Origin of the sequence: Pseudomonas sp. B3G-3 (assembly GCF_028640915.1) — a bacterium.
Taxonomy (GTDB): domain Bacteria; phylum Pseudomonadota; class Gammaproteobacteria; order Pseudomonadales; family Pseudomonadaceae; genus Aquipseudomonas; species Aquipseudomonas chlororaphis_I.
Genome location: NZ_JAQZAB010000104.1, coordinates 1 through 44,590, shown reverse-complemented (window position 1 = coordinate 44,590; position 44,590 = coordinate 1). Strand labels below are relative to the sequence as shown.

General features: G+C 62.4%; 44 protein-coding genes and 1 pseudogene. 26 read left to right on the top strand and 19 right to left on the bottom strand.

Translation table 11 applies throughout. From position 1 onward, the window contains the following. Positions 1 to 44 precede the first annotated feature (44 nt). A complete protein-coding gene (locus tag PVZ80_RS14370; protein ID WP_016704638.1) occupies positions 45 to 632 on the bottom strand; it encodes a LysE family translocator in 588 nt (195 codons plus the stop codon). 105 nt (positions 633 to 737) lie between these two features. Here PVZ80_RS14370 and PVZ80_RS14365 point away from each other — a divergent pair, with 105 nt between their 5' ends. From PVZ80_RS14365 to PVZ80_RS14290, 16 genes are all read left to right on the top strand, one after another. Continuing rightward, the gene (locus PVZ80_RS14365) at positions 738 to 1,328 is read left to right on the top strand and encodes a GNAT family N-acetyltransferase (protein ID WP_273864100.1); all 591 of its coding nucleotides are present in this window, start codon (positions 738 to 740) and stop codon (positions 1,326 to 1,328) included. Further along, entirely contained in the window at positions 1,325 to 1,831 is a 507-nt protein-coding gene (locus tag PVZ80_RS14360; RefSeq protein ID WP_009048688.1) for a GNAT family N-acetyltransferase, read from the top strand. The genes PVZ80_RS14365 and PVZ80_RS14360 overlap by 4 nt, the downstream gene beginning before the upstream one ends. Positions 1,832 to 2,125: 294 nt before the next feature. Continuing rightward, a complete protein-coding gene (locus PVZ80_RS14355; RefSeq protein WP_435307288.1) occupies positions 2,126 to 2,875 on the top strand; it encodes a YjfI family protein in 750 nt (249 codons plus the stop codon). 26 nt (positions 2,876 to 2,901) lie between these two features. Next, positions 2,902 to 3,603 carry a PspA/IM30 family protein gene (locus PVZ80_RS14350; RefSeq protein ID WP_009048686.1) on the top strand — a complete coding sequence of 234 codons (702 nt, stop codon included), beginning with the start codon at positions 2,902 to 2,904 and terminating at the stop codon, positions 3,601 to 3,603. A 206-nt stretch (positions 3,604 to 3,809) separates the two neighbouring features. Beyond that, complete coding sequence (locus PVZ80_RS14345) at positions 3,810 to 4,376, top strand: rhomboid family intramembrane serine protease (RefSeq protein WP_009048685.1); 567 nt, start codon at positions 3,810 to 3,812, stop codon at positions 4,374 to 4,376. 69 nt (positions 4,377 to 4,445) lie between these two features. Continuing rightward, positions 4,446 to 5,480 (top strand): potassium channel protein, encoded by a 1,035-nt coding sequence (locus PVZ80_RS14340; protein WP_053268894.1) that lies wholly within the window; start codon positions 4,446 to 4,448, stop codon positions 5,478 to 5,480. Continuing rightward, positions 5,467 to 6,117 (top strand): DUF2491 family protein, encoded by a 651-nt coding sequence (locus PVZ80_RS14335; protein ID WP_009048683.1) that lies wholly within the window; start codon positions 5,467 to 5,469, stop codon positions 6,115 to 6,117. The genes PVZ80_RS14340 and PVZ80_RS14335 overlap by 14 nt, the downstream gene beginning before the upstream one ends. A 15-nt stretch (positions 6,118 to 6,132) precedes the next feature. Beyond that, positions 6,133 to 6,561, top strand: a complete 429-nt coding sequence (locus tag PVZ80_RS14330) for a DUF350 domain-containing protein (RefSeq protein ID WP_028682288.1) — start codon at positions 6,133 to 6,135, stop codon at positions 6,559 to 6,561. Between the two features lie 20 nt (positions 6,562 to 6,581). Further along, positions 6,582 to 7,298, top strand: coding sequence for a DUF1190 domain-containing protein (locus PVZ80_RS14325; protein ID WP_009048682.1), 717 nt, complete (start codon positions 6,582 to 6,584; stop codon positions 7,296 to 7,298). Between the two features lie 11 nt (positions 7,299 to 7,309). Beyond that, entirely contained in the window at positions 7,310 to 8,467 is a 1,158-nt protein-coding gene (locus tag PVZ80_RS14320; RefSeq protein ID WP_009048681.1) for a glutathionylspermidine synthase family protein, read from the top strand. Positions 8,468 to 8,900: 433 nt separating this feature from the next. After that, complete coding sequence (locus PVZ80_RS14315) at positions 8,901 to 9,185, top strand: hypothetical protein (protein WP_053268892.1); 285 nt, start codon at positions 8,901 to 8,903, stop codon at positions 9,183 to 9,185. Positions 9,186 to 9,474: 289 nt separating this feature from the next. After that, positions 9,475 to 12,192 carry a magnesium-translocating P-type ATPase gene (gene mgtA, locus PVZ80_RS14310; RefSeq protein WP_273864099.1) on the top strand — a complete coding sequence of 906 codons (2,718 nt, stop codon included), beginning with the start codon at positions 9,475 to 9,477 and terminating at the stop codon, positions 12,190 to 12,192. 167 nt (positions 12,193 to 12,359) lie between these two features. Continuing rightward, a complete protein-coding gene (locus PVZ80_RS14305; RefSeq protein ID WP_009048678.1) occupies positions 12,360 to 12,575 on the top strand; it encodes a hypothetical protein in 216 nt (71 codons plus the stop codon). A 21-nt stretch (positions 12,576 to 12,596) separates the two neighbouring features. Further along, a complete protein-coding gene (locus PVZ80_RS14300; RefSeq protein WP_124314999.1) occupies positions 12,597 to 14,306 on the top strand; it encodes a Na/Pi cotransporter family protein in 1,710 nt (569 codons plus the stop codon). Continuing rightward, positions 14,294 to 14,647 carry a DUF2493 domain-containing protein gene (locus tag PVZ80_RS14295; protein ID WP_016704625.1) on the top strand — a complete coding sequence of 118 codons (354 nt, stop codon included), beginning with the start codon at positions 14,294 to 14,296 and terminating at the stop codon, positions 14,645 to 14,647. Before PVZ80_RS14300 ends, PVZ80_RS14295 begins: the two co-directional genes overlap by 13 nt. A 71-nt stretch (positions 14,648 to 14,718) precedes the next feature. Then, on the top strand, positions 14,719 to 15,504 hold the full coding sequence (locus tag PVZ80_RS14290; protein WP_273864098.1) for a hypothetical protein: 786 nt from the start codon (positions 14,719 to 14,721) through the stop codon (positions 15,502 to 15,504). A 257-nt stretch (positions 15,505 to 15,761) separates the two neighbouring features. On the opposite strand, the gene PVZ80_RS14285 is transcribed toward PVZ80_RS14290, so the two are convergent. From PVZ80_RS14285 to PVZ80_RS14275, 3 genes are all read right to left on the bottom strand, one after another. Then, on the bottom strand, positions 15,762 to 16,391 hold the full coding sequence (locus PVZ80_RS14285) for a LysE family translocator (protein WP_009048674.1): 630 nt from the start codon (positions 16,389 to 16,391) through the stop codon (positions 15,762 to 15,764). Positions 16,392 to 16,454: 63 nt separating this feature from the next. After that, positions 16,455 to 17,369 (bottom strand): pyridoxal-phosphate dependent enzyme, encoded by a 915-nt coding sequence (locus PVZ80_RS14280; protein WP_009048673.1) that lies wholly within the window; start codon positions 17,367 to 17,369, stop codon positions 16,455 to 16,457. 85 nt (positions 17,370 to 17,454) lie between these two features. After that, positions 17,455 to 18,111, bottom strand: a complete 657-nt coding sequence (locus PVZ80_RS14275) for a ribonuclease T2 family protein (protein WP_023968017.1) — start codon at positions 18,109 to 18,111, stop codon at positions 17,455 to 17,457. Between the two features lie 438 nt (positions 18,112 to 18,549). Between PVZ80_RS14275 and PVZ80_RS14270 the strand changes: the two genes are divergently transcribed. Beyond that, positions 18,550 to 19,248 (top strand): AzlC family ABC transporter permease, encoded by a 699-nt coding sequence (locus PVZ80_RS14270; RefSeq protein WP_016704621.1) that lies wholly within the window; start codon positions 18,550 to 18,552, stop codon positions 19,246 to 19,248. Continuing rightward, on the top strand, positions 19,248 to 19,565 hold the full coding sequence (locus PVZ80_RS14265; protein ID WP_162096396.1) for an AzlD domain-containing protein: 318 nt from the start codon (positions 19,248 to 19,250) through the stop codon (positions 19,563 to 19,565). The genes PVZ80_RS14270 and PVZ80_RS14265 overlap by 1 nt, the downstream gene beginning before the upstream one ends. A 150-nt stretch (positions 19,566 to 19,715) precedes the next feature. On the opposite strand, the gene PVZ80_RS14260 is transcribed toward PVZ80_RS14265, so the two are convergent. From PVZ80_RS14260 to PVZ80_RS14250, 3 genes are all read right to left on the bottom strand, one after another. Continuing rightward, complete coding sequence (locus tag PVZ80_RS14260; protein WP_029527175.1) at positions 19,716 to 20,936, bottom strand: cytochrome c biogenesis protein DipZ; 1,221 nt, start codon at positions 20,934 to 20,936, stop codon at positions 19,716 to 19,718. 71 nt (positions 20,937 to 21,007) lie between these two features. After that, positions 21,008 to 21,259 (bottom strand): hypothetical protein, encoded by a 252-nt coding sequence (locus PVZ80_RS14255; RefSeq protein WP_016704618.1) that lies wholly within the window; start codon positions 21,257 to 21,259, stop codon positions 21,008 to 21,010. A gap of 44 nt (positions 21,260 to 21,303) precedes the next feature. Beyond that, positions 21,304 to 21,567 carry a DUF2790 domain-containing protein gene (locus tag PVZ80_RS14250; RefSeq protein ID WP_053268889.1) on the bottom strand — a complete coding sequence of 88 codons (264 nt, stop codon included), beginning with the start codon at positions 21,565 to 21,567 and terminating at the stop codon, positions 21,304 to 21,306. 293 nt (positions 21,568 to 21,860) lie between these two features. Between PVZ80_RS14250 and PVZ80_RS14245 the strand changes: the two genes are divergently transcribed. The 4 genes from PVZ80_RS14245 (at position 21,861) to PVZ80_RS14230 (ending at position 25,276) form a co-directional block, all read left to right on the top strand. Then, on the top strand, positions 21,861 to 22,601 hold the full coding sequence (locus PVZ80_RS14245; protein ID WP_273864097.1) for a response regulator: 741 nt from the start codon (positions 21,861 to 21,863) through the stop codon (positions 22,599 to 22,601). Next, on the top strand, positions 22,598 to 23,917 hold the full coding sequence (locus tag PVZ80_RS14240) for an ATP-binding protein (protein ID WP_041988951.1): 1,320 nt from the start codon (positions 22,598 to 22,600) through the stop codon (positions 23,915 to 23,917). Before PVZ80_RS14245 ends, PVZ80_RS14240 begins: the two co-directional genes overlap by 4 nt. A 116-nt stretch (positions 23,918 to 24,033) precedes the next feature. Continuing rightward, entirely contained in the window at positions 24,034 to 24,669 is a 636-nt protein-coding gene (locus PVZ80_RS14235) for a hypothetical protein (RefSeq protein WP_028682296.1), read from the top strand. A gap of 100 nt (positions 24,670 to 24,769) precedes the next feature. After that, positions 24,770 to 25,276 carry an HvfX family Cu-binding RiPP maturation protein gene (locus tag PVZ80_RS14230; protein WP_273864096.1) on the top strand — a complete coding sequence of 169 codons (507 nt, stop codon included), beginning with the start codon at positions 24,770 to 24,772 and terminating at the stop codon, positions 25,274 to 25,276. Positions 25,277 to 25,920: 644 nt separating this feature from the next. On the opposite strand, the gene PVZ80_RS14225 is transcribed toward PVZ80_RS14230, so the two are convergent. The 5 genes from PVZ80_RS14225 to PVZ80_RS14205 form a co-directional block, all read right to left on the bottom strand. Then, entirely contained in the window at positions 25,921 to 26,682 is a 762-nt protein-coding gene (locus PVZ80_RS14225) for an HvfC family RiPP maturation protein (protein WP_273864095.1), read from the bottom strand. Further along, the gene (locus PVZ80_RS14220; RefSeq protein WP_273864094.1) at positions 26,675 to 27,571 is read right to left on the bottom strand and encodes an HvfB family MNIO-type RiPP peptide maturase; all 897 of its coding nucleotides are present in this window, start codon (positions 27,569 to 27,571) and stop codon (positions 26,675 to 26,677) included. Before PVZ80_RS14220 ends, PVZ80_RS14225 begins: the two co-directional genes overlap by 8 nt. Positions 27,572 to 27,636: 65 nt before the next feature. Continuing rightward, positions 27,637 to 28,023 carry an EF-hand domain-containing protein gene (locus PVZ80_RS14215; RefSeq protein WP_009048660.1) on the bottom strand — a complete coding sequence of 129 codons (387 nt, stop codon included), beginning with the start codon at positions 28,021 to 28,023 and terminating at the stop codon, positions 27,637 to 27,639. A gap of 194 nt (positions 28,024 to 28,217) precedes the next feature. Then, positions 28,218 to 29,150, bottom strand: a complete 933-nt coding sequence (nudK, locus tag PVZ80_RS14210; protein ID WP_273864093.1) for a GDP-mannose pyrophosphatase NudK — start codon at positions 29,148 to 29,150, stop codon at positions 28,218 to 28,220. Positions 29,151 to 29,187: 37 nt separating this feature from the next. Continuing rightward, a complete protein-coding gene (locus tag PVZ80_RS14205; protein ID WP_273864092.1) occupies positions 29,188 to 29,808 on the bottom strand; it encodes a TetR/AcrR family transcriptional regulator in 621 nt (206 codons plus the stop codon). A gap of 150 nt (positions 29,809 to 29,958) precedes the next feature. Here PVZ80_RS14205 and PVZ80_RS14200 point away from each other — a divergent pair, with 150 nt between their 5' ends. Continuing rightward, a complete protein-coding gene (locus tag PVZ80_RS14200; RefSeq protein ID WP_273864091.1) occupies positions 29,959 to 30,399 on the top strand; it encodes a hotdog fold domain-containing protein in 441 nt (146 codons plus the stop codon). Between the two features lie 58 nt (positions 30,400 to 30,457). Here PVZ80_RS14200 and fabV read toward each other — a convergent pair whose 3' ends face one another. From fabV to PVZ80_RS14180, 4 genes are all read right to left on the bottom strand, one after another. Further along, positions 30,458 to 31,654: an enoyl-ACP reductase FabV gene (fabV, locus tag PVZ80_RS14195; protein WP_096373998.1), complete on the bottom strand. Its 1,197-nt coding sequence runs from the start codon at positions 31,652 to 31,654 to the stop codon at positions 30,458 to 30,460. 209 nt (positions 31,655 to 31,863) lie between these two features. Further along, complete coding sequence (locus tag PVZ80_RS14190) at positions 31,864 to 33,153, bottom strand: NAD(P)/FAD-dependent oxidoreductase (RefSeq protein WP_273864090.1); 1,290 nt, start codon at positions 33,151 to 33,153, stop codon at positions 31,864 to 31,866. After that, positions 33,153 to 34,706, bottom strand: coding sequence for an amino acid permease (locus tag PVZ80_RS14185; RefSeq protein ID WP_273864131.1), 1,554 nt, complete (start codon positions 34,704 to 34,706; stop codon positions 33,153 to 33,155). The genes PVZ80_RS14190 and PVZ80_RS14185 overlap by 1 nt, the downstream gene beginning before the upstream one ends. Before the next feature lie 416 nt (positions 34,707 to 35,122). Continuing rightward, positions 35,123 to 37,714: an EAL domain-containing protein gene (locus PVZ80_RS14180; RefSeq protein WP_273864089.1), complete on the bottom strand. Its 2,592-nt coding sequence runs from the start codon at positions 37,712 to 37,714 to the stop codon at positions 35,123 to 35,125. A 196-nt stretch (positions 37,715 to 37,910) separates the two neighbouring features. Here PVZ80_RS14180 and PVZ80_RS14175 point away from each other — a divergent pair, with 196 nt between their 5' ends. Further along, complete coding sequence (locus PVZ80_RS14175) at positions 37,911 to 38,729, top strand: amidohydrolase family protein (protein ID WP_273864088.1); 819 nt, start codon at positions 37,911 to 37,913, stop codon at positions 38,727 to 38,729. A gap of 796 nt (positions 38,730 to 39,525) precedes the next feature. Here PVZ80_RS14175 and PVZ80_RS14170 read toward each other — a convergent pair. Both PVZ80_RS14170 and PVZ80_RS14165 read right to left on the bottom strand, forming a co-directional pair. Beyond that, a complete protein-coding gene (locus PVZ80_RS14170; RefSeq protein ID WP_159298948.1) occupies positions 39,526 to 40,254 on the bottom strand; it encodes a GTP pyrophosphokinase in 729 nt (242 codons plus the stop codon). Between the two features lie 899 nt (positions 40,255 to 41,153). Next, positions 41,154 to 41,596, bottom strand: a pseudogene (locus PVZ80_RS14165) (dihydrofolate reductase family protein); the annotation flags it as partial. Positions 41,597 to 41,756: 160 nt separating this feature from the next. Here PVZ80_RS14165 and PVZ80_RS14160 point away from each other — a divergent pair. Then, entirely contained in the window at positions 41,757 to 42,488 is a 732-nt protein-coding gene (locus PVZ80_RS14160; RefSeq protein WP_124344981.1) for a hypothetical protein, read from the top strand. 116 nt (positions 42,489 to 42,604) lie between these two features. Then, positions 42,605 to 43,597, top strand: coding sequence for an HNH endonuclease (locus tag PVZ80_RS14155; RefSeq protein ID WP_124344980.1), 993 nt, complete (start codon positions 42,605 to 42,607; stop codon positions 43,595 to 43,597). Positions 43,598 to 44,031: 434 nt separating this feature from the next. Here PVZ80_RS14155 and PVZ80_RS14150 read toward each other — a convergent pair whose 3' ends face one another. Further along, positions 44,032 to 44,316, bottom strand: a complete 285-nt coding sequence (locus PVZ80_RS14150; RefSeq protein WP_023968040.1) for a DUF3077 domain-containing protein — start codon at positions 44,314 to 44,316, stop codon at positions 44,032 to 44,034. Positions 44,317 to 44,590: the final 274 nt, after the last annotated feature.

The window sequence follows — 44,590 nt, the reverse complement described above, 5'->3', positions numbered from 1 at the left end:
GGAGCGAGCTTGCTCGCGATAAGGCTAGACCGGCCAACGCCCTCTCAAGGCAACAACAGATACACCGCACTCGCCACCAGCAGCGCCGCCATGCTGCGGTTGAACAGACGCATGCCCTTCGGGTTGCTCAGGTACTGGCGCAAAAACGTCCCGGCGTAGGCCCAACAGGCAATCGACAAGTAGCAGATCACGAAGTACACCAGCGCGAATTGCCACACCAGCAGCGCCTCGCCATTGGCGGCAAACGCGCCCATGCCGGCGACGCAGGCCAGCCAGGCCTTGGGGTTGAGCCATTGCATGATCGCGCCGTACCAGGCCGACGGCGCCTTGGCCTGGTCGTCGCTGCCCAGCCGGCCGTCGTCCATCGCCAGCTTCCAGGCCATGAACAACAGGAAGGCCACCCCGAACAGCTGGATGCCGCGGGTCAGGAACGGCCACAGCCGCAGCAGCTCATGCAGGCCCAGGCCGATCAGCACCAGCAACAGGACAAAACCCAGGGTCGCGCCACCGACATGCCGCAGGCTGGCGCGAAAGCCGAACTGCGCGCCGGAACTCAGGGCCACGATATTGACCGGGCCGGGGGTAATCGAAGAGGCTAGCGCGAAGGCCGCCATGGAAAACACTACGCTCATCACACACCTTCAAAGGATCAATCGGAGAGTCCGGTGACCAAGGTAAGTGCGCAGGCCGCCCAGTGTATTGAAGAAAAATACCCCCCTCGCGTACGGACGAACCCTATGCCCGATGCTCCCCCTTCCGCGACCACCCTCACCGCCCGCCTGCTGTTGCGCGCGCCAACGGCCGCCGACCTGGACGTCACCCACCTGATCCACGGCGACCCACAAACCCAGCGCTACAACCCGGCCGGTCCCGACAGCCGCGAGAGCTGCCAGCACCGGCTGCAGGGCTGGATACAACACTGGCAGGACCAGGGTTTCGGCTATTGGGTGGTCTGCGACCGCGCCCAGCCCGAACGGGTGCTGGGGTTCGGCGGCGTCATGCACAGCCGCTTCGGCGAGCGCAGCGGGCTGAACCTGTACTTTCGCTTCGCCGTCGAGGCCTGGGGCCAGGGTTACGCCAGCGAAATGGCCGGCGCCGCGCTGCACCTGGCGTTCCGCGTGCTGGGCAAGGAACAGGTGATCGGCCTGGTACGCCCCGACAACCTGCCGTCGCGCCGCGCCCTGGAGCGCCTGGGCCTGACCCGCGACGGCGAACTGGACGACTTCCCCGGCCTGGCCCCCAGCCTGCTGTACAGCCTCAGCGCCGAATGCTACTTCGCGGCCAAGGCCGCCTCGCCCACCGACACCGTGCGAAGCCGGGAACCATGAGCCAGATCGAACTGCACCCGGCCCAGCGCGACGAGCTGCAATGCATCGAAAACCTGATGCAGTTCTACCTGTACGAACTCAGCGAGTGGCTGCCGCTCAAGCTCGGCCGCCACGGTCTGTTCGAGATCCGTCCGTTGCTCGAATACTGGCGCGAGGCGGCCACGCGCCCCTACCTGATCCGGGTCGATGGCGAACTGGCAGGTTTCGCCACGGTGGACGACAAGGTGAAACTGGCCGAGGTGCAGTACAACCTCGCCTACTTCTTCGTGGCCCGGCGCTTTCGCGGTCGCGGCATCGGCCGGCAGGTGGTGAGGCAACTGCTGGAACAGCTGCCCGGGCACTGGCAGGTCGTCCACATCGACGACAACCGGCCGGCCCGGGATTTCTGGGCCCGGGTCATTCCCGCGCTCGTCGGCGACGCCTACAGTTGTCATCCGATCACGGCAGACGGCTATCCCTGCACCCTGTATAAATTCCACGTCCCGACATCGCCCGGGCGATGATCAACAGCCTCGCCCACTGCACAAGGACCGCCCCGGCATGGATTCAATGAGCCTTCTGGACACCGAGCACTGGCGCATCAGCTATCGCCGCGATGCCCAGGTCGAGCGCCTGCACCAGCGGCTGGCGAGCTTGAATTGAACCCCGGAAACCTCGCTTTACCGATGGAAACCGCCGTTCCAGAGCCCTCCAGTTATTTTTTCGATGCATCGAAAATATCACGCGTGAGTCATTGAGTCGTAACAAAATCCCCTGTAATGTTCTCACGCGTGATACGTGCACAACGGAGTCACCCCATGAAAAAGACCCTCCCGGCCAGTCAGCCTGCTGACCTACCGGCTTCCTCAGAGAGTCGACAAGGAGAGCGCTCGAAACCTTCCAGCAACAAGGCCTCCAGCAACAGGGCCTCCAGCAACAGGGCCCCCAGCAGCAAGGCTTCCGCCAAGAAGCCGTCGAGCTTCTACATGAAGCAGATGCGCGCGGGCCTGAGTGCCGCTGGTTATGTGAAACACGAAACCTGGGTACTTCCGGAAAACCGGAGCGTGCTCAAGCACATTGAGAAGAAGCTGCGCCAACCCCTGATCGGCGGCGCACCGGTATTGGAGAATGACATGATCGCAGGTGAGAACTGGACCATCGACCGCCTCTTCAGCGCCTTGCAGGCCCTGGACGAAGTGACCTCGAACGAAATCGGCCTGAGCCTGATTCAAGGCGCCGAGCCAAGCATCAAGCTGGAAATGCACGACTTCGGCGGCCTGCCGATCTACATCGCGGTGGTCGGCGAGCAGATCATCGTCGACACCGTGCTGGTAGACCTGGAGTCGATCAACGACGTCGCCCGCTTCAATGACGCGGTGCTGCGCAGCCGGGAGATGTTCCCCCTGTCCTCGATCGGTATCGAGTCCATGCCCAACGGCCAGACCGTCTACAACATGTTCGGCGCCCTGAGCGCCAGCTCGAACCTGACCAACGTGGTGACCGAGGTCAAGACCCTGGTGGACAACGTCCAACGCGCCACCGAAGCCTTCGAAAGCTTCTTCAACTGATTGCCGAGAATCCGGAGTACGCCTACATGACTCAGTCCATCTGGAACAAACTGTTCACCGCCCTGCGCGGCGGCGCCAACGAAGTCGGCGAAAGCATCGCCGACCAGCAGGCCCTGCGCATCCTCGACCAGGAAATCCGCGACGCCGACAACGCCCTGTCCAACGCCAAGCGCGAGCTGGTCACCATCATGGCCAAGCACAAGCTGTCCACCGAGCGGGTCAGCGAATTCACCGCGAAGATCGCCGACCTGGAATCCAAGGCCCTCGCCTCGCTGCAGGCCAACCGCGAAGACCTGGCCCTGGAAGTCGCCGAAGCCATCTCGACCCTGACCACCGGCCTGGAAGCGGAGCAGAAGCAAGCCAGCGAATTCGGCGCCTACGCCGAGAATATGCGCAAGGACATCGGCAAGGCCGAGGCGCGCATCCGCAGCCTGCGCCAGCAAGTGGACATGGCCAAGGCCCGGGAAAGCGTGCAGAAGGCCCAGGTCAGCGCCTCGATCGCCAGCGGCGGCGCCAACGGCAAGCTGGAAACCGCAGTCAACACCCTGAACCGCCTGCAGGCCCGCCAGGATCAGCGCGCGGCGGAAATGGAAGCCCAGGAGCAACTGGCCGATGCGAGCAACGGCAACGACCTGGAACGCCGCCTGCGCGAAGCCAACATCGTGCCGGACCAGGGCAGCGCCAACGCGATCCTCGAGCGACTGAAGAAACAGAAGTCGGCCGAGTAAGGCTCCTGGAGAAGTAAAAAAGGCACGCGGTGCAATGCCACGGAAACTGTAGGAGCGAGCTTGCTCGCGATGGACTGGAGAGCGCCGCGCTCATCCAGTCAGTACGCGGTATCGTTAACGATCATCGCGAGCAAGCTGCGCTCCTACAATGGATCACCTGCGCTTAAGCACCCTGCGCCCTTTTTCTGGCCTATGGGAGGGCCTCGATGGCGGTTGCAAACGGTTTCAAGACCCTGGCGGGCCTGGCCCTGGTGATGATCGCCGTACAGGTGCTCAACAGCCTGAGCGGCTACAGCCTGAATATCTTCGGCCTGATCCCGCGTACCCTGCAGGGTTTGCCGGGGATACTCACCTCGCCCTTTCTCCACGGCTCCTTTACCCACCTGACCGCCAACCTGGTGCCCTTGCTGATCCTCGGCGCCATGGTGATCGCCGAAGGCCAGCGGCGCTTCGTGGTGGCCAGCCTGATCATCATCCTGCTCGGCGGCGCCCTGGTCTGGCTGTTCGGCTTCCGGGGCATCCATGTCGGCGCCAGCGCCTGGGTCTTCGGCCTGTGGGCCTACATCCTCACCCGTGCCTGGTTATTGCGCAGCTGGAGCAGCCTGTTGGCCGCCGCGGTGACGATGTTTCTGTATTCCGGCCTGGTCCTGGGGTTCCTGCCACGGGCCGGGGTTTCCTTCGAAGGCCACATCTTTGGCGCCTTCGCGGGGTTCATCGCAGCAAAAATGCTTTTATCCGGCGCCAAGCCGATGTCTAATGCCGCGCGGCAATGAGCCATGCCTTGCCCGGGCACGGCGCGCTGCATCACGGATAGATCAGCTCAACAGGAAATCAGGGATTCGATGTCGATTTTCATCTTGCTTCGGGTATACGCGGCCACCTTCTTCCAGCGCTTCGGCTGGATGGGCCTGGCCATCGCGCTCGGCGTGCATGCCGCGACCTCCTACCTCGGCCTGGTGGCCCTGGGCGAGCAACACCTCACCGCGCCCGCGACCTTCATCTATTTCTATTTCACCACCACCCTGACCGTGGGTTATGGCGACCTGTCGCCGCAATCCGCCGCAGGCCGGGTCTTCGTGGCGGTGTGGGTGATGCTCGGCGGCATCGCCCTGCTGACCGCGGCCATCGGCAAGACCACCAGCAGCGTTATGGACCTATGGAGAAAAGGCATGAAAGGCAAAGGCGACTTCACCGGCCAGACCGGGCATACCGTGCTGGTCGGCTGGGAAGGCGCGTCCAGTGAGCGGGTGATCGAATTGCTGCTGCAGGACGAAACCTCCAACGACAACCTGATCGTCATCTGCGACGCGACCCTCGACGAGAACCCGATGCAGGGCAAGGCCGCCTTCGTCAGGGGCGAAAGCCTGTCGTCCGCGGCCCTGCTGCTGCGCGCCGGGGTGCCCGGCGCCGAACGGGTGCTGGTGCGCACCAGTTCCGACGACCTGACCCTGGCCAGCGTGCTGGCGATCAACCAGCTGCGCCCTGCCGGCCATGTGGTCGCCCACTTCAACGACAGCGAAATCGCCACCCTGGCCGCCTCCTACGCACCGAAGCTGGAGTGCACCTCGAGCATGGCCATCGAGATGCTGGTGCGCTCCTCCCAGGACCCCGGCTCCTCGGTGGTGATCAACGAACTGCTGTGCGTCGGCCAGGGCGCCACCCAATACGTCATGCGCCTGCCCGAGACTTACGAGGGCCGTTTCGCCGAACTCTACGTACGCCTCAAAGAAAGCTACAACGCCACCCTGATCGGCTACCGCGCCCGCGGCGCGCAACACCCGCAGATCAACCCGCACAGCGATACGCGGATCCAGGGCGGCGAACTCTTCTACATCGCTTCCAGCCGCCTCAAGGACATCGACAATGGGATGGTTTAAACGCTTTCTGGGGCTGCAGGCCCCGGCCACCACAAGCTCGAGTTTCGCCACCGGCCCACTGGGCCTGAGCATGGGCGCTGGCATCCGCTTCGATGCCAGCCTCAAGCTGCTGCTCGCCGACAACAGCCGCGTGGCGATTCCCGGCGACCAGGCGGTCTACAGCGAAGGCCTGGTGGACCTGGGCCAGTCCGAATGGCTGTCGCGCTACTACCTGGACGACGAGGACTACTGGCTGCAGGTGCACACCAGCGGCGGCATCGACGGCCAGGTCAAATCGATCATCCTGTTCAACTACCTGAGCAACCAGGCCGTCAACAGTGAAGCCGAACTGCGCCGCCTGGCCGGCCCGGACAGCCTGATCGGCCAGCCCACCTACAGCCTCGACGGCGTCGAGTACCAGCGCGAATGGGGTACCGAAGCCGGGCAGACCGAGCTGGTGCCGCTGCGCGAGCAGGTGTCCAAGCCGGACGAGACCTTCGCCTTCGAAAGCCACTCGATGCTCTATGCCCGCGACACCGGCCTGACCAATCGCCGCGAATTCCTGCTGTTTTCCGTGGAGCAATACGCCGACGGCAGCGTCAGCCTGGTGACCTCACTGGGCATTTCCCTGTACATGACCGACCTGCAAACCCTCTGACAAGGACCAGAACCCATGCTTGAAGCCCTTTCCATTTCCCTGAACAAATTCGCCGTGGTCGGTTTCCTGACCTACATCCTCGGCGCGGCCGTGCTGTTCGCCCTGTTCCAGTTCGTCTACACCCGCCTGACGCCACACAAGGAGTTCCAGCTGATCCGCGAGGGCAACATCTCCGCCGCCATCGCCCTGGGCGGCGCCATCATCGGCTTCGCCATTCCGGCGAGCAATGTCATCGCCTACTCCATCAGCCTGCTGGACTTCGCCGTCTGGGCGCTGATCGCCGCCGTGGTGCAACTGCTGGCGTTCCTGATGACCAGCCTGGTGCTCAAGGGCACTTCGCAGCGCATCCGCAACGGTGAAATCGCCGCCGGCATCTACGTCGCCGCCGTGGCCATCAGCGTCGGCCTGCTCAACGCCGCCTGCATGACCCCTTCGCAGAACTGATCGACCGCACGGAGCCCTCGATGAAACGAAGCCAATACGTTCAGCTCTCCCTGGCCGCCTCGGTGGCGCTGGCGATCTCGGGCTGCAACTCGGAGCCGGAGACCCTCGCGGTCCAGCAGAAATTCAACTTCCAGTCGGTGCAGGAATGCGTGGACGGCAAGATCGCCGTGGACGTCTGCTCCGATGCCTATATCAAGGCCATGGCGGAGCACCGCGCCCAGGCGCCGGTCTACGACAACCAGGCCGATTGCGATGCCGACTTCGTGGAAAACTGGTGCCAGATAGACTCCAACGGCAAGTTCGTGCCGAAGCTGGGCGGCTTTGAAATCAACGCCCAGGGCGCCTTCACCCGCGAGCAGCTGGCGGCGGCCGGGGTCAGCCCCGGAGCCGGACAGGGTTCGTCGCTCAGCAGTATCGACAGCGGCCTGCTCACCGGCCTGCTGATCGGCAACCTGCTCAGCGGCGGTAGCCGCAACTATTACTCCGAGCCGGTCTACCGCTATCGCGACGACCGCGGCAGCTACGCCAACTCGACGCTCAACCAGCGCATCGCCAGCGGCTCGACCTTCTCCAAGTCGCGCCAGGCGCAGTCGGGCAGCGGCTTTAGGACCACCACCCGGCCGATGTCGGTGTCCTCCTCCACCTCCCGTGGCGGCTTCGGCAGCCAGGCCAGCGCCCGCAGCGGCTGGGGCGGCTCCAGCTCCTCGAGCTGGAGTTCGGGACGCTCGAGCAGCTAAGGAAGCGCGCCATGAAGAAGATCCCCTGCAACGAACGCCCGGACTGGCGACAGACCGCGGAAAAACTCGGCTTCCTGTTCCACACCATCGACGGCGAAGCCTACTGGGACGAAAGCGCCTACTACCAGTTCAGCCTCAAGCAGATCGAGGACGACCTGGAAGACCCGACCACCGAGATCCATGAGATGTGCATGGACCTGGTGGACCGGGTGGTGCGCAGCGAGGCCCTGCTGGATCGCCTGAGCATTCCGCCGGCCTTCTACGACATGATCCGCACTTCATGGCTCGAGGGTCACCCGCACCTCTATGGCCGCCTGGATTTTTCCTATAACGGCCAGGGCCCGGCCAAGCTGCTGGAGCTCAACTACGACACCCCCACCAGCCTCTATGAAACCGCAGCGTTCCAATGGGGCTGGCTGGAGCAGAACATCGAACGCGGCGTGCTGCCGCGGCATGCCGACCAGTTCAACAGCATCGACACCCGGCTGCACCAGGCCTTCGCCCAACTGGGGATAGAGCGCCCGTTCTACTTCGCCTCGATGAAGGATTCGGTAGAAGACCGCGCCACCACCGACTACCTGCGCCTGATCGCGGAAAAGGCCGGCATCGAGTCGCGGCATATCGACGTGGAAGACATCGGCCTCACCGCCGAAGGCCGCTTCGTCGACCTGCAGGACCGCTGGATTCCGCACCTGTTCAAGCTGCACGCCTGGGAGTTCATCTTCCACGAACCCTTCGGCGCGGCGATCGCCGCCAGCGACACGCAGTTCTTCGAACCGGCGTGGAAATCCATCCTCTCCAACAAGGGCATCCTGCCGCTGCTCTGGGAGGCCCACCCGGGCCACCCGAACCTGCTGGAGACGCACCTGGACCTGCACCCGCAGCGCGACGTGCCCAAGGGCTGGGTGCGCAAGCCGTTCTTTTCCCGCGAAGGCGCCAACATCGAGTTGCGCACCCCGCAGGACGAGGTGGTCAAGGAAGACGGCCCCTACACCGACGCGCCCTACATCCTGCAGTCCTTCGCCCCGCTGCCGCGCTTTGGCGACAGCTACACCCTGATCGGCTCCTGGGTCATCGGCGACCAGGCCGCCGGCATCGGCGTGCGCGAAGACGACAGCCTGATCACCAAGGACTCCAGCCGCTTCCTGCCGCACCTGATCCTCGACTGATATATCCGCCGGGGCGCGCAATGCGCCTCGGTCTGTTATTCAATGGCTGCAGCACAATAACAATAGTGTGCATTGTTTCAATGCCAGTTACTCAAGGCTGCCCTATATAACTTGCCCCTTCATTTATCTGACTCCCGATACAGACCTTACTTAAAGCTGAACGAACATATGATTCGTGGCAATTTAATCTTGACTTGACAGGTTGGCCTGAGTAAATTGCGCGGGCCGGCCAAACCGGCCTTTTTTCAACTCACTAAAGAAGCCAATGGACACAGTATCTAGACGCTGTCTGGTCGATGCGCTTGCGCAAGGCTGGGCACTTAACCCAGAAAATGACGGGGCTCGACTTTTCGGTCGGGTGAGCTGCGCTAGAGCTTGACGCTCCTTCGTAACTTGCCTTCACCGGAGCCAGTCCGGTCGCGAGGCAACTGTTATGAACTTCAAATCCACTGTAATGCCCGGCGTACGCGCCTTTGCATCGACCATGCGGGTCAAGCCCTGCGCTGAGCGCGCGGGCGTTTCCCGGGTCGCCACCCTGTATTCCACCCCCTCCTCGCAAACCCGGCCGCGGGCCAACTGGCGCGTCTGCCCGGTCACCTGCCGGCTCCAGCAACGCTGGAGTTTCGACGACAGCCAGGACCCTCAGAGTCGGAGCCTGGCCGGCCTCCTGATGCGGGCCGGCCTGCTGCTGAGCCTGTCCCGGGACTCGCACTTCTAGTTCAATCGAAGGCACTTCCAAGTCCTTCCGGAACGTTTTCCTTAATAAGGAATTCGGCAACTTCCTATTGCCTGCTTAAAACTAAAAGTTGGTGGTCATTGTTATGGACGAAGCCAGTAGTAGGTTCGTCGTCTATTCATGCTCAGTGAATAGGCGGCGAACGTTAAAACCAATAAAACGCAACTACCTGAATCGATCGCTTACTTGCGGCTCGACATACGTTCGCTCGTCTTTGAATAGGTGAGTGGTCTGTGTGTCGTGCCGCAAGCCTGCGGCAGGAGCACACGTAATGACTACGGTAAAAACCCGCACCTCCTCCTCGCAAAACCCCACCCGCGACGACACCCGGCTGTCGATGCGCGCCGCCCGCGAAGCGCAGAACAGCCTTGGCGTGACCCTGGACAACGTCAAGTCGAACGCCAACGGCCTGACCGAACTCGACGCCGAAGGCCGCCTGCAGCGCGACGGCTTCAACGAGGTGGCCCACGACCGGCCGCCCCACGCCCTGGTGCAATTGCTGCAAGCCTTCAACAACCCGTTCATCTATGTGCTGATGACCCTGACCGGCATCAGCTTCTTCACCGACTTCTGGCTGCCCCTGCAGTCCGGCGAGGAAACCGACCTGACCGGGGTGATCATCGTCCTGGTCATGGTCCTGGTCAGCGGCCTGATGCGCTTCTGGCAGGAATACCGTTCGGCCAAGGCCGCCGAGGCGCTCAAGGCCATGGTGCGGACCACCGCCACCGTGCTGCGGCGCGAGCAGATGGGCATGAAAGCCGCGCTGCGCGAAGTGCCGATGCGCGACCTGGTGGTCGGCGACATCGTGCAGCTGTCGGCCGGCGACATGATCCCCGCCGATATCCGCCTGATCGAATCCCGCGACCTGTTCATCAGCCAGGCGGTGCTGACCGGCGAGGCGCTGCCGGTGGAGAAGTACGACACCCTGGGCGCGGTGCAGGAGAAATCCGCCCACCGCACAGCTGCTGCCGACCAGCAGGACCTGCTCGACCTGCCGAACATCTGCTTCATGGGCACCAACGTGGTCAGCGGCACCGCCACCGCGGTGGTGGTGGCCACCGGGTCGCGCACCTACTTCGGTTCCCTGGCGCGCTCCATCGTCGGCTCGCGGACCCAGACCGCCTTCGACCGCGGGGTGAACAGCGTCAGTTGGCTGCTGATCCGCTTCATGCTGGTGATGGTGCCGGTGGTGCTGCTGATCAACGGCTTCACCAAGGGTGACTGGGCCGAAGCCTTCATGTTCGCCCTGGCGGTGGCCGTCGGCCTGACCCCGGAAATGCTGCCGATGATCGTCAGCGCCAACCTGGCCAAGGGCGCCGCGGCCATGGCCAAGCGCAAGGTGGTGGTCAAGCGCCTCAACGCGATCCAGAACTTCGGCGCCATGGACGTGCTGTGCACCGACAAGACCGGCACCCTGACCCAGGACCGGATCATCCTCGAGCACCACGTCGATATCAGCGGCAGCCGCTGCGACCAGGTGCTGCAACTGGCCTGGCTCAACAGCTACCACCAGAGCGGCATGAAGAACCTGATGGACCGCGCGGTGGTGAGCTACGCCGAAAACAACCCGAAGTTCAGCGCGCCCGACACCTGGAGCAAGGTCGATGAACTGCCGTTCGATTTCGTCCGCCGGCGCCTCTCGGTGATCCTCGCCGACGCCAGCGGCCATCACCTGCTGGTGTGCAAGGGCGCGGTCGAGGAAATGCTCGACACCGCCACCCGGGTACGCCAGGACGGCGTCACGGTGGCCCTCGACGCCGGGCGCCGGGCGGCGCTGCTGGAGCTGGCCGAGGAGTACAACCGCGACGGTTTCCGCGTGCTGCTGGTCGGCACCCGCGACCTGGCGCCGGGGCAGACCCGCCAGCAGTACAGCGCCAGCGACGAGCGCGAGCTGATCATCGAAGGCTTCCTGACCTTCCTCGATCCGCCCAAGGAAACCGCCGGCCCGGCCATCGCCGCGCTGCGCGAGAACGGCGTGACGGTGAAGGTGCTGACCGGCGACAACCCGATCGTCACCGCGAAGATCTGCCGCGAGGTCGGCCTGGAAGTCGGCCAGCCGCTGCTCGGGCGCGATATCGAGCACATGGACGATGCGGTGCTCGCGCGCCTGGTGGAAGAACGCACGGTGTTCGCCAAACTCACCCCGCTGCAGAAATCCCGGGTGCTCAAGGCCCTGCAAGCCAACGGGCATACCGTGGGTTTCCTCGGCGACGGCATCAACGATGCGCCGGCGCTGCGCGACGCCGACGTCGGTATCTCGGTGGACAGCGGCACCGACATCGCCAAGGAATCGGCGGACATCATCCTCCTGGAAAAGAGCCTGATGGTCCTGGAAGAAGGCGTGATCAAGGGCCGCGAGACCTTCGGCAACATCATGAAGTACCTGAACATGACCGCCAGCTCCAACTTCGGCAACGTGTTCTCGGTGCTGGTGGCCAGTGCGTTCATCCCGTTCCTGCCGATGCTGGCGATCCACCTGCTGCTGCAGAACCTGATGTACGACATCTCCCAGCTGTCGCTGCCGTGGGACAAGATGGACAAGGAGTTCCTGCGCAAGCCGCGCAAGTGGGACGCCAAGAACATCGGGCGCTTCATGCTGTGGATCGGGCCGACCTCGTCGATCTTCGACATCACCACCTACGCCCTGATGTGGTTCGTGTTCGCCGCCAACAGCGTGGAAATGGCCGCCCTGTTCCAGTCCGGCTGGTTCATCGAAGGCCTGCTCTCGCAGACCCTGGTGGTGCACATGCTGCGCACCCAGAAGATCCCGTTCATCCAGAGCACCGCGGCGCTGCCGGTGATGCTGATGACCGGCCTGGTGATGGCCCTGGGTATCTACGTGCCGTTCTCGCCGCTGGGTGAAATGGTCGGCCTGGTACCGCTGCCGTGGGAATACTTCCCTTGGCTGGTCGGCACCCTGCTGTGCTACTGCATCGTCGCCCAGACCATGAAGACCCTCTACATCCGTCGCTTCAAGCAATGGTTCTGAGGGCTGACGGTTAGCGGCGCGGCCATCGCGAGCAATCGAGCGTCGACCGGCTGCTCCTACAGGTTGCAACTGTCCTTGTAGGAGCGAGCTTGCTCGCGAAAACCGCAACGCGGCGCCAGACCATACGGCCACGCCCCTGTCTGGCTCAGCCAAGTGGAGCATCCACCATGAAACCTATCACCGAGCTGCTGGCCCGCGGCGAGCGCACCTTGCGCGCCCTGCTGGTGAGCACCCTGGAAGGCATCGCCGCCCTGATCACCCTGGTCGGCATCCGCCTGTATGCCAGAAGCCTGTTGAGCCGCGCTGCCATTCGCCTGCTGCTGGGCCTTGCCAGCGCCATTCATCGCCGCTGCATCCGCCTGCTGCGATCCGCCAAGCCATGAAACACACAAGGGAGAGTCCTCATGTCGGGAACTACTCTGCTGATCAACCTCGCCGGCTCCATCGCCCTGCTGCTGTGGGGCACCCAGATGATTTCCTCGGCGCTGCTGCGCGGCTTCGGCACCCAGTTGCGCCAGTGGCTGGGGCAGCACCTGAACAACCGCTGGATGGCCCTGCTGTCCGGCATCGCCATCACCGGGGTCCTGCAAAGCAGCACCGCGGTGAGCCTGATGGCCAGCTCCTTTACCGCCACCGGCACCCTGGGCCTGGCCCCCGCGCTGGCGGTGATGCTCGGGGCCAATATCGGCTCGACCCTGGTGGTGCAACTGCTCAGCGTCGATATCTCGATCCTCACGCCGCTGGTGCTGCTGGCGGGTTTTATCGTGTTCCGCCTGCGCGACGACTCGCGCTTTGAAAGCCTCGGCTGCGCGCTGATCGGCCTGGGGCTGATGCTGCTGGCCCTGCGCATGCTCGGCAGCACCCTGGGCGAAGTGGAAGGCACGCCGGTGTTCGCCGCGCTGATGCGTGGCCTCGACGGCGACCTGCTGATCGCCCTGCTGACGGCGGCGTTGCTGACCTGGCTGTGCCATTCCAGCGTCGCCGTGGTGCTGCTGGTGGCGTCCCTGGCCGCCACCGGGCTGCTGTCCTCGGTGACCGCCATGACCCTGGTGCTGGGGATCAATATCGGCGGCGCCCTGCCGTCGCTGCTCAACGCCGATTCCAGCGTCGCCCGGCGCCTGCCCCTGGGCAATCTGCTGGTACGCCTGTGCGGTGCCGCCGCGCTGCTGCCGTGCCTGCCCTGGATCGCCCAGAGCGCGCCGGTCGCCGCCCTCGATGCCAGCTTGCAGGTGGTGTACCTGCACAGCCTGTTCAACCTGGTGCTGGCCCTGCTGTTCATCGGCCTGACCGGGCCCATGGCAACCCTGCTCAACCGCCTGCTGCCGGAGCCGCCGCGCGACGTCGACCCCGGCATGCCGCACTACCTGGACGAAGCCGGCCTGGCGGTGGCCAATATCGGCCTGTCCAACGCCGCCCGCGAAGCCCTGCGCCTGGCCGACATGCTGTCGCTGATGCTCGATCGGGTGCTGCGCCTGTTCCAGGCCTCGACCCCGGCCGGCGCCGATGAAGTGCGGCGCATCGACCAGTCGCTGGACCTGCTCAGCGCCGCGATCCGCGCCTACCTGGCGGACATCGGCCAGGACGGCATCAGCGACCAGGACGCCGACCGCGCCCAGGAGATCCTGCTGTTCGTGATCAACCTGGAACACGCCGGCGACATCCTCTCCAGCAGCCTGACCCAGCTGGCGGCGCGCCGGCTGCGGCGTGGCGAGCAGTTCTCGGTGTTCGAGCTGGATTGCATCGAGCCTCTGCACCAGGCCGTGGTGGACAGCCTGAGCCTGGCGATCACGGTGTTCCTGCGCGAAGACCTGGCCAACGCCCACCAGTTGGTGAACCGCAAGGAACTGGTCAGGCGGCTGGAAGCCGACGCCAGCCGCGAGCACTTTCGCAGCCTGCGCGAAGACCGCACGGCCTGGGCCGAATCCGGCGACATTTTCCAGCGGGTGCTGCGCGACTACCGGCGCGTGCACCACCACATCGCGGCCCTGGCCTATCCGGCGCTGGAGCGGGCCGGCGAGCGCGACCTGGATAACGCCGAGCTGGGCGACGTGCTGCTGGACAACCCGTTGAGCATCCAGCCGACGGCGCAGGAGCGCGCACGATGCGTGTCCTGATCTGCGCGGGGCGCCATTACGCCGACGTCCAGCTGTGCCGGCGGGTACTCGACGCCTTTCAGCGCCTGCATGAAGTGCAGGTGCTGATCCACGGCGGCAGCCAGTTCCTCGGCGCGGAGATAGAAGACTGGGGCCGGGAAATCGGCGCCGACATCGTGCGTTACCCGGCCAACTGGCAGCTGCACGGCAAGCTCGCCGAACGCCTGCGCAACGCCTTCATGCTGCGCGACAGCCGGCCCGACCTGGTCATCGCCCTGCCCGGCGGCGACGACACCGAAGAGCTGGTGGCCCTGGCCAGGGCCGCCGGCATCCAGACCCTGTCAGTGAGCGACTGGCAATGACCCTGTTCCCCACTCGACCACGGAGCGGCCCGCGCAGCGCGGCCGCTTCCCATGCCTTAGCGAGAACCGTCATGTCCAAGTACAACCCTTCCCGCCACAACCGCTTCGCCAGCCTCACCCGCGACCTGCCCCCGGCGAAACGGCGCATGCTGCGACGCAACCTGATGTTCGTCACCCTCACCCTGAGCCTGATCGGCCTGCTGACCCTGGTCGCCAAGGCCAACGCCGCGGGCGGCGCCTATGGGGTGGACGACGGCGCGATCAACGCCCCGGGGGAATGCAACCTGGATATCTGGTACCAGAGCCTGCGTCACCAGGGCTCCAACCATGGCGCGGTGTTCTCCCCGGCCTGCACCTTCGCCGGCCTGCCCTGGTTGCAGGTGGGCGCCGCCCTCGAGCGCAGTCGCGAGGACGGCCACGGCGAAACCCAGCTGAGCCCGCAGCTCAAGGCGCAACTGTGGAACCGCGAAGACCTGGGCCTGCAACTGGCGCTGGCGACGTCCGCGCATTTCGCCCTCGACCGCGGCCATGCGTTCGACGGTGGCGACATCAACCTGCCCCTGACCTACCAGCCCCTGCAAAGCCTGCGCCTGAACTTCAACGCCGGCTGGGCCCACGCCTATGACGACGGCCAGCAGAACCATCGCTGGACCTGGGGCAGCGGCTTCGAATACGACCTGGGCGAACGCCTGACCCTGGTCGCCGAACGATACGGCCAGCGCGGCGGCGAACAGGCCTGGCAAGCCGGGCCACGCCTGCATCTGGGAGCAAACCTGGACCTCGACCTGGTGCTGGGCGGCCAGTTGAACGAAGGCCGCGACCGCTGGCTGACCAGCGGCGCGACCTTGAGGTTCTAAGAGGTTTCTGGCGGTGTGCCGCACAAGCTGCGCGAAGACCTCTTCTGTAGGAGCCAGGCTTGCCGGCGATTGCAGCAACGCGGTGTGCCTGACACAACACTTCGCACGCAAACTGCCCGAAGACATCTTCTGTAGGAGCGAAGCTTGCTCGCGAGGCGGTGTGTCAGATGTACCGCAGCGTATCTATCGCCAGCAATCGAGCGTCGACCGGCTGCTCCTACAGAAGCAGGACGCCGGTCTATCGGGTCAATGCAGCCTCAGCGTATATCGCTGCGCCGATACAGGCTCAGGCCCACCGCCAGGACCGCGAGCATGCCGGCGCAGCTGCGGTTGATCCACAGCATCGCCCGCGCGGAGAAGGTGCGCATGGCATAGCGCCCGCCAAAGGCATAGGTCGCCATCATCACGCAATTGATCGCCGTGCTGACCAGCGCCAGGATCAGGTACTGCTGCGCCACCGGCTCATCGGGGCGTACGAACTGCGGCAGGAAGGCGGAGAAAAACAGCAGCCCCTTGGGGTTCGACAACCCCACCAGCAACGACCGCACAAACGCGCCGCGCCCGCTGCTGGCACTGCCGCCCGTCTGCGCGGCCAGAGCCTGGGTCGGCGCCTTCCACAGCACCCAGGCCAGGTACAGCAGGTACGCCGCGCCGCCCCACTTGACGATGGAAAACAGCTGCTCGGAAGCTTGTAGCAACGCCCCCAGGCCGCAGCCCACCGCACCGATCAGCAGCAGGTCGGACAGCATCGCGCCAGCCATGCCGCAACCGGCGATGCGCATGCCATGGGTGGCACCGTTATTGAGAGCCAGCAACATCGACGGCCCGGGGGTCATCATCACCGCGCTGACGGTGACGACGTACAGAAACAATGTGGTGGCGTCCATTCGAACCCTCCGTAAAACCACAGGTACAACAGGTCGGCTAGCATACACCAGAGGCTTTCAGCCCTACAGCGATGCGCCCCAGTCCGCCACCTGGCGGGCGCTGATGCTGACGCCGCCGCACACCACGATCACCACGTCCCGCGCTGCGGCGATGGCCGGGTGATCGAGGTAGGCCACCGCCAGCGAGACGCCGCAGGCCGGCTCCACCAACTGGCGCAGATCGTCGGCATAACGCACCACGCCGAGGATCGCCTCGGCATCCGACAACACCAGCGACTGATAGGCAAAACCCTGGATCTGCTGCAACGGCCAGGCCGCCACCTGGGCCGCGCCGAGGGAACTGGCGACGGTGTCGATCTTGGCCAATTTGACCGGGTGCCCGGCTGCCAGCCCCGCGGCAAAGGAAGCGCTGCCGGTGGTTTCGCAGGCGATGATCCGGCAGTCCTGGCGCTGATGGCGCAACAGGCCGGTGAGGATGCCGGCCAGCAAGCCACCGCCGCCCACCGACGCGACGATGGTGTCGACCTGCGGACAGTCTTCGAGGATTTCATCGACCATGCTGCTGTGCCCTTGCCACAGCACCGGGTGGTCGAAGGCCGGCACGTATTCGCTGTCGGCGTCGCTGCTCAGTTGCAGCGCGCGCTCGTTGGCCTGGTCCCAGACCTGGCCGTGCACCAGCACCTCGGCGCCGGCCCGGGCGATACGTTCGCGGGTGGTTTGCGGGGTGGTCTGCGGCACCACGATACAGGCTTGCAGGCCGAGGCTGGCCGCCGCCACCGCGGTGGCCAGCCCGGCATTGCCGCCGGAGGGACAGACCACGCGGCGCTTGCCCTGCTGGGCCGCCTGGGAGCAGAGCAGGCCCAGGCCGCGCATCTTGAACGAGCCACTGGGTTGCAGGTTTTCCAGCTTGAGCCAGATGCGCCGGGTGGCCGTGGACAACCCGGGATGCAGGATCAGGGGGGTGCGGATATGCAGCATCATGGGCTCCTTGGAGGAAGACGGGCGTCTTGCAACCCTAGCTGCTCAGGCCTGCCTATGCCGCCTCCCCCTGGCCGCTCGCCGGTCAGCGAATCGGCGGTACGCGGATATCGCCTTTGCGGCACTGGGTGCGCACGCCCTTGCCACAGGCGCCGAAGCCCAGGTTCTTGTCCAGGCAGACCCGCACTTCGGAGAGTTCCGGGCCGCTGCACAACACCGCTACGCCCTTGTCGGGAATGCCCGGGTTGGCCTGGCGAAACAGCTGCTCGATCTCCCGGGCCTCGAAGTAATGCACGGTGGTCGAAGGTTCCAGCACCTCAGGAATCTTCACCTTGCCCAGGGCCTGGTCGGAGCTCTCCAGGTAACCCATGGCGCCCAGCCCGCTGCAGGTGCCGTGCTTACTCCATTCATGCTCCATCAGCTTGGCCGTCGGGAACAGGGTCAGGCCCTTGGCCCGCTCTTCGGCGGTCAACTGGGTCAAGGGCGGGCAGGATTCCGGCCAGCCACCCTTGGCGTATTGCGGCCACAGGCCATGCAGGACAAAACCGTAGCCCTTGCCCGAGCACTGCTCGTTTTCCGGATGGGTCAGGCAAAAGGTCGGCGACCAGGACAGCGACAGCAGGTAGTAGTCGAACACCCCGGCGACCGAGTCGCGCTGCTGCCGCGCCTCCCGTGCCTGGCTGACACCGACGGTGCAGATCATCAGCGCGGCCAGCGCCGCGGTTGCAAAAAGTTTTCTCATAGACCCTCTCCTTGGGATGGGGCGGTAGGTGAACGGCCCCGTAGCGACCTGGCCGGTATCGGCCAGACACCTTTCTTGGCACGGGGCTGTTGCAGGAAGATGACAGGCCGCCTCCCGCGGGGAAGCTGGCCGATGCTAGCGAAGCGTTTTAGCAGACAGATCGGGTTGGCGCCATGGCCGGCGGGCAGCGTCTACGGAATGACCAGGCGAATGCGGGATTTGTAGCAAACACTCGCTTCTGTAGGAGCCAGGCTTGCCGGCGATTGGGATGATGCGGTGTGCCTGACGCGACGCCTCGCGAGCAAGCTTCGCTCCTACAGAGGCAAACCTGGGCCTGGCAATAAAAAATGGTCGCTGGCGGCAATTGCGCAAGATCGTTCAAGCCATTCCCGCTGCGGGCTGGCACAGTCGGTGTCCGTTCCTTGATTGCAGGCTGTCATGTCCAGCGTTCATCTTCCCCGCGCCGCATTCCTGCGCGGCGCCGTTGCCATCATGCCGCTGTCCCTGGCCACCGCGCCCTGGGGCCTGCTGGCGGGTTCCATGGCCATCGAGGCCAATCTCACGCCCCTGCAAGGCCAGGGCCTGTCGAGCATCGTCTTCGCCGGCGCCGCGCAACTGGTGGCGATCGGCATGCTCAAGGGCGGCGCGGGGATCTTCTCGATCCTGCTCACCACCCTGCTGCTGACCTCCCAGCACCTGCTATACGGCATGAGCCTGCGCTCGGTGATTTCGCCGCTGCCGGGGCGCTGGCGGGTCGGCCTGGGCTTCCTGCTCACCGACGAGCTGTTCGCCCTGACCAGCCAGCACGACAAGCAACAGTTCGACCGCTGGTACGCCCTCGGCGTGGGCCTGACCTTCTATATCGCCTGGAACCTGTTCACCCTCGCCGGCATTGTCCTCGGGCGCGCCATTCCCGGGCTCGAACACCTGGGCCTGGACTTCTCCATCGCCGCGACCTTTATCGCCCTGATCACGCCGCTGGTGCGCAATGTGCCGACCGTGGTCTGCGTGGCCGTATCGCTGTTCTGTTCGGTGCTGCTGAGCTACTGGCAATGGGGCTCGGCCCTGGTGCTGTCGGGCCTGCTGGGCATGACCGCGGGTTTTCTCTGCAACAAGTTCTACCGGGAGCGCACATGATGGTCTGGGCAGTGATTTTCGGCATGGGCTTGCTGGTGTTTCTCAACCGCTATGTGTTTCTCGAACCGCGCCTGCCGGTGCGCCTGAGCAGCAACGCCCGGCAGTTCCTCGGGTTTGCCGTACCGGGCATGCTCACGGCGATCTGCGGGCCGATCGTGTTCATGCCCGAACACCAGCTGAACCTGGCCTACGACAACCCGTACCTGATCAGCTCGCTGGTGGCCATCGTCCTGGTGATCTACACCCGCAACACCCTGCTCAGCATGCTGCTGAGCATGGCGTTCTTTTTCCTGCTGCGGTGGTGGTTACAGGGGTGATCTGGAGAACGCGGCGTGCCTGACACACCGCATCGCGCGCAATCGAACGTCGACCGGCTGCTTCTGTAGGAGCCAGGCTTGCCGGCGATGGGGGCGACGCGGTGCAACTGAACACACCGCCTCGCGAACCACCGACCGCTGACGCCCCCATTACGACGCCTTGGCCTCCCGCAACAACTGCTGGATCACCTGCTCCTGCGCGTCATAACTCCCTTCGCCAAAGTGGCTGTAGCGCACCTGCCCGCGGGCGTCGATAAAGTAGTGGGCCGGCCAGTACTGGTTGTCGAAGGCGCGCCAGATCGCGTAGTCATTGTCGATGGCCACCGGGTAACCGATATCCAGCTTGCGCACCTGGGCCTTGACGTTGTCGATGACCTTTTCGAAGGCGTACTCCGGGGTGTGCACACCGATCACCACCAGCCCGTCCTTGGCGTACTTTTTCGCCCAGGCATTCACATAGGGCAGGCTGTGCTGGCAGTTGATGCAGTCGTAGGTCCAGAAGTCCACCAGCACCACCTTGCCGCGCAGGGCCTCGGCGTCCAGCGGCGGTGAGTTCAGCCATTGCACCGCGCCACTCAACGAAGGCATCGGGCCCTTGCTCGGCAGCGTCTCGACGGGCGCCGCGCCAGCCTTGTCGATCAGGTAGTCCAGGGCCTTGGGCACGCTCTTCAGCAGGCCTTGCTCGAGGGCCGCGCCGCCTTGCGATGAAGTGCTGGCCAACAGACGGTCGTCCACCCCGCTGCCGATCGCCACGACCGCCAGCAACACCAGGTAACCGGCGGCGCGGCGCAACCAGGCGGTGGCCGGCAGGGATGGCTTGAGCCGGTTGACCAGCCCTCTTCCAGCGAAGATCAGCAGCCCCAGGGACAAGGCACTGCCCAGGCCGTAGGCCAGCAGCAACAGGCTGGTCTGGGCGCTGGCCCCCTGCAGCATGGCGCCGGTCAGGATCACCCCGAGAATCGGCCCGGCACAGGGCGCCCAGAGCAAGCCGGTGGCCACCCCGAGCAACAGCGCCGCCAAGGGCCCGGAGAACTTGCGCGCCCGGTCGAGGCGCAGGCCATCCAGGCGATTGCCCAGGCTGACCCAGGGCCGCGCCAGCCAGTTGCCGAAGCGGGCAAAGATCAGCGACAAGGCGAACAGCCCCAGCACGACCAGCGCCAGCTGGCGCCCGATGCCGTTGGCACGGACGATCCAGTCGCTGCTGACCACCGCCAGGCTCGACACCAGGGCAAAGGTCAGCGCCATGCCACCGAGGGTCAGCAACACCGAGCCACGCGAGCGGTCGGCCCGGGCGAACAGGAACGGCACCACCGGAAGAATGCAGGGGCTGAGGATGGTCAGGACCCCGCCGAGAAACGCTATGAGCAACATGTCATCACCTGTGATCGGTCAATGTCCGCCCGCCATCGGCGGCGGGCGTATTCAGGGGTGGCAGGCCCGGTTCAGGCCTGGTGGTCGGCGCGCATCCCTTGTGGGGTGCGCTCGTAGCCGCCTTCGGCCAGCCAGCTGTGCGTCTGCAAGGTGCTGGCTTTCAAGGTGCTCGCTTTCAAGGTGGCAGCCTTCAAGGGGCTGGCACTTGAGAGCGGGCTGAGCTGGAAGCAGGTCGCACAGGATGAGTCGGCGGCGCTGGCATCCACGGCCACGCCGGCCAGGGTCAAGGTCAGGGCAAGCAGGGAGCTTTTCAGGGCGTTCATGGGCGAATCCTCATGGCGAACAGGTGATAGGACAGGGAGTGTGTTCAGTTGCCGTCGTTACAGTTGTTGGCGAACTTGCGGTAATCCAGGGCCTGGGTGCGCCCCTGGGAATCGAGGTAGGTCATGCGCGCATTGACCACGCCGCAGCTCGGCTCGGCGTCTTCGGTCATCGACAGGACTTTCTGGATATCCAGCTGGGTGCCGTAGCTGTAGGTCTGGGCCTGCACAGTGCTTTCGGCGCGGGCCGACAGGGTGCAGATGTTCAGGGCGGCGAACAGGCAGGCGGCGCAGAGGGCGGTGCGTTTCATGATGTGTTCCTCGGGCGACAATGGGTTTGGGTGGCGAGGCAGTAGCTGTGCCTCGATGGAGCCCATTGAATGCGCGGGAGGTATCGCGCTTGTGTCGGCGAACCACCCTTGCGGTCTCCCTGCGTATCCACGCCGCCGGGGGATACAGAGCGATACAAAAGCGCCGGAAAAACCTTGTTTTGCATCGCCGTGTGTTCAACCAGGCGCCAGATACACTGCAATACAAAAGCCCGCAGGCAGGCCCGCCCGGGCCCTATAAACTAGGCAGCACGACCCTATACAGAGGCAGCCCCATGGATCATGTCGATCACGTATTGATAGTCGATGACGACCGCGAAATCAGAGAGCTGGTAGGCAACTACCTGAAAAAGAACGGCCTGCGCACAACGGTAGTGGCTGACGGCCGGCAGATGCGCAGCTTCCTGGAAACCACCCCGGTGGACCTGATCGTGCTCGACATCATGCTGCCCGGCGACGATGGCCTGCTGCTGTGCCGCGAGCTGCGCGCCGGCAAGCACAAGGCCACGCCGGTGCTGATGCTCACCGCGCGCAACGACGAGACCGACCGCATCATCGGCCTGGAGATGGGCGCCGACGATTACCTGGTCAAGCCGTTCGCCGCCCGCGAGCTGCTGGCGCGAATCAATGCCGTGCTGCGCCGCACGCGCATGCTGCCGCCGAACCTGGTGGTCACCGAAAGCGGCCGCCTGCTGGGTTTCGGCCGCTGGCGCCTGGACACCACCGCGCGCCACCTGCTGGACCAGGACGGCACCATGGTCGCCCTGAGCGGCGCCGAATACCGCTTGCTGCGGGTGTTCCTCGACCACCCGCAACGGGTGCTCAACCGCGACCAGTTGCTCAACCTGACCCAGGGCCGCGACGCCGACCTGTTCGACCGTTCCATCGACCTGCTGGTCAGCCGCCTGCGCCAGCGCCTGCTGGACGACGCCCGCGAGCCGGCCTACATCAAGACCGTGCGCAGCGAGGGCTATGTGTTCTCGCTGCCGGTGGAGATCCTCGAGGCCGCGCCATGAAGCTGGCGCTGCACTGGCCGCGCACCCTCGCCTCGCGGCTGTCGCTGATTTTCCTGATCGGCCTGGCGCTGGCCCAGGGCCTGTCGTTCGCCGCGCAGTCCTACGAGCGCTACCAGAGCGCCAAGATGACCATGCTCGGCAACCTGGAGAGCGACGTCTCGACCTCCATCGCCATCCTCGACCGCCTGCCCGCCGCCGAGCGCCCCGCCTGGCTGCAACGCCTGCAACGGCGCAACTATGGCTACCTGCTCAGCGCCGGCGAACCCGGCCAGCCCCTGGACGGCGAGGATGTACCGGTCTCGGTGTACTCGATCAAGAACGCCCTCGGCCGCGACTACGACCTGGCATTCAACAACATTCCCGGGCCGCGCCAGCACTACCAGGCCCACCTGCGCCTGGCCGACGGCAGCCCGGTGACCATCGACGTGCGCCCGGCGCTGACGCCGATGTCGCCCTGGTTACCGGCGGTGCTGCTGGGGCAGTTGCTGGTGTTGATCCTCTGCGCCTGGCTGGCGGTGCGCATCGCCGTGCGCCCGCTGACCCGGCTGGCCCAGGCGGTGGACAGCCTCGACCCCAACACCCACGGCGTGCACCTGGACGAAAAGGGCCCGATCGAAGTGGTGCACGCGGCCAAGGCCTTCAATGCCCTGCAGGCGCGGATCGGCGCCTACCTCAAGGAGCGCATGCAACTCTTGGCGGCGATCTCCCACGACCTGCAGACGCCGATCACCCGCATGAAACTGCGCGCCGAGTTCATGGACGAGTCCGCCGAGAAGGACAAACTGTGGAACGACCTGAGTGAAATGGAGCACCTGGTGCGCGAAGGCGTGGCCTATGCCCGCAGCATCCATGGCGCCACCGAGGCCAGTTGCCGCATCGACCTGGATGCGTTTCTCGACAGCCTGGTGTTCGACTACCAGGACACTGGCCAGGACGTCGAGCTGGCGGGCAAGAACGGCGCGCTGATCGACACCCGCCCCCACGCCCTGCGCCGGGTCCTGGTGAACCTGGTGGACAACGCGCTGAAGTTCTCCGGCGCGGCGCGGATCGAGGTCCAGGCACAGGCCGGCGATCGCCTGTCGGTCAAGGTCCTGGACCGTGGCCCGGGGATCAGCGAAGAGCAACTGGCCGAAGTGCTCAAGCCGTTCTATCGGGTGGAAAGCTCGCGCAACCGCGACACCGGCGGCACCGGCCTGGGCCTGGCCATCGCCCAGCAACTGGCGGTGGCCCTGGGCGGCTCGCTGCGCCTGAGCAATCGCGAAGGGGGCGGCCTGTGCGCAGAGCTGATCCTGGTCAGCAGCAAAGCCAGTCTCTGAACGCTTTGCTACACAGGCATACATAACCGCCCTTTGCCGACACAGCCGATATACACGGCCTTGCAAGACTCCTGGGACGCGCCGCGACAGCGGCGCCCAACCTCAAGGAGCCTCTCATGCCCACTCAATCCCTCCCCTCGCGTTTCCATGGCTGGCGGCTGTTCAGCCTGCTGGCCGCCGCCGTGCTGCTGATGACCGCACTGATCCTGCTGCTCGAGCCGGACCTGGTCGAGGCCACCCGCAGCGCCATCCGCGCCACCGCGCGTTCGTCCTTCGTGCTGTTTCTGCTGGCCTTCACGGCTTCGGCATTCGCCGTGCTGCTGCCCTCGCCGCTGAGTCAGGCGCTGGTACGCGAACGCCGCTTCATCGGCCTGGCGTTCGCCTTCTCGCACCTGGTGCACGCGCTGCTGATCTACAGCTACGGGCAACTGAACCCGGAGTTCTGGCCCGGCCGCAGCACCCTGGGCAACCTGCCCGGGTCCGTGGGTTACCTGTTTATCCTGCTGCTGACCCTGACCTCGTTCAAAGGCCCGGCCGCGCTGCTCAGCCGTGTTGCCTGGAAACGCCTGCACACCACCGGCATGTGGGTGATCGCCGCGATATTCGCTTTCTCCAATTTCAAACGCATTCCGCTGAGCGCCTGGTACCTGCTGCCCTTCGCCATCACCTGCTCGGCCATGACGATCAACCTGCTGGGCAAGCTGGCCCAGGCCAACAAACGCCGGCAACGCCAGGCCCTGAGCCCACGCTGAACAACACCGCGCCCCTGTAGCCGCTGCCGCAGGCTGCGATCGACGCCGCAGGCGGCGCCGCTTTTGTAATGCCCCCCACTTTGCACAGGAGATCCACCCCATGATCCTCACGCTTTCATCCGCCCTCGACGGGCTGCAACGCCAGCTCAATCGCATCTCCCCCTGGGTCGCGCTCCTCAGCCTGCGCCTGCTGCTGGCCTGGGAGTTCTTCGAGTCGGGCCTGGAAAAATGGCAGGGTGAAAACTGGTTCCAGGAGATCCAGTCCGCCTTCCCGTTTCCCTTCGACCAGTTGCCGGCGAGCCTGAACTGGCAGCTGTCGATGTGGGCCGAGCTGCTGTGCGCCCTGGCGCTGCTGCTGGGCCTGGGCACCCGCTTCGCCGCGCTGGTGCTGATCGTGGTCACGGTGGTCGCCACCGCCGCCGTGCACTGGCCGGCCGAGTGGTCGAGCCTCAGCGAACTGGCCCAGGGTTACGCCATCAGCAACAAGGGCCACGGCAACTTCAAGCTGCCGGTGATCTACCTGGCGGCGCTGCTGCCGCTGCTGTTCCAGGGCCCGGGCAAGCTCAGCCTGGATGCGCTAATCGGGCGCCTGCGCCACAGGCGCTGATACCCCGGGGACAAAAAAAGCCGCAGCGTGAGCTGCGGCTTTGGCGTTTCTACGGGGGAAAGTCGATAACAGGCGCATCTCCCTGTAGCCGCTGGCGCAGCCTGCGCTCGGCGGCGCAGCCGTCGTAAAACCGGTGATCGCGTTCGATCTGATACCCCGCGTTGCCTGGGTTTGCGGCCGCTGCGCAGCCGGGCGCAGGCTGCGCCAGCGGTTACACAGGGCCAATAACGCCTTGGTTGTGCAGCTGTCGCAGCAGGTTCTGGCCAGTTGATCGGGGCCTGCGCCACAGGCGCTGATGCCCCGGGGACAAAAAAGCCGCAGCGTGAGCTGCAGCTTTGGTGTTTCTGCGGGGAAAAGTTTGATAACAGGCACATCTCCCTGTAGCCGCTGGCGCAGCAGGCTTTGGTCAGTTGATCGGGCGCCTGCGCCACGGGCCCCGGGGCAAAAAAAGCCGCAGCGTGAGCTGCAGCTTTGGTGTTTCTGCGGGGTGGAAGTTCGATAACAGGCGCATCTCCCTGTAGCCGCTGGCGCAGCCTGCGCTCGGCGGCGCAGCCGTCGTAAAACCGGCTATCGCATTCGGTCTGATACACCGCGTTGCCTGGGTTTGCGGCCGCTGCGCAGCCGGGCGCAGGCTGCGCCAGCGGCTACACAGGGCCGATAACGCCTTGGTTGTGCAGCTGTCGCAGCAGGCTCTGGCCATTGGCGAGAAAGGTGTCGAGGTCGTCGATGCCTGCTTCCAGGGCCAGGTCTTGCAACTGGTCGCGACCCTGGAGTTGGGGGAACGCCTCGATACGCTCCAGCAGGCGCCAGGCCAGCGGGCTGAGCTCGGAGAAATGCACCCGGTAGTCGGCATCGCGGCGGATCAGCAGCAAGGTTGGTGCAGCCCCGGGCTCCCTGGGACGCCAGGCCGGCCCCAGGCGCTGCACCGGCCAGGCGTAGGCCAGCGGCCAGGCCAGGGGCGACAGGCGCAAGGGCTGGGTCAGCAGCCGCTCCGGGTCGCTGGCTGGCAGCGGCTCGGCCTCGGCCTGTTGCAGGGCCATTTCGATCCACTCGTAATGGCTCAGCTCCAGCATAAAGGCCGGCCAGCTGGCGTCCTGCAAAGCGGCGGGCGTGGAAGCCATCCAGGCCACGAACTCGCCGGCGATCTCGCCGAATTTCGGCGTGGCGCAACGGTGCTCGCGCAGGAACACCCGCAGCAGCCGGCGCCAGTCCGCCTCGCCGAGTATCGAGCGCAACACCGGGAAGGTATTGCCAAGCAACGACAGCAGGTTGTCGAACACCAGCTCGCGGTAAATCTCCACCCGCGCGCGATCCATCCCGGCGGGCGGCGCGCGGTGCTCGGGATCGCGCAGGTAGGCGGTCAGGGCCTGTTGCTGAGCGTCGAGGACAATCAGCGGCTTATCCATGGGCCAGCCTCCCCTGAGCCTGGCAGGCATCGGCCTGCAACTGGCGGATGCTGTCCAGTTCGCCCAGCAGCTCGGCGAATGGCGGGAAGTTGAAGTCCCGTTCCAGCAGGGTCGGTTGCACGCCAAACAGCTGGTAGGCGCGCGCCAGCAAGTCCCAGACCACCGGTTTGACCGGCGCGCCGTGGGTGTCGATCTTCAGGCTGGCGGACTGGTCGTAGTGCCCGGCCACATGCATCGCCACCACCCGCTCCGGCGGCAGGCCGGCGAGAAAGGCCTGGGGCTCGAAGCCGTGGTTCACCGAGTTGACGTAGAGGTTGTTGACGTCCAGCAACAGGTCGCAATCGGCTTCGGCCAGCACCGCGTTGGTGAAGGCCAGCTCGTCCATGTCCTGGCGTGGCGCGGCGTAGTACGAGACGTTCTCCACCGCCAGGCGCAGGCCCAGCACATCCTGGGCCTGGCGAATGCGCGCCGCGACATGGCGCACCGCCTCTTCGGTGAACGGCAGCGGCAGCAGGTCGTAGAGGTGCCCGTCGTCGCCGCAGTAGCTCAGGTGTTCGCTGTACAGCGGCACCTTGAAGCGCTCGAGGAACTGCCGGACTTCCCGCAGGAACCCCAGGTCCAGCGGCGCCGGGCCACCGAGGGACAACGACAGCCCGTGGCAGCTCAACGGGTAACGCTCGGCCAGGGCGCGCAACGCGGCGCCATGGGCACCGCCGATGCCGATCCAGTTTTCCGGCGCCAGCTCCAGAAAGTCAAAAGCGCCCGCAGGCGCCGTATTCAATGCGTCGAGCAAGGCACGACGCAAGCCAAGCCCCGCGGCTGCCGAAACGGGCAGCCGTGGGGCTTGGGCGGATGATGGGATGTTGCAGGGTGGTATTGAGGGAGGCATGGGTCCGTCTCCTGGTTGCCCCGGAAAAAAACGGGGGGCACCTGAGTGCCCCCCGCCACCGTCGATCAGGACTCGATCGCCGCACCGCATTTGCCTTCGCCACATTTGCCTTCGGCCGAACCGGCCTTGGCCGCCAGGTACTGCTTGGCTTCGCTCAGGCTGATGGCGCCATCGTGGTTGGCGTCGATCTTGTCGAACTCGGCGGCGCGCTCGGGGGCGGCGGCGATGAACTCCTCGCGGGAGACCTTGCCGTCGTGGTTAGTGTCGGTCTTGGCGAACTTGTCTTCGCCGCACTTGCCTTCGGTGGAGGTCTTGACCCCGTCGGCCGCGGCCAGGGTGTAGCCCTGGGACAGCTCGGTCATGCTCAGCGCGGAAGCGGCGGTGGACAGGCCCAGGCCGCCGACCAGTGCCAGGCCGAGCGCGACGTTGGAAACATTGGAGAGTTTGAACATGCTGATACCCCTTCGATGGATTGATTAACGGTTCCCGCCACCGACACCGAGAAGCTCGGTGCTGGCGGGTGGACGTAGTTAATCCTCGGGGTGTATCCGGGTTGTGTGCGCAACCGGCGCCAGGACAAGCAGGTGTATCAGCACCGGGCCGATACACACTTCGATACAAGGCCGTCGGCCAGTTGAGCGCTAACTTAACGGGCCGAAGTGCAACGCGGGATGTCCTGCAGCGAACGGTAGACCGGCAGGCCCAGGCGCTCGCCCATCGCGACCAGGGCATCGGCACTGGCGCAGGCGCCGCCGATGCGCAACAACGCGTCGCAACGCTGCAACTGCTGTTGCGCACGTTCCTGGAACCCGGCGCCTGGCTCGCCGGCAGCGCTCGAATCCTCCGCCGCCAACCCCAGCCACTGGCCGAATACGGGGCTGTGCCCGGCCTCGAACAGCCGTGCGGCACAGTCGTCCAGGCTGGCGACCTGCTGCGCCAGCGCCGCTGGATCTTCTGCCCCCGAATACCGGGGCGCGGCCACCAGGATCGTCAGGCGGCGCGACGGCATCAGGCGCAGCTCCAGGTACTGCAGGAGCATGATGGTCTTGCCGTCGACGATCTCGCCGCTGCGCACCATGTCCAGCGCCTGCTGGTAACCCAGCTCCAGCACCTCGATGTCCTCGCCCTCTTCCTCCAGCCCGCCACCATCGCCGATGCGGTCGTCGGGGGAATACTCGCCGATGAAAAAGTGCAGGCGCTCGGTGACCGAGCCGGGGCTCATGAAGGCTTCATAGACCTTCTGCACCGCGCCGACGCGGTAGCCGGTTTCCTCCTCGGCTTCCAGGCGGATGCGTGCTTCCGGACTGGCATTGTCCAGCAGGCCGGCGGCGGTCTCGATCAGGTAGCCGCTGTGGTCGTTGACGTAGGTCGGCATGCGGAACTGGCGGATCAGCAGCACCGTGCGCCGCTCGCGGTTGTACAGCAGGATGGTCGCGCCATTGCCGCGGTCGTAGACCTCGCGGGTCTGCGCCTGCCAGCTGCCGTCGCGGCGTTGCAGGTCGAAGCTGTATTTCTTCAGCAAATACCAGTTGTCGGAGAGCATCTCCTCGGCGGTGATGCGCACGGGTGCGGCTTGCATGGTCTTCCCCCTTGGCAATTGGATGTCGTTCAACGCGTCACTGATGGGCGCCGATCGAGCGCCAGGCGGCCTCGGCCAGTTCCTGGCGATAGGTGCCCGGGCTGCTCTGGACCCGGCCGGACAACCAGGCGCGGCAGTAGTTTTCCGCCTGCCCGACGATCAGCGACGGCAGCAGTTCGGCGGGTATCCGCGGTAATTCATCGGTCCGGGTGTGGGCCGTCAGCCACTCGCGCAACTGGCGGTTGCGCGCCTTGTTGCGGCTGGCCAGCTCTTCGGCAAACGGGCCCTTGGCGACCGCATACCGCGCCTGGAACTGGAACCGCGCCCATTCGGGCTGGGCGTCGACCCAATCCACATAGCTGTGCACCAGCGCCTGCACACCCTGCTCCAGGGTCTGGGCGTCGCTCATGTAGCGCTCGCGCAGGCCGGCCTGATCGTCCAGCGCGGCGAAAAACAGCGCGGCCACCAGCCCTTCCTTGTTGCCGAAGTGGTGATAGATCGCGCCGACGCTGGTATCGCAGGCCGCGCGGATCATTTCGATGGTGGTGGCTTCGATGCCCTGTTCGTTAAAGCACGCCAGGGCTCGGCGCAGGATGTCGCGTTTGAGTTCGGCCCTGCGGCCGGGGTAGCAGCGTTCAAGCAGATCGATCGTGTCCATTGCCATCACAAAACCAAGGTCCAGGGAACAAGGCGCGCACGCCTCAGTGAATGGTGGCGCCAGCTTGACATATTTCGCGGAAGCCGAATATTGTTCTTTTACAGAATATTATTCTGTAAACCCAAAAATAATCCGCTACGAGGCATTACCATGAGTCAGGTTCTCAGCATGTTCAGCGCCGCAGGTCCGGAAAAGTTCAGTCAGATGGCCTGCCAGATGGCCCCCTACTTCAGCACCATCACCCCGTTGATCGCCGAGCTGAGCGCGGGACATTCGGTGGTGCGGGTGCCGTTTCGCAAGGAGATCACCAACCACCTGGGCACAGTGCACGCCATCGCCCTGTGCAACGCCGCCGAACTGGCGGCCGGGGTGATGACCGACGTGTCGATCCCGGCCGGCGCGCGCTGGATTCCCAAGGGCATGACCGTGGAATACCTGGCCAAGGCCAAGACGTCGGTGCGCGCGGTGGCCGATGGCGGCGCGGTGGACTGGAGCAGCAGCGGCGACAAGATTGTCGCGGTGGAGATCTACGATGAGGAAGACCTCAAGGTCTTCAGCGCGCGCATCACCATGAACGTGAAAACCGCCTGACCCAGAAACGACAACGCCCCTCACGAGAGGGGCGTTGGCGATGACGCAGTAAGCTCGCTTACACCTGGATCAGGTTGGCGATCTTCACGTCCGGATCGACATCGGCTTCGTAGTCGACGCCGTCGATCTCGAAGCCGAACAGGCGCAGGAATTCCTGCTTGTAGCCGGCGAAGTCGGTCATCTGGTAGAGGTTTTCGCTGGTGACTTCATCCCACAGCTGCTTCACGCGGTCCTGGACGGCGGGTTCCAGTTCCTTGTAGTCGGCACGCAGGCGGCCTTCCTGGTCGATGATCGGGTTCGGGTTGTACAGGCTGTCCTTGTACAGACCGTAGACCTGCTCGATGCAACCTTCGTGACTGCCCTGCTCTTTCATGACCTTGAACAGCAGCGACAGGTACAGCGGCATGATCGGGATCGCCGAGCTGGCCTGGGTCACCACGGCCTTGAGCACCGATACCCGCGCGTCGCCGCCCAGCTCCGACAGCTCCTTGCGGATGCCGATGACTTTCTGGTCCAGGTCCTTCTTGGCTTCGCCGATGGAACCGTTCCAGTAGATGTCGTGGGTCAGCTTCTCGCCCAGGTAGGTGAAAGCGGTGGTCTTCGCGCCTTCGGCCAGTACGCCGGCTTCGTGCAGCGCGTCGATCCACATCTGCCAGTCTTCGCCGCCCATCACGGCCACGGTGCCGTCGATTTCTTCCTGGGTGGCTGGCTGCAGGGTGGTTTCTTTAACGATTTCCTTGTCGGTGTCGACACCGCGCAGGGTCACGGATTTGCCCAGCGGCTTGAGGGTCGAGCTCAGGACTTCGCCGGTTTTCGGGTGGGTGCGACGCGGAGCGGCCAGGCTGTAGACCACCAGGTCGATCTTGCCCAGGTCGCGCTTGATGGTTTCGATGGTCTGGCGCTTCACTTCGTCGGAGAAGGCGTCGCCGTTGATGCTCTTGGCGTACAGGCCTTTTTCTTCGGCGAACTTGTGGAAAGCCGCGGTGTTGTACCAGCCGGCGGTGCCGAGCTTGCCGTCAACGCTGCCGCGCTCGAAGAACACACCCAGGGTGTTGGCGCCGCAACCGAAGGCGGCGGTGATACGTGCGGCCAGGCCGTAGCCGGTGGAAGCGCCGAGCACCAGTACGTTCTTTGGCCCAGCGTCGATGGTGCCTTGTTCGGTGACGTAGTCGATCTGTTGCTTGACGTTGGCTTCGCAACCGACCGGGTGGGTCGTCACACAGATAAAGCCGCGAACGCGGGGTTTGATGACCATACACAATCTCCCAATTTCAATATGCCAAGAGCCAATACGGGCTGCAGCAGCGTCACTTGTTCAAGTCGTAGACGCTCGGAACGTCCTCGCGTCACGCCTTGGGTTTTCAATGAGTGCAGATTTGCCCGCCAGCATAAGTTCATTCCGGGGTTTGGGCCAGAAAACGCTGAGATTGCTCCATGGCCTGTACGGCGTGGGAAAAGCGGCGGTCATTTGTTCAAACGGTGAGCATCGTAGGCGTCCAGGGCCTGATAGGCGGTGTAGGTCGCCTGCGCCGCGACCAGGCCGGCCAGGCCGAAGGTGGGCACCAGGCCGAACCGGCCAAAGCCCTGGGGAATAGGGATGGCCTTGGCAATGGCATCCGCCAGCACCTCCCCCGCCACCGTGGTCGGGGCCATGCCGTGCCCGCCGAACCCCACGGCATGCCACACGCCGTTGTCGTCCCGGCCGATCTGCGCCATCTGCTGGCGGCCGTAGCTCATCAGCCCGCCCCAGGCATGCTCGATCTCCACATCGGCCAGTTGCGGGTAGACCGTGACCAGATCGGCTTTGAGCAAGCCGGCGATCGCCTGCGGGCCACGGTTGAGGATGGAAATGCGCCCGCCCCAGAGGATCCGGCTGTCCGCCAGCGGGCGGTAATAGTCGAAGGCAAAGCGGGTGTCGTAAATGGCCGACTCGCAGTTGATCGAATCCTTCAGCGCCTCGCCCAGGGGCTCGGTCGCCACCACATAGGTGGCAATCGGCAGCGTAGCTCGCTCCACCGGGCGGTACAGCCCGCGGGCATAACCGCCCGCGGCGAACACCACCTGCTCGGCCAGCACCTCGCCGCCCGCGGTCTTGATCAGGTACTTGCCACCCTGCCGCTCGATCGCCAGGGCCGCGGAGTGTTCGTGGATATCGATGCCGTAGCCAGCAACAGCCGCCGCCACGCCATACACATACTTGAGCGGGTGGAAGTGAAAGGCGTTGCTCTCGAACAAGGCGCCGAAATAGCGCTCGGTCTTGAGCTTTTCCCGCAACTCGCCCGGCGGCACGTACTGCCAGTCGACGCCGTAGACCTCCTTCATCAACTGCCGGGGTTTTTCCAGGCGCGCCGGGTCGTTGAACCAGTTGGCCAGCAGCACGCCCCTGTCGGTCAGGTCGCACTGGATGCCGTATTGCCGGACGCGCTGGCGGATCAGCTCGACCGCGTCGATGGTCAGCCGGTAGAGCCGCCGCGCCTCCTCGCGGCCCAGGGTCTTGAGCAGCTCGGCATTGCCCAGGCAGTAGCCGCCGAACACAAAGCCGCCATTGCGCCCCGAAGCGCCGTGCCCCACGGTGTGGGATTCGAGGATCACCACATCCTTGACGCCGCGCTCGGCCAAACCCAGCGCCGTGGAAAGCCCGGCCAGCCCGCCGCCCAGAATGCACACCCGGGTCTCTACCCGGCCGCCGAGCGCTGGATAGGCGGTCTTCTCGACCGTGGCTTCGTAATAACTTTCGAGAAAATCCTGACTCATCACTTGGCTCCGACCTGGGTCATGCGCACAGGAAGACCCACCTTCTCATTCATCGCCGATTCCGCTGGCAGATCACATTCGGACTTGCTGCGAATCATTGAAAAGCTCATGTCATCGAACCGGACGAACCTGGAGCCACTGATGACTTTGTGCGCCAGCCAGATCACCAGGAACAGCACCAGGCCAATGTAGGTGGCGGTCAGCCCGGCCCAATCGATCGAGTCGCCGAGCAGGGCCTGATAGTTCTGCCCCAGGGTGACGCACAGGCACAGGACAAAGGCGAAAATCGGCCCGAACGGAAAGAACCGCGACACATAGGGCAAATTGCCCAGGTCATGGCCCTGGCGCACATAGCCGCGACGAAACCGGTAGTGGCTGACCGCAATGCCCAGCCAGGCGATAAAGCCGAGCATGCCCGAGGTGTTGAGCAACCAGTTATAGATCTGCCCCGGGCTGAAAATGAAGGTCAAGAAGCACAGGGCCGCCACCGTGGCGGTGGCCAGCAACGCCCACCGCGGGGTGCCGGATGCGCTCAAACGGGCGAAGATCGCCGGCGCCTTGCCTTCCAGGGCCAGGCTGTAGAGCATCCGTGAGGAGGCATACATGCCGGAGTTTCCGGCGGACAGCACCGACGTCAGGATCACCGCGTTCATCACCGCGGCCGCGCCGAGCATGTCGGCCCGCTCGAAAATCAGGGTAAAGGGGCTGACGCGGATATCGGACACCCCATTCCTCAACAGGCTGGGGTCGTTGTAGGGAATCAACAGGCCGATGATCAGGATGGTCAGCACGTAGAACAGCAGGATCCGCCAGAAGATCTGCCGCACCGCGCGCGGCACGTTTTTCCCGGGGTCCCGGGTTTCACCGGCGGCGATACCGACGAACTCGGTGCCCTGGAACGAAAACCCCACGATCATCGCCACCCCGACCAGGGCCCCCAGGCCGCCGACAACAGGCGCATCGCCAATCAACCAGAGCCTGGGGCCGGCATTTTCGCCGCCGCTGAAAATGCCGAACAACATCAGAACGCCCACTGCGATAAACAGCAGGATAGTGATGACTTTAATCAGGGCGAACCAATATTCGGACTCACCGAACAAGCGCACCGAGGCCATATTGAGTGCGGTAATGATCAATAGAAAACCCGCACTCCAGATATACCCCGGCACATCCGGAAACCAATAAGCCATGATGATCTGCGCGGCCACCAGATCGACCGCAATGGTCACCGCCCAGGCATACCAGTAGTTCCAGCCCAGGGCGAAGCCGAAACTTTCATCGACATACTTGGAGGCATAAGTTGAAAACGAACCGGTGACCGGCATGCAGGACGCCAGTTCACCGAGGCTGGTCATCAGAAAGAACACCATGGCGCCAATGACCACAAAGGCCAGCAGCGCTCCGCCCGGTCCGGACTGGGCAATGGTCGAGCCCGAGGCGACGAACAGCCCGGTGCCGATACTGCCGCCAATGGCGATCATGCTCAGGTGCCGGGGCGTCAGGGTTCGTTTCAGTCCGCCGGTGGTTTTCTCGCTGTGAAAATCGCCGGCCATGTCGCACGCACCCGGCACTTTTGTGGAGTCTGTCATGGATCACCTTTTTATTATATTTAAGCCACCGATGAGTTGACTCACGCGATATGGCAGTGTCCCTGGATTGTTTTCCGCACTCACTAAAGCCCACAAAAATACCGCTGACAAATGATTTTCCCGCATCACATCAGTCGCTCAGGGAATACGCCTGCGGTTAAAAGTTTTAAAAAATCGACACACTAGCAAAGTGCTATCCGCCCATAGACCATAACTAAAAGCCTGTCAGGATTAGTTGGTTTTCACGGAGAAAAATAGAAGTTTCCTACACGCTAATAACTTGAACTAAAGAAAATACTCATCCAATAGCCAAGCCCGTTCCTGGCGCCCGGCAGGCCTTGATCTTTGACGGAAAGTGCAGGCCCGAATCGCCCCGCCCGCTAACGCTGCCAACCAACAAACCACTGCCCGAACACCCGGGCCGGCATGGGCGAGGAAAACAGCTGGCCCTGCCCCACGTCATAGCCCCGCGCTTGAAGAATGTCGCGCTGCGCGGCGTGTTCGATGCCCTCGGCGACCACCCGCAGGGACAGGCCCTTGCCGATGCCGATGACCGCTTCGCTCAAGGCGCGGCAGGTGGCGTCGTGCTCCAGTTCCTCGACGAAGCTCTGGTCCAGCTTCAGCTCGCTGATCGGCAAGCGCCGCAGATAGCCCAGGCTGGAATAGCCCGCGCCAAAGTCATCGATGGCCAGGCGCACGCCCAGGGTGTGCAGGTCCTGCAGGGTCTGCTCGGTGGTCGGGCTGCTGCACAGGAACACCCCCTCCGTGACCTCCACGCACAGGTCCGCCGGCTGCAGGCCGCAGCGCTGCAACTGGCGGGCGATCAGGGCCGCCAGGTTGAAGTTATGGAAGTTGATCGGCGACAGGTTGACCGAGATGGACGGCACCCGGATTCCCGATCGACGCCAGCGCGCCAGTTGCTCGCAGGCCTCGCACAGCACCCACTGGCTGAGGTAGTTGATCAACCCGCACTCCTCGGCCAGCGCGATGAATTGCGCGGGCGCGATAGTGCCCAGGCTCGGATGCTCCCAGCGCGCCAGCGCCTCGACCCCGACCAGGCCGTTGGTGCGCAAGTCGATCTGCGGTTGATAGACCAGGTGCAGGCCGTCGCTGGTCAGGGCCTGGCGCAGCGCCGTCTCCAGTTGCAGGCGCTGCTGGGCGAGCTGGTCCATCTCCTCGAGGAAAAACCTGAAACCGCCGCGCTCGGTACGCTTGGCCTGGTACATGGCGATATCGGCGCAGTGCAACAGGCTTTCCATGTCCTGGCCGTCGCTGGGGTACAGGCTGACGCCGACGCTGGCCGAAGGAACCATGGCGGTCCCGGCAATATCGGCCGGGGCGCCCAGGGTCAGCATCAGGCGCTCGATAAAGGCCGTGACCCGGGCGGCGTTCATCCGCGGCAGCACCAGCACGAACTCGTCGCCCGACAGCCGCCCGACGATGTCCGACTCGCGCAGCACACTGCGCAGCCGTTGCGCCATGACCTGCAGCAGCTCATCGCCCGAGGCATGCCCGAGGGCATCGTTGACCTGCTTGAAGCGGTCCAGGTCGACATACAGCACCGCCAGCTCGCCCTGCTCCAGGGCGACCTCGGCGAGTCTGCGGTTGGCCTCGGCCAGCAGGGAACTGCGATTGGGCAAGCCGGTCAGGGCATCGGACAAGGCCATGCGCTGGATCGACTGGCGCGCCTCCTCGCGCTCCAGGGCCAGCATGCACAGGTAGGTCCCCGTCATGATCAGATGGGCATGGGTGGTATCGGGCTTGCGGCTCTCCCGGAAATACAGGGCAAAGGTCGCGCAGACCCTGCCGCCGCTGTTGCGCACCGGCATCGACCAACAGGCCCGCACCCCGGCCTGCTGCGCCAGCCAGCGGTAATCGGCCCACAGCGGATCGGTGTCGATATCGGTGACCAGCACCGGCTCGCCGCGAAAGGCCGCGGTGCCGCAGGAGCCGGCGGCGGGCCCGATCGGCAGCCCCTCCATGGCCCTGGCGTAATCGGCCGGCAGGCCGGGGCTGGCCAGGTGATGCAGCAGCCCTTGTTCATCCACGCTGAGGATCGAGACGACGACCTCCGGCGCCAGGCGCTCGATTTCCTGGCACAGCAGGGTCAATACGCTTTCCAGGGGCTGCTCTTGCAACAGAGCGCCGATGACCTTGTCCTGCAGCACTTCGGGCAGCCTGGAACGGGTGATGTCGGTGAACACGATGATGATGTTGCCGATCCGCCCCTTGGCGTCGAACACCGGCGCCGAGCAGACATGCACCCACAGCCGCTGGCCGTTGCGCTTGCTGACCAGGCCGCAGGCTTCATGGGGCTGGCCACTGAGGATGCTCTCCAGGTGCAGCTCGTCGGCCTGGGCCGCCCCCGGGGTATCGGCGACGAAGAACATCTGCGGTGAGCGCTCCAGCAATTCCTCGCGGGAATACCCCAGCAAGCACACCAGCCCGTCGTTGATGTAGATCAGCCGGCCGTCAGCGTCGACGATGCAGGTGGCCGAGCTGCTGGCGTTGACCGACATCGACAGCAAGCGCTGCTCGATATCCTTGAGCCGCGTCTGGGTCACGTCCTTGAAAAAGGCGGCATAGAGAATGCGCCCCTGCAGGGTGATTTTCGAGATCGCCATCGCGCCCCAGCGTTCTTCGCCATCCTTGCGTGTGATGCAGACATCGCGGCTGGTGCCGATGATCTTGTTGATCCCGGTCTCGCCGTCGTTCCGCGAGCGGATGGGGATCGGCACCAGCGTGCCGACCTCGCTGCCCAGCACCTCGCGCCGTTGACAGCCCCAGAAACGTTCGGCCGCCGCGTTGAAGAACACCACCTGGTTGCGATCGTCGATGATCACCACGGCATCGTTGGCCTGTTCCAGGGTCTGCGCGAAAAAGTCCGCCGCCTCTTCTCCGGTCGTTGACCCGACGCTCATATCCATCGCCGCCACTGCATGCATGCCATCACGGTCATCGTCCCTGATCACGGTGAAGCGCCATCAAGAGCCCTCGAACTGGAGGGGGCCGGTCCTCGAAGCAACACCCGGCACGGCTCAGCGAGGCTGAGAAACGCGCGTTTACCCGGGCGAGCAGGACATCAGGCCATCGGCGTGGACATGGATCTTCTAGGCCATCGACCTGAAATTAGAGAATAGCCGCGAAGTGACAGGGCCACGGAAAACCGTGCGAACCTCGCCAAACCTCGGCGTCCTGTCGCTGCTCGATCCGCGCCAGGCCATCGCCTTCGCGCAACGCACCAACGAGCAGGTCACCGAGCAGTTCGTCGCCCGCCACCCGCAGCGCTTCAAGGCCTTCGCCACGGTGGCCCTGCAATCGCCCAGGGCCGCGGCGGACGAACTGGAACGTGCGGTAAAGGATTACGGCATGGTGGGGGCACTGATCAACGGCTACACCAACATCGGCAACGCCGATACCGCGCAGTACCTGGACGAACCGCCGGTATGGGAGTTCTGGGAACGGGTCGCGGCGCTCAACGTGCCGGTCTACCTGCACCCACGCGAACCGCTGCCGAGCCAGCGGCGGATCTACGAGGGCTACCCGTCCCTGGTCGGCTCAGCCTGGGGCTTCGCCCACGAAACCGCCACCCACGCAATCCGCCTGATGCTCAGCGGCCTGTTCGACCGCTACCCCAACCTGACCCTCATCCTCGGCCACCTCGCCGAAGGCCTGCCGCTGATGCTGCCGCGCCTGGAACACCGCCTGCACATGCAACGCGAAGGCGAAGGCCTGGGCAACGCGAAAAAACCGGTCAGCCACTACTTCAGCCACAACTTCTACCTGACCACCGCCGGCCACTTCCACACCAAGGGCCTGCTGGATTCCATCAGCGAAATTGGTGTCGATCGTGTGTTGTTTTCGGCGGACTATCCGTATGAAAGCATGGCGACGGCGAGTAACTGGTTTGATCAGGCGCTGATCAGTGAGAACGATAGGGAGAAGATTGGGCGGGGGAATGCGCGGAGGTTGTTTGGGTTGAAGTGACATAAAATGGGGTGCGGGTATTTGGGTGGGGTGGTTGGGGCCTGGGTATCCGTGCTTTGAATTGTTCAGTCACGGATGGATGACTACCTCAAGGCCCGTCTGAAAATGGAGTAGTTGGTCATTTCAGCTAACGATCGGAGTGAAAGCTCATAAATAGCCATTATTGACTGTGGATTCAGGGTTGAGTCACCTAACGATTAAGCTAAAGGGGTGAGTTTCATCCACCTTCGATGTTAGCGAAACAAATAACTTTAACTACTTATAATATTGTTTTTACGCATGCAGCCTTCCTGACACAAATTGTGACTTCGACCCCATACGACTGGCGAGAAAAGCAAGCACACCATTGTAAAATTCCGGCCTCTAAAATCACTCTTTCGTTCTTTCCAACCAAGACCGACCAACACAGTACTTGAATAAACATTCATGAATTTAATTATTACACGCAGCCCACACCCCTCCACTCCCTGAGTTTAGCTCAGCATTTCCGAATGCTATATACAATGCAGCCATGCGTGACATTTTGCTAGTTCTGATCTTCAGTTGATAACATGACTCACATAATAAGCATCGCACAACATTGAAAATGATCGGTGCCAGAGCGCTGCAAAATAAACCCAAAAGCACTGCTTTTGGGTATCTGGTTGATGGATTTGTTAGCGAACAGCTTCCGTAAAGGTGAATTACATTACCTCTGTCGCAATAGACAGCCAAGGTTATGGCCAATGGGTATGCTCGCTAATATTTGAACACAAGTGCGTACTATTCACGTCCCGTGCAGTGATTTTTTTGCGGATCAGCCTTCATCCCGGAAGCCTTCTCTTGTCTTATTGCGAAGTTTTTCATCCGCTAATTCTTGATATGCCTCTCGTAACGTCAAAAGCGATTGGTCTTCGCTCGCCAGACGATTAGAAACCTCAGAAAGAATTTTCTCGTAAAATTTATTATCTACGCCAACATTCTTTGCTTTGTAGTGAAACTCATGAGTAACATCCCCCCACGCATCCTGAAGCTTAGTTCTGATCTGGATTTCACAGATCATGTCTTCGTTCGTTATTGCCACATTCTCCCCAGATCTTTGCACGCTGTCGTAACCGACATTTGCAGATAGATGAATTGATCGGTATCCGGACTGTTTGGGACTAGAAATATAGTCCTCAATCTCACCAGATACTTTCAAATGATTTGAAGACTCGACCAGCTCTTTTATTCCAATACAGTCGTCGATAAACCAACAAACAACCCTAGCGCCTATAAGATCTTGTGCAACCTCCGTTGGATAGTAGAATTGAGGCCATCCTTTTTTTTCAAGTTTTTTCAGAAAACTATTGAGAGTTTTAACTCGGGTTGAAACGGTGATCGCTTCTGGTGGTAGGTTGTTTGCAATCGTATGCGCAAGCGCAAGCTGATTAAGTCGGATACTTAATAGCTGCCTAATTTGCTCAAGATCTTTCCCGTATCGATCAAAAAATCTTATTGCTCGTTCTTTTAGCTCATCGGGCGTGAGCACCTTTCGACCTTCCATTAGGACCTCCTATCCATGTTGGGATACAGAACATTTGGTTAAGAAGCGGGCCTCAGCCCGCCCCAGTAAGCAAAGCGGTTAGCTAGAAAAATTGATGTCGGCATGCCTAAAAATGTCTGTGGCGCTCCTAGATTTTGGGCATGATTTGATGTTTAGTGTCAGCCTATCCTCCCGAGATACTGTAGCTTCCATGGTCTGCCTTAACTATAGCTACCCAGACGGGGTTGGTGGATAACACTTCCTACCTAATAGACTGAAGCTTTCAGCATTCTGATGATCGTATAAGGGGGCTATACACCATAGGTGAACAGCCTGCACGATCAAGTGCGTGAACAGATTTGGTTGAAACTCTACTCGATTAGCACTGAACGTGTCTATTTCAAGTAGGTCAAGCACTGTATTCGTTTCCACCGGTATCGCCATCCAGTTGGTGAGTCGCTGGGAGCCGCTATGCACTATCGTCACTTGCTCCATCCACGAGCAATCTGGAGGATGGTTTACTGTGAATCGCCTTGTCACTGTTCTAGCAATGGGCGTGTTGGTTGGCGCTGCTTATGGGCGCTATTGCCTGGGCATGCTGCCACTAGTATCTTCGTGATTTTGTGCGCCTCACAAGGGGATCGCGGTCTGCGTGCTTTTGATAATCGACACTGAGTGTTGATTAACGATCAATTTAAAAGCTTAAAATGCTCATCATTTTTGCATCAATAGCATGCATTTTTTCTGCAAATTGACTCTTCCGCTGACTCTTTACTAGGCTAAGCAAACATCCAGAAACCTCTACTCTCCCCCAGTTCCGGAAGCGCCTATCAAACAGAGGCATGATCTATTCAAGTCAAAGCACTGGCCCACAAGGGATCTAGATCCTTGAACCAGTTTGTCAGGCACCACAAACATTCCTACTCTTCAAAATCTCCCGTACGCACTTCGTCACTGCGAACGTAGCGAACAATCAACACCTCGCTAGGAGTACTCATCGAGTTCACCAAAGTGAAAGCCGACGCTTGTGCATGATCATCGAACAGGCGCTTGCCGCGTCCCAATACGATAGGAAAGATCATCAGCCGCAACTCATCCACCAACCCGGTTGCAAGCGGTTGGCACACCAGATCGCCGCTGCCCTAGGTCAACAGGTCGGCGCCGTCCTGCTGTTTGAAGACCTGTATGGCGTCGGCAAGGTTTCCTTGAAGCACATGACTATTGTACCAATCCAGCGTATCGGGACTATGGGTGGCGACGTGCTTGGGCACGCGGTTGAACAGGTCGGGGATGACGCTGTTTTTGAACCGGCCTGTATGTGCGGCCAATACCCCCCAAATGTGTCGTAGGTCCGTTTCCTCAAACAGTTATAAGTAAAGTTCGTGACTGATAACTACCGAACAGAAACGAAGACAACCTCAGACCTCTTCCAGACAATCACTGGATGACCCCCATATTTAAGTTTGCCACTAACGACACAATGCTGCATTCTGGCATGCCGAAAAACACAAGGTTGAAAGTTCATGAACGCTTCGCACCGAAGCAGACAGATGCCCAACGTAATGGCTGTGCTGGATGAGCTAAACAAGTGCAGCCCCCGCTCTGTTAGTATGCGAAAAACTAGTCTTGAGGTAGGAGCAGACAAAGCAGCGAAGTGGCTCATGATCTTTGCATCAGTTCTCATGATAGGAGTTGCTATTCTCGCGGTCTGGCAGAGTTTAGTCGGTGGACTGAGTGATAGCGTGAAACTAGCCGCTCAGCTACTCATCTTACTTTCGGTGTCCGTCGCTCTCTTGGCACTATTGCTCAACATAATTTCAGGCTGTGTAATTTTGTTCAGATGGCGCCACGTGAGCTTTCACAACCTGCGTGAAGATATCCTTCATGAGCAATCGATGGCCTTCCTTCTCTCGAAACATGGTGAGGATGCCCTCGCCGACGCTCGATATTGGCTTGAATTAAAAATCAAACGCGTAGAAAGCCGTGTCACTTATTTCTTTGGTGAAAAAACGGCGATTTTGGCTGTCCTTGCGACCGCCTACCCAATTTCTAAAGAACTAAGTGGAACCACCGGCAGCATAAAATGGATTGGTACAACACTCTCTACCGGCATGACGTGGGACAACCTTCCCAATATGCTGCTACTCTGGTTATGTGCGTTCGTACTCGGGCTTTCCTTAGGGGCTTTGCTACTGCGAAAAATCGCTGCGCGATATCGTTATCAGGTCGAACTAATCGATCTTGCGAGACGATAGCCCATCATGCAAAAATTACATTAAACTGTGGAGCCACACTACCGCACTAGAGTGTATTCAATAAGAAGCAAAGCTTCAGATCTAGTCGTTACTCAGCATTCATTCGGAGAAAAATAATGAGCACCGAGGATCGCTTCAAACAATCTGTTATCACAACATTAGCAAAAAGAGCTGCTAATCAATGCGCAAACCCTGAATGTGGAGCTGTCACGAGCGGCCCAACAGGAGAGCCCAACGGTTCTGTTAACGTGGGAGAGGCCGCGCACATATATGGGGCTCACCGTGGCTCCGCTCGATATGATGAAAAAATGGCGTCCTCTGATCGCAGCGCAATTACCAATGCAATCTGGCTGTGCGGAAATTGCCACAAGCGAATTGATGATGATCCCAGCAAGTATCCACCTGGTCTTTTATTTGAGTGGCAGCGTGAACATGAACGGAGAATCTCTGAGCAACTAGGAAAAACCGCTGCAGAAGTTAGGCATAGATATGAAAAACGACATCTCGAGGAGTTTGGCAGACTGAGCTATCTTGCTGAACGATTAATTATCGAAAAGGATGATTACTGGGAGTACTTACTTACCGCCGAGGTTCTACGATTTGAAATGGCTCCTACAATACAACGCTGGAATGCATTGAAGCGAGGACTATATACGAAGCCTATTCATCGTATAGACAGAGATGACTCGTTTTCTTGGCTCACTGACAAGTCACAAGAGATACTTTTAATTGTCGCCGCTTTTGGCAACCTCACCAACTTCGAATTAGCTCGCACATGGGGCGAACCCGGCATTGCAGGAAGTGACGTTGATATCGTTAGCACTTGTAGACTCTATGGAGAGGTTTGTTCTAATACATTGCTTTGGGAGGAGTCGGTCCGCTTTACGAGAGTAGATGACGACTTCTCGGAGGTACGTGATCTATTCATTGGCATAGCAGGTGAAATAATTGAACAAACCGCCAAAATACCTAAATTTCTGACGGAAATGGTAGCACCTAAGCCTACATCTGGAACTTACAAACTAGAGCTCATAATTGAACTGCCAGCAGAATGGGAAAAAAGAGTCACCACCGCTTTAAAACGGGCCGAACGGGCAATCCTCCGCTGACTGACAACCTAACCTATTTCAGATTTAGGCCAAGAGTGGACTCACCGGTCAATACCGAGAATAAGAAACATGGAGGCTCAACCAGCATAGACTATAGGCCAAAAGCTTCTCCATCGTTGCATCGGTCCAGTATTAATTCCCATGCGACTAGAGAACACTACTCCGAAATATGTACTAGAGGACTTCTTCCCCCCCAACTTCCTCGACCTGGAGATGATGGTCTAGATGAATGGAGGGGCGGCCATAGCTCTCGCACTCTGAACCAGGACTAAACACCGGCCTTCGCTCGCGTAATCGTATTGTAAAGAAGTCGCCTTTTCTGGATCTCATCTCCTCCAATCACCGCGGGCCAAAGTAGTCAAATTCCACCCACCATTAAAAACGTCGCTTCCCTGCCACCAAGAAACGGCGCCCTCCCTAACATCCTCCACCGACTAAACCTGCAACACCTCCTCTTCCCTTAGCCCCAACCCCACATCATCGATCACCGCCTTGCCCATCTCCGCCAGAAAGTGCGCGGCCCAGGCGTAACGTTCACCCTGCTCTTCCATCGCCGCATCCAGGGCGAGTTTCTTGGCGTAGTACAGCAGGGTCGAAGCGTGTTCCAGGGCTTGGTGCAGAGGCACGTCGGCGTTGACGCGAAACAGGGTTTGATCGCCGTCGCCGCAAGGGCCGAAGGTAACGAAGCCAAGGGTTTTGACGGGGGTGGAGGTGCTCATAGCTCACCTCCTTTTACCCCGTTGAAGCGACCACGATTTGCGGAGGTTTTGATAGCGCACATGATTGAAACTCCCATATCAAAGTGAGAGCTGCCACGTTCGTTACCAAGCGAATGGGTGGCAGCTGCGCGCAGGTTGGTAAACCGGAGATACAGGAACCCGGCAGGGACGAGCCCTCCCACGCACAGCCACCATTGCACGAGTGTGCAGGCACAAAAAAGGTTCTTCACGGAATTCCGGGAAACACAGAAACAAGAACGCCGATTTGATTGAT

Excerpts from the sequence above, each read along its gene's own strand:
- PVZ80_RS14370 (WP_016704638.1), bottom strand. The coding sequence starts at position 632 with ATGAGCGTAGTGTTTTCCATGGCGGCCTTCGCGCTAGCCTCTTCGATT.
- PVZ80_RS14365 (WP_273864100.1), top strand. The coding sequence starts at position 738 with ATGCCCGATGCTCCCCCTTCCGCGACCACCCTCACCGCCCGCCTGCTG.
- PVZ80_RS14360 (WP_009048688.1), top strand. The coding sequence starts at position 1,325 with ATGAGCCAGATCGAACTGCACCCGGCCCAGCGCGACGAGCTGCAATGC.
- PVZ80_RS14355 (WP_435307288.1), top strand. The coding sequence starts at position 2,126 with ATGAAAAAGACCCTCCCGGCCAGTCAGCCTGCTGACCTACCGGCTTCC.
- PVZ80_RS14350 (WP_009048686.1), top strand. The coding sequence starts at position 2,902 with ATGACTCAGTCCATCTGGAACAAACTGTTCACCGCCCTGCGCGGCGGC.
- PVZ80_RS14345 (WP_009048685.1), top strand. The coding sequence starts at position 3,810 with ATGGCGGTTGCAAACGGTTTCAAGACCCTGGCGGGCCTGGCCCTGGTG.
- PVZ80_RS14340 (WP_053268894.1), top strand. The coding sequence starts at position 4,446 with ATGTCGATTTTCATCTTGCTTCGGGTATACGCGGCCACCTTCTTCCAG.
- PVZ80_RS14335 (WP_009048683.1), top strand. The coding sequence starts at position 5,467 with ATGGGATGGTTTAAACGCTTTCTGGGGCTGCAGGCCCCGGCCACCACA.
- PVZ80_RS14330 (WP_028682288.1), top strand. The coding sequence starts at position 6,133 with ATGCTTGAAGCCCTTTCCATTTCCCTGAACAAATTCGCCGTGGTCGGT.
- PVZ80_RS14325 (WP_009048682.1), top strand. The coding sequence starts at position 6,582 with ATGAAACGAAGCCAATACGTTCAGCTCTCCCTGGCCGCCTCGGTGGCG.
- PVZ80_RS14320 (WP_009048681.1), top strand. The coding sequence starts at position 7,310 with ATGAAGAAGATCCCCTGCAACGAACGCCCGGACTGGCGACAGACCGCG.
- PVZ80_RS14315 (WP_053268892.1), top strand. The coding sequence starts at position 8,901 with ATGAACTTCAAATCCACTGTAATGCCCGGCGTACGCGCCTTTGCATCG.
- mgtA (WP_273864099.1), top strand. The coding sequence starts at position 9,475 with ATGACTACGGTAAAAACCCGCACCTCCTCCTCGCAAAACCCCACCCGC.
- PVZ80_RS14305 (WP_009048678.1), top strand. The coding sequence starts at position 12,360 with ATGAAACCTATCACCGAGCTGCTGGCCCGCGGCGAGCGCACCTTGCGC.
- PVZ80_RS14300 (WP_124314999.1), top strand. The coding sequence starts at position 12,597 with ATGTCGGGAACTACTCTGCTGATCAACCTCGCCGGCTCCATCGCCCTG.
- PVZ80_RS14295 (WP_016704625.1), top strand. The coding sequence starts at position 14,294 with ATGCGTGTCCTGATCTGCGCGGGGCGCCATTACGCCGACGTCCAGCTG.
- PVZ80_RS14290 (WP_273864098.1), top strand. The coding sequence starts at position 14,719 with ATGTCCAAGTACAACCCTTCCCGCCACAACCGCTTCGCCAGCCTCACC.
- PVZ80_RS14285 (WP_009048674.1), bottom strand. The coding sequence starts at position 16,391 with ATGGACGCCACCACATTGTTTCTGTACGTCGTCACCGTCAGCGCGGTG.
- PVZ80_RS14280 (WP_009048673.1), bottom strand. The coding sequence starts at position 17,369 with ATGCTGCATATCCGCACCCCCCTGATCCTGCATCCCGGGTTGTCCACG.
- PVZ80_RS14275 (WP_023968017.1), bottom strand. The coding sequence starts at position 18,111 with ATGAGAAAACTTTTTGCAACCGCGGCGCTGGCCGCGCTGATGATCTGC.
- PVZ80_RS14270 (WP_016704621.1), top strand. The coding sequence starts at position 18,550 with ATGTCCAGCGTTCATCTTCCCCGCGCCGCATTCCTGCGCGGCGCCGTT.
- PVZ80_RS14265 (WP_162096396.1), top strand. The coding sequence starts at position 19,248 with ATGGTCTGGGCAGTGATTTTCGGCATGGGCTTGCTGGTGTTTCTCAAC.
- PVZ80_RS14260 (WP_029527175.1), bottom strand. The coding sequence starts at position 20,936 with ATGTTGCTCATAGCGTTTCTCGGCGGGGTCCTGACCATCCTCAGCCCC.
- PVZ80_RS14255 (WP_016704618.1), bottom strand. The coding sequence starts at position 21,259 with ATGAACGCCCTGAAAAGCTCCCTGCTTGCCCTGACCTTGACCCTGGCC.
- PVZ80_RS14250 (WP_053268889.1), bottom strand. The coding sequence starts at position 21,567 with ATGAAACGCACCGCCCTCTGCGCCGCCTGCCTGTTCGCCGCCCTGAAC.
- PVZ80_RS14245 (WP_273864097.1), top strand. The coding sequence starts at position 21,861 with ATGGATCATGTCGATCACGTATTGATAGTCGATGACGACCGCGAAATC.
- PVZ80_RS14240 (WP_041988951.1), top strand. The coding sequence starts at position 22,598 with ATGAAGCTGGCGCTGCACTGGCCGCGCACCCTCGCCTCGCGGCTGTCG.
- PVZ80_RS14235 (WP_028682296.1), top strand. The coding sequence starts at position 24,034 with ATGCCCACTCAATCCCTCCCCTCGCGTTTCCATGGCTGGCGGCTGTTC.
- PVZ80_RS14230 (WP_273864096.1), top strand. The coding sequence starts at position 24,770 with ATGATCCTCACGCTTTCATCCGCCCTCGACGGGCTGCAACGCCAGCTC.
- PVZ80_RS14225 (WP_273864095.1), bottom strand. The coding sequence starts at position 26,682 with ATGGATAAGCCGCTGATTGTCCTCGACGCTCAGCAACAGGCCCTGACC.
- PVZ80_RS14220 (WP_273864094.1), bottom strand. The coding sequence starts at position 27,571 with ATGCCTCCCTCAATACCACCCTGCAACATCCCATCATCCGCCCAAGCC.
- PVZ80_RS14215 (WP_009048660.1), bottom strand. The coding sequence starts at position 28,023 with ATGTTCAAACTCTCCAATGTTTCCAACGTCGCGCTCGGCCTGGCACTG.
- nudK (WP_273864093.1), bottom strand. The coding sequence starts at position 29,150 with ATGCAAGCCGCACCCGTGCGCATCACCGCCGAGGAGATGCTCTCCGAC.
- PVZ80_RS14205 (WP_273864092.1), bottom strand. The coding sequence starts at position 29,808 with ATGGACACGATCGATCTGCTTGAACGCTGCTACCCCGGCCGCAGGGCC.
- PVZ80_RS14200 (WP_273864091.1), top strand. The coding sequence starts at position 29,959 with ATGAGTCAGGTTCTCAGCATGTTCAGCGCCGCAGGTCCGGAAAAGTTC.
- fabV (WP_096373998.1), bottom strand. The coding sequence starts at position 31,654 with ATGGTCATCAAACCCCGCGTTCGCGGCTTTATCTGTGTGACGACCCAC.
- PVZ80_RS14190 (WP_273864090.1), bottom strand. The coding sequence starts at position 33,153 with ATGAGTCAGGATTTTCTCGAAAGTTATTACGAAGCCACGGTCGAGAAG.
- PVZ80_RS14185 (WP_273864131.1), bottom strand. The coding sequence starts at position 34,706 with ATGGCCGGCGATTTTCACAGCGAGAAAACCACCGGCGGACTGAAACGA.
- PVZ80_RS14170 (WP_159298948.1), bottom strand. The coding sequence starts at position 40,254 with ATGGAAGGTCGAAAGGTGCTCACGCCCGATGAGCTAAAAGAACGAGCA.
- PVZ80_RS14160 (WP_124344981.1), top strand. The coding sequence starts at position 41,757 with ATGAACGCTTCGCACCGAAGCAGACAGATGCCCAACGTAATGGCTGTG.
- PVZ80_RS14155 (WP_124344980.1), top strand. The coding sequence starts at position 42,605 with ATGAGCACCGAGGATCGCTTCAAACAATCTGTTATCACAACATTAGCA.
- PVZ80_RS14150 (WP_023968040.1), bottom strand. The coding sequence starts at position 44,316 with ATGAGCACCTCCACCCCCGTCAAAACCCTTGGCTTCGTTACCTTCGGC.